General features: G+C 65.9%; 48 protein-coding genes (1 of these 48 running past the window's edge). 32 read left to right on the forward strand and 16 right to left on the reverse strand.

Annotation, left to right across the window (positions count from 1 at the left end; genetic code table 11):
• Positions 1-378: 378 nt before the first annotated feature.
• On the forward strand, positions 379-2,454 hold the full coding sequence (locus tag AB4Z32_RS23305; RefSeq protein WP_442124253.1) for a protein kinase domain-containing protein: 2,076 nt from the start codon (positions 379-381) through the stop codon (positions 2,452-2,454).
• 16 nt (positions 2,455-2,470) lie between these two features.
• On the opposite strand, the gene AB4Z32_RS23310 is transcribed toward AB4Z32_RS23305, so the two are convergent.
• Positions 2,471-3,601, reverse strand: coding sequence for a formylglycine-generating enzyme family protein (locus AB4Z32_RS23310; protein WP_442124254.1), 1,131 nt, complete (start codon positions 3,599-3,601; stop codon positions 2,471-2,473).
• 116 nt (positions 3,602-3,717) lie between these two features.
• Between AB4Z32_RS23310 and AB4Z32_RS23315 the strand changes: the two genes are divergently transcribed.
• The 6 genes from AB4Z32_RS23315 to AB4Z32_RS23340 are packed head-to-tail and all read left to right on the forward strand — an operon-like array spanning position 3,718 to position 10,891.
• Positions 3,718-4,146, forward strand: a complete 429-nt coding sequence (locus AB4Z32_RS23315; protein ID WP_442124255.1) for a DUF4399 domain-containing protein — start codon at positions 3,718-3,720, stop codon at positions 4,144-4,146.
• A 24-nt stretch (positions 4,147-4,170) separates the two neighbouring features.
• The gene (locus AB4Z32_RS23320; RefSeq protein WP_442124256.1) at positions 4,171-4,593 is read left to right on the forward strand and encodes a DUF4399 domain-containing protein; all 423 of its coding nucleotides are present in this window, start codon (positions 4,171-4,173) and stop codon (positions 4,591-4,593) included.
• Positions 4,594-4,602: 9 nt separating this feature from the next.
• Positions 4,603-6,537 carry an HD domain-containing phosphohydrolase gene (locus AB4Z32_RS23325; RefSeq protein ID WP_442124257.1) on the forward strand — a complete coding sequence of 645 codons (1,935 nt, stop codon included), beginning with the start codon at positions 4,603-4,605 and terminating at the stop codon, positions 6,535-6,537.
• 3 nt (positions 6,538-6,540) lie between these two features.
• Entirely contained in the window at positions 6,541-7,971 is a 1,431-nt protein-coding gene (locus AB4Z32_RS23330) for an efflux transporter outer membrane subunit (RefSeq protein WP_442124258.1), read from the forward strand.
• A gap of 15 nt (positions 7,972-7,986) precedes the next feature.
• On the forward strand, positions 7,987-9,570 hold the full coding sequence (locus AB4Z32_RS23335) for an FHA domain-containing protein (protein ID WP_442124259.1): 1,584 nt from the start codon (positions 7,987-7,989) through the stop codon (positions 9,568-9,570).
• The gene (locus AB4Z32_RS23340; RefSeq protein WP_442124260.1) at positions 9,491-10,891 is read left to right on the forward strand and encodes an HlyD family efflux transporter periplasmic adaptor subunit; all 1,401 of its coding nucleotides are present in this window, start codon (positions 9,491-9,493) and stop codon (positions 10,889-10,891) included. The genes AB4Z32_RS23335 and AB4Z32_RS23340 overlap by 80 nt, the downstream gene beginning before the upstream one ends.
• A 6-nt stretch (positions 10,892-10,897) precedes the next feature.
• Here the strand turns inward: AB4Z32_RS23340 and folK are convergent, their stop codons facing one another.
• Genes folK through hda form a run of 4 tightly spaced genes read right to left on the reverse strand, consistent with a single transcriptional unit; the run spans position 10,898 to position 14,112 of the window.
• Positions 10,898-11,374, reverse strand: coding sequence for a 2-amino-4-hydroxy-6-hydroxymethyldihydropteridine diphosphokinase (gene folK, locus AB4Z32_RS23345; RefSeq protein ID WP_442124261.1), 477 nt, complete (start codon positions 11,372-11,374; stop codon positions 10,898-10,900).
• Entirely contained in the window at positions 11,371-12,762 is a 1,392-nt protein-coding gene (gene pcnB / locus AB4Z32_RS23350; RefSeq protein WP_442124262.1) for a polynucleotide adenylyltransferase PcnB, read from the reverse strand. The genes folK and pcnB overlap by 4 nt, the downstream gene beginning before the upstream one ends.
• Positions 12,755-13,429 carry an HAD family hydrolase gene (locus AB4Z32_RS23355; RefSeq protein WP_442124263.1) on the reverse strand — a complete coding sequence of 225 codons (675 nt, stop codon included), beginning with the start codon at positions 13,427-13,429 and terminating at the stop codon, positions 12,755-12,757. The genes pcnB and AB4Z32_RS23355 overlap by 8 nt, the downstream gene beginning before the upstream one ends.
• Positions 13,426-14,112, reverse strand: coding sequence for a DnaA regulatory inactivator Hda (gene hda / locus AB4Z32_RS23360; RefSeq protein WP_442124300.1), 687 nt, complete (start codon positions 14,110-14,112; stop codon positions 13,426-13,428). The genes AB4Z32_RS23355 and hda overlap by 4 nt, the downstream gene beginning before the upstream one ends.
• Positions 14,113-14,286: 174 nt before the next feature.
• Here hda and purM point away from each other — a divergent pair, with 174 nt between their 5' ends.
• The 3 genes from purM to AB4Z32_RS23375 all read left to right on the forward strand — a co-directional run bounded on the left by purM (position 14,287) and on the right by AB4Z32_RS23375 (position 22,855).
• The gene (purM, locus tag AB4Z32_RS23365) at positions 14,287-15,330 is read left to right on the forward strand and encodes a phosphoribosylformylglycinamidine cyclo-ligase (protein ID WP_442124264.1); all 1,044 of its coding nucleotides are present in this window, start codon (positions 14,287-14,289) and stop codon (positions 15,328-15,330) included.
• Positions 15,331-15,720: 390 nt separating this feature from the next.
• Positions 15,721-16,578: a sulfotransferase gene (locus AB4Z32_RS23370; RefSeq protein ID WP_442124265.1), complete on the forward strand. Its 858-nt coding sequence runs from the start codon at positions 15,721-15,723 to the stop codon at positions 16,576-16,578.
• Positions 16,579-16,600: 22 nt separating this feature from the next.
• Complete coding sequence (locus AB4Z32_RS23375) at positions 16,601-22,855, forward strand: Ig-like domain-containing protein (RefSeq protein ID WP_442124266.1); 6,255 nt, start codon at positions 16,601-16,603, stop codon at positions 22,853-22,855.
• 200 nt (positions 22,856-23,055) lie between these two features.
• Here AB4Z32_RS23375 and AB4Z32_RS23380 read toward each other — a convergent pair whose 3' ends face one another.
• The 4 genes from AB4Z32_RS23380 to AB4Z32_RS23395 are packed head-to-tail and all read right to left on the reverse strand — an operon-like array spanning position 23,056 to position 27,702.
• Positions 23,056-25,116, reverse strand: coding sequence for a sodium:solute symporter family protein (locus AB4Z32_RS23380; protein WP_442124267.1), 2,061 nt, complete (start codon positions 25,114-25,116; stop codon positions 23,056-23,058).
• Between the two features lie 2 nt (positions 25,117-25,118).
• Entirely contained in the window at positions 25,119-25,427 is a 309-nt protein-coding gene (locus AB4Z32_RS23385; protein ID WP_442124268.1) for a DUF4212 domain-containing protein, read from the reverse strand.
• A complete protein-coding gene (locus AB4Z32_RS23390) occupies positions 25,417-26,973 on the reverse strand; it encodes a sensor histidine kinase (protein WP_442124269.1) in 1,557 nt (518 codons plus the stop codon). Before AB4Z32_RS23390 ends, AB4Z32_RS23385 begins: the two co-directional genes overlap by 11 nt.
• A 21-nt stretch (positions 26,974-26,994) precedes the next feature.
• Positions 26,995-27,702 carry a response regulator gene (locus AB4Z32_RS23395; RefSeq protein ID WP_442124270.1) on the reverse strand — a complete coding sequence of 236 codons (708 nt, stop codon included), beginning with the start codon at positions 27,700-27,702 and terminating at the stop codon, positions 26,995-26,997.
• Positions 27,703-27,892: 190 nt separating this feature from the next.
• On the opposite strand from AB4Z32_RS23395, the gene recA reads away from it, so the two are divergent.
• From recA to AB4Z32_RS23430, 7 genes are all read left to right on the forward strand, one after another.
• A complete protein-coding gene (recA, locus tag AB4Z32_RS23400; protein WP_442124271.1) occupies positions 27,893-28,975 on the forward strand; it encodes a recombinase RecA in 1,083 nt (360 codons plus the stop codon).
• A 17-nt stretch (positions 28,976-28,992) separates the two neighbouring features.
• Positions 28,993-29,451 (forward strand): recombination regulator RecX, encoded by a 459-nt coding sequence (recX, locus tag AB4Z32_RS23405; protein ID WP_442124272.1) that lies wholly within the window; start codon positions 28,993-28,995, stop codon positions 29,449-29,451.
• 289 nt (positions 29,452-29,740) lie between these two features.
• Positions 29,741-30,298: a DUF2889 domain-containing protein gene (locus AB4Z32_RS23410; protein WP_442124273.1), complete on the forward strand. Its 558-nt coding sequence runs from the start codon at positions 29,741-29,743 to the stop codon at positions 30,296-30,298.
• A 71-nt stretch (positions 30,299-30,369) separates the two neighbouring features.
• The gene (gene sucC / locus AB4Z32_RS23415; RefSeq protein ID WP_442124274.1) at positions 30,370-31,539 is read left to right on the forward strand and encodes an ADP-forming succinate--CoA ligase subunit beta; all 1,170 of its coding nucleotides are present in this window, start codon (positions 30,370-30,372) and stop codon (positions 31,537-31,539) included.
• Between the two features lie 17 nt (positions 31,540-31,556).
• A complete protein-coding gene (gene sucD, locus AB4Z32_RS23420; RefSeq protein ID WP_052234039.1) occupies positions 31,557-32,438 on the forward strand; it encodes a succinate--CoA ligase subunit alpha in 882 nt (293 codons plus the stop codon).
• Positions 32,439-32,736: 298 nt separating this feature from the next.
• Positions 32,737-33,213, forward strand: a complete 477-nt coding sequence (locus AB4Z32_RS23425; RefSeq protein ID WP_442124275.1) for a pilin — start codon at positions 32,737-32,739, stop codon at positions 33,211-33,213.
• Positions 33,214-33,339: 126 nt separating this feature from the next.
• Positions 33,340-34,770, forward strand: coding sequence for an O-antigen ligase family protein (locus AB4Z32_RS23430; RefSeq protein ID WP_442124276.1), 1,431 nt, complete (start codon positions 33,340-33,342; stop codon positions 34,768-34,770).
• Here the strand turns inward: AB4Z32_RS23430 and AB4Z32_RS23435 are convergent.
• From AB4Z32_RS23435 to AB4Z32_RS23445, 3 genes are all read right to left on the reverse strand, one after another.
• Positions 34,767-35,483: a flagellar brake protein gene (locus tag AB4Z32_RS23435; protein ID WP_442124277.1), complete on the reverse strand. Its 717-nt coding sequence runs from the start codon at positions 35,481-35,483 to the stop codon at positions 34,767-34,769. The genes AB4Z32_RS23430 and AB4Z32_RS23435 overlap by 4 nt on opposite strands.
• 162 nt (positions 35,484-35,645) lie before the next feature.
• Positions 35,646-37,727 (reverse strand): prolyl oligopeptidase family serine peptidase, encoded by a 2,082-nt coding sequence (locus AB4Z32_RS23440; RefSeq protein WP_442124278.1) that lies wholly within the window; start codon positions 37,725-37,727, stop codon positions 35,646-35,648.
• A gap of 59 nt (positions 37,728-37,786) precedes the next feature.
• Positions 37,787-38,065, reverse strand: coding sequence for a hypothetical protein (locus AB4Z32_RS23445; RefSeq protein WP_442124279.1), 279 nt, complete (start codon positions 38,063-38,065; stop codon positions 37,787-37,789).
• Between the two features lie 159 nt (positions 38,066-38,224).
• On the opposite strand from AB4Z32_RS23445, the gene AB4Z32_RS23450 reads away from it, so the two are divergent.
• Positions 38,225-39,535 carry a cytochrome C gene (locus tag AB4Z32_RS23450; protein ID WP_442124280.1) on the forward strand — a complete coding sequence of 437 codons (1,311 nt, stop codon included), beginning with the start codon at positions 38,225-38,227 and terminating at the stop codon, positions 39,533-39,535.
• Between the two features lie 41 nt (positions 39,536-39,576).
• Positions 39,577-39,858 carry a high-potential iron-sulfur protein gene (locus tag AB4Z32_RS23455; RefSeq protein ID WP_442124281.1) on the forward strand — a complete coding sequence of 94 codons (282 nt, stop codon included), beginning with the start codon at positions 39,577-39,579 and terminating at the stop codon, positions 39,856-39,858.
• A gap of 4 nt (positions 39,859-39,862) precedes the next feature.
• Here AB4Z32_RS23455 and moaC read toward each other — a convergent pair whose 3' ends face one another.
• Positions 39,863-40,354 (reverse strand): cyclic pyranopterin monophosphate synthase MoaC, encoded by a 492-nt coding sequence (moaC, locus tag AB4Z32_RS23460; RefSeq protein WP_442124282.1) that lies wholly within the window; start codon positions 40,352-40,354, stop codon positions 39,863-39,865.
• 132 nt (positions 40,355-40,486) lie between these two features.
• On the opposite strand from moaC, the gene AB4Z32_RS23465 reads away from it, so the two are divergent.
• The gene (locus AB4Z32_RS23465) at positions 40,487-42,226 is read left to right on the forward strand and encodes a M48 family metalloprotease (protein WP_442124283.1); all 1,740 of its coding nucleotides are present in this window, start codon (positions 40,487-40,489) and stop codon (positions 42,224-42,226) included.
• A 34-nt stretch (positions 42,227-42,260) separates the two neighbouring features.
• On the opposite strand, the gene AB4Z32_RS23470 is transcribed toward AB4Z32_RS23465, so the two are convergent.
• The 3 genes from AB4Z32_RS23470 to AB4Z32_RS23480 all read right to left on the reverse strand — a co-directional run bounded on the left by AB4Z32_RS23470 (position 42,261) and on the right by AB4Z32_RS23480 (position 44,126).
• Positions 42,261-42,863, reverse strand: coding sequence for a DUF2946 family protein (locus tag AB4Z32_RS23470; protein WP_442124284.1), 603 nt, complete (start codon positions 42,861-42,863; stop codon positions 42,261-42,263).
• Positions 42,848-43,861 (reverse strand): YheT family hydrolase, encoded by a 1,014-nt coding sequence (locus AB4Z32_RS23475; RefSeq protein WP_442124301.1) that lies wholly within the window; start codon positions 43,859-43,861, stop codon positions 42,848-42,850. Before AB4Z32_RS23475 ends, AB4Z32_RS23470 begins: the two co-directional genes overlap by 16 nt.
• 70 nt (positions 43,862-43,931) lie before the next feature.
• Positions 43,932-44,126, reverse strand: coding sequence for a zinc-finger domain-containing protein (locus tag AB4Z32_RS23480; RefSeq protein WP_052234051.1), 195 nt, complete (start codon positions 44,124-44,126; stop codon positions 43,932-43,934).
• 215 nt (positions 44,127-44,341) lie between these two features.
• On the opposite strand from AB4Z32_RS23480, the gene AB4Z32_RS23485 reads away from it, so the two are divergent.
• The 12 genes from AB4Z32_RS23485 to AB4Z32_RS23540 all read left to right on the forward strand — a co-directional run.
• The gene (locus tag AB4Z32_RS23485) at positions 44,342-45,085 is read left to right on the forward strand and encodes an AzlC family ABC transporter permease (RefSeq protein WP_442124285.1); all 744 of its coding nucleotides are present in this window, start codon (positions 44,342-44,344) and stop codon (positions 45,083-45,085) included.
• Complete coding sequence (locus AB4Z32_RS23490) at positions 45,078-45,422, forward strand: AzlD domain-containing protein (RefSeq protein ID WP_442124286.1); 345 nt, start codon at positions 45,078-45,080, stop codon at positions 45,420-45,422. Before AB4Z32_RS23485 ends, AB4Z32_RS23490 begins: the two co-directional genes overlap by 8 nt.
• Before the next feature lie 47 nt (positions 45,423-45,469).
• A complete protein-coding gene (locus tag AB4Z32_RS23495; protein WP_442124287.1) occupies positions 45,470-46,672 on the forward strand; it encodes a phosphoglycerate kinase in 1,203 nt (400 codons plus the stop codon).
• Positions 46,673-46,728: 56 nt separating this feature from the next.
• On the forward strand, positions 46,729-48,198 hold the full coding sequence (gene pyk / locus AB4Z32_RS23500) for a pyruvate kinase (RefSeq protein ID WP_442124288.1): 1,470 nt from the start codon (positions 46,729-46,731) through the stop codon (positions 48,196-48,198).
• Positions 48,199-48,377: 179 nt separating this feature from the next.
• Positions 48,378-49,442 carry a class II fructose-bisphosphate aldolase gene (gene fba, locus AB4Z32_RS23505; protein WP_442124289.1) on the forward strand — a complete coding sequence of 355 codons (1,065 nt, stop codon included), beginning with the start codon at positions 48,378-48,380 and terminating at the stop codon, positions 49,440-49,442.
• 231 nt (positions 49,443-49,673) lie between these two features.
• Positions 49,674-50,570, forward strand: a complete 897-nt coding sequence (locus AB4Z32_RS23510; protein WP_442124290.1) for a phosphoribosylaminoimidazolesuccinocarboxamide synthase — start codon at positions 49,674-49,676, stop codon at positions 50,568-50,570.
• A gap of 1 nt (position 50,571) precedes the next feature.
• Positions 50,572-51,090, forward strand: coding sequence for a 5-(carboxyamino)imidazole ribonucleotide mutase (gene purE, locus AB4Z32_RS23515; RefSeq protein WP_442124291.1), 519 nt, complete (start codon positions 50,572-50,574; stop codon positions 51,088-51,090).
• A 10-nt stretch (positions 51,091-51,100) separates the two neighbouring features.
• Positions 51,101-52,309, forward strand: coding sequence for a 5-(carboxyamino)imidazole ribonucleotide synthase (locus AB4Z32_RS23520; protein WP_442124292.1), 1,209 nt, complete (start codon positions 51,101-51,103; stop codon positions 52,307-52,309).
• A complete protein-coding gene (locus AB4Z32_RS23525) occupies positions 52,306-53,364 on the forward strand; it encodes an L-threonylcarbamoyladenylate synthase (protein WP_442124293.1) in 1,059 nt (352 codons plus the stop codon). Before AB4Z32_RS23520 ends, AB4Z32_RS23525 begins: the two co-directional genes overlap by 4 nt.
• 209 nt (positions 53,365-53,573) lie before the next feature.
• On the forward strand, positions 53,574-55,085 hold the full coding sequence (locus AB4Z32_RS23530; RefSeq protein ID WP_442124294.1) for an alpha/beta hydrolase family protein: 1,512 nt from the start codon (positions 53,574-53,576) through the stop codon (positions 55,083-55,085).
• A 226-nt stretch (positions 55,086-55,311) separates the two neighbouring features.
• Positions 55,312-56,664, forward strand: coding sequence for an SGNH/GDSL hydrolase family protein (locus AB4Z32_RS23535; RefSeq protein WP_442124295.1), 1,353 nt, complete (start codon positions 55,312-55,314; stop codon positions 56,662-56,664).
• 28 nt (positions 56,665-56,692) lie between these two features.
• Positions 56,693-57,062, forward strand: the 5' portion of a protein-coding gene (locus tag AB4Z32_RS23540; protein ID WP_442124296.1) for an OmpW/AlkL family protein. Its footprint extends 311 nt past the window's final position; only the first 370 of its 681 coding nucleotides appear in the window; the start codon lies at positions 56,693-56,695; the stop codon falls past the right edge of the window.

Below are 57,062 nucleotides of genomic sequence, written 5' to 3' on the forward strand. Positions count from 1 at the left end.
TGGCTGCGCGGTCCAGTTTGTCGGTGTGGGCCAGGTCGGTGATGATCAGGGTTTTCATGGTAAATCTCCTTGGATGTCGGTTGGTTGGTTGAGGCATTTGATTTGCGCTCGATGGACTATCAGCAGGATGCGTGCCAGCTTCGTTCGAGTGTCACCAATTAAAACGCAAGTTATTGAAATTAAAGGGGTTTTTATTCTTATTCTCAGCCGTTCACGGCATCGGAGGAAGCGGCCGCAGGCATCGCCGGTGATGGCCCGGACCCAACACTTTTATGGGCCTGTTCGGCGCGAACCCACATCCCGGCGTGCGACAGGACTTGATCATCCGGGCTTTCATGCTAGTCTCAATAAACGCCCCGGGATCTAACAAACACAACCATGGATAGCCTCGCTCACGCGATCCGGCAACTGCAGTCCGGCACCTTGCCGCGTGCCGAATTCTTTGCCGAGGTCGATCGCGTGCTCGAGAGTGCGCCCGAGAGCGTGGGCCGCCTGCTCGAGGTCCTGAGCGAAGAGCATGCGCGCAAGCCGCTGCCGGGCGATGTCTATACGGAAATCCAGCACCGCATCGAGCGCCTGATCGTCGCGCGCCAGCACAAGGGGGGCGACGACACCTTTGTCCAGACCCGGCCCGGCGCGTACACCATGCGCGACCCTCTACCGCCCTCGCGCGAATACGACGGCGATGTCGATCCCGAGCCCGAACGCATGAAAGGCGTCGGCGATACGCTGAACAACCGCTTCGTGCTGGAGGAGTGCATCGGCTTCGGTGGAATGGGAACCGTGTACAAGGCGCTCGACCTGCGCAAGCTGGAGGCGTCGGATCGCAAGCCCTATATCGCCATCAAGGTATTGAACGTCCAGTTCCGTGGCCACCCGAAGTCCCTGATCGCCTTGCAGCGCGAGGCACGCAAGGCACAGGCGCTGGCGCATCCGAACATCGTGTCGGTCTACGATTTCGACCGCGACGGTCCGATGGTCTACCTGACCATGGAATACCTGAAGGGCAAGGCCCTCAGCCAGGTGCTGCGTGCGCCGGGCTTCGCCGGCATGCCATACGCGGACGTGCTGCGCATCGTGACTGGCATGGGCAATGCGCTGGCCTACGCGCACGGGCGCGGCTTCGTCCATTGCGACTTCAAGCCCGGCAATGTGTTCCTGACCGAGTCGGGCAACGTCAAGGTCATCGATTTCGGGATCGCGCGCGTGTTCCAGAAAACCGAAGAGGATGTCGATGTCACGGTATTCGATCCCGGCAGCCTGGGCGCCCTCACACCGGCCTACGCGAGTCCCGAGATGCTGGAGCACCTCGACCCCGATCCGCGCGACGATATCTATGCGCTGGCCTGCATCGCCTACGAGTTGCTGACGGGCCACCACCCGTTCAACGGCGTCTCCGCCCTGCAGGCGCGCGGCGCCGGCATGAAACCGCAGCGGCCGGCCGGATTGGCGCGCGGACCGTGGCATGCACTGAAGTGCGGCCTGGCCCTGGAGCGCAATACGCGCACACCCACGGTCGAGCGCTTCCTGCACGATTTCGGCACCGGCGCATCGGTACAGCGTTACGGCCTGGCGGCCGGGGTGGCGGCGGGCATCCTTGCGATCGCCGCGCTGGGCGCAGTCGGCTGGCACTACCTGGGCGCGAAGCCACGCACGCAGGCGACTGCCGCGGCACCGCCGCCGGCGACGGCCCAGGAACAGGCTGCGCCGCCCGCGGCCCTACCCGCGCCGACGCCAGCCGCCCCCGCACCGACGCCTGTACCTGCGCCGACGGCAGCCGCGATTGCCTCGACGCTGGGGAAGATCCCCTGCGCGGCACTGGTGGGCGCCGTCGATGGCCATGCGGTGACGGTACATGGCTACCTGTCGACACCGCCGGGGCAGGCCGGCTTGAAGGACGAGCTTGCCGCGGTGCCGGGTGTATCGAGCGTGAATCTCGACGTCAGGCTGGTGGACCAGGCCAGGTGTGGCGTGATCTCGACGCTCGGACCGTACTGGTCGGCCTATCGCCAGGCCGGCGGCGGCGCCGCCATCCGTCTTGCCGGTGCCGGGCACGGGCCGGATGCCGTGCTAACCGAAGGCGATTCGCTGATGGTCGACGTGACCACCCCGGCGGCCGAGTCCTTCATCACGGTCGACTATTATTCGCTCGATGGCAGCGTCACCCACCTGCTGCCGAATGTGCGCGCGCATGACAACCGGGCGCCGCCGAACTACACGGCGACGGTCGGCAGCCTGGGTGAATGGGGGATCGGCAAGCCCTTCGGTGCAGAACTGGTGGTACTGGTGACGACGCCGACGGTGCTGTTCGATGCGCCCCGGCCTGTGTCCGAGCCCGCCGCCGCCTACCTGGCCGATGCCGCCAGGCGCCTGGAGCAAATCCGGGCGCACAGCGGCGCCGGCAAGATCGCGGTCGAGTTCCTGCCGATCCATACCCGTCCGCGCAAGCCCTAGCCGTGCAGGCCGCGCATCATTTGAGGCTGCGCGCAACCCGGAAGCCGTTCTGCGAATGACGCACGCTGGCGTCGTACTTGAAGCGCGTGGAGGTGACCATGTACGAGGCGCCTTCGCGCCACGATCCGCCACGGATGACGCGTACGCGGCAATCCGGTTCGTCCCAGGCGCGAGCGTTGGCCGGGGCGCCCTTGTAGTTGTTGTGCCAGCAGTCGGCGACCCACTCCCACACGCCGCCGCTGGTGTCGTACAGCCCATAGGGGTTGGCAGCGAAACTGCCGACATTCGCCGGTGCATCCTCGGTCCATGGCTTTCCGCATTCCTTGCAATTGGCCTTGCCTTGCGCCATTTGCTCACCCCACCAGTAGCGGGTCGTGGTGCCGCCGCGGGCAGCGAATTCCCATTCCGCCTCGGTGGGCAGGCGATAAGGCTTGCCGCTGATGGCGCCGAGCCACTTGACGTACTGCTGGGCATCGTCCCAGCTGACATCGCGCATCGGTGCGTTCGGGCTTGCGCCGACCGGCACGGCGATCTTCTGGCAAGCGCCGGCGGCGGCGCAGGCATTCCATTGCTGTACCGAGACTTCATAGCGTCCGATCGCGAACGGCGCATCGATGGTGACCTGGTGCGCCGGTTTTTCGCTGGGGTCGCTCGTGTTGTTCCCCATGGAGAAGGTACCGCCGGGCAGGGACACGAGCACGGGACAGGCTGTGCAATCCTTGATGTCGGTGCCGGATGCGGCGGCGCCGGCCGCGGGGGCGGCAACGCCTGCCGCAGGTCCTGCCGGCGCGGCCTTGGCGGGCGGCGTCCGTGCGGCCGTGTCTGGCGCCTTGGCGGGAGCCTGTTTCGGACTCGGCGGCGGCGAGGCGGATCCCGCCGCCTGCGCCTGCGCCGCGCGCAGGGTGGCGATCCGCGCCTGCGCGAGCGCCACGAACTTCCCTTTCGGATAGGCCTTCAAATAGGCCTCGTAATCGCTGATCTGGTTGCTGTCCTTGACCGAGTTCCAGAACGCCAGTTCGAACTGCTCGGCGCTGTTCTTCGGAACGACACCTGCGAGCTGGATCCGCGGCAGATGGTCCTGGGCAGCGGCATTGCATGCCCAGGCCAACCCGGCCAGTACGCAAACCTTCCAGGGTGTTTGCCACATGAGCGCGCTCCGTTCGCCTGTGTTCGACAGAAGTACCTTGCGATCTGACCGAGAGTGTGCCAGATTTAGAAGTATTGACGCGCACCTCAGTCAGCCCTACTCGGGAGCTATCGATCATGCGCTTTCCTTTGGTTTTTCCTTTATTGCTGGCGGCGACCCTGCATGCCGGCACCACCGCTGCCGCCACCCCGACTCCCGCTCCGGAAAATGCCCAGGTGTATTTCATCTGGCCGCACGACGGCACGGTCATCAACGGCGGCAAGTTCTGGGTGCGAATGGGCCTGCGTAACATGGGTGTCGCACCCAAGGGGACCGCGGTGACGCACACCGGCCACCATCATCTGCTGATCGATACCGACCCGCCGCCGATGACGGAACCGATCCCGAACGATCGCAACCACCTGCATTTCGGCGCCGGCGAAACCGAAGCCCGTGTCGAGCTGCCGCCCGGGACGCATACCTTGCAATTGCTGCTGGGCGACAAGGACCACATTCCGCACGCGCCACCCATCATGTCGAAGAAGATCACCATTACCGTGCGATAGCTGTCGAAGCCGCTGGAGACCACCATGCGCAACCTGTTCCCCGTCGCCGTCGCCGTGGCGGCCATCCTGGCCAGCGCGCCGGCCGGTTCGACCGACGCGCCGAGCAATGCCTACTGCTACATCGGCTGGCCGTCCGATGGCGCGGTGCTCCCGGCCGGCAAGCCTTTCCGCGTATGGTTCGGGCTGCGCAACATGGGCGTCGCGCCGAAGGGCGTGGCGTTCAAGAATACCGGGCACCACCACCTGCTGGTCGATGCCGATCCGCCGGCGGCCGGGCAGCAGATCCCGTCGGACCGCAACCACCTGCATTTCGGCGCGGGCGAGACCGAGACGATGCTCGAACTGCCGCCGGGGAGGCATACGCTGCAACTGGTGATGGGCGACGAAAACCACATGGTCCACACGCCGCCGGTGGTCTCCAAAAAGATCACGATCACGGTCAGATGAAGCAGTCACATGGAACCGAACACGCCATTTTCCGCATCGAGCGGCCCGGTCCGGGCTTACCTGGAATGGATGGGAGCGGAGCCCGGCAAGCCGGCCGTGTTCCCGCTGCATGAGGAGGCGGTGGTCGGGCGCAACCCGCAGGATGCGCTGGCCTCCGACAGGTACGTCTGCATCCCCGAACAGACGGTCAGCCGGCGGCATGCGCGCATCCGGCGCCGCGGCGCCAGTTATTTCGTCGAGGATCTGCATTCGCGCAACGGTACCTTCGTGTCCGGCGAGCGCCTCGCGCCCGGCGCCTGGCGCGTGCTGGCCGAAGGCGACGAACTGGCGCTGGCGTCCGCCCACCTCGTGTTCCACTCCCTGCTGCTGCCCGAGCGCGGCGCCGCATCCGCGGTGATCACGCGCTCGGTGGACGCCACGCAGTTCGCGCCCGTGGTGGATACCAGCAGCGCCGGCCGTGGCGATCTCGAGAACACGGTGCACCGGCTGCATGCGATGGCCCAGGTCGGTATCGCCCTGGGTGTCGTCACCGATCAGGACACGCTGATCGAAAAGCTGATGAATTTCATCTTCGACCTGTTCCCGCTGGCCGAGCGCGCCTTCATCATGCTGCGCGGCAGCGAACGCGACCCGCCGCAGCCGGTCGCCGCGCGCCGCCGCGGCGGGATCGTGGAAGATCCCGCCCAGATAAGGATCTCGCGTACCATCGTCGACGAAGTGCTGGGCCGCAAGCGGGCGATCCTGTCCGTCGATACGCTCGCGGACCGCCACTATGGCGCGCACGAGTCGATCATTGCCCAGGCGATCCTGAGCGTGATGTGTGCGCCGCTGATCCTGGGCGACGAAGTCCTCGGCCTGATCCAGGTCGACACCTCGTCCGATCCGCATGCGTTCCAGGAAGCCGACCTGGAGATCCTCAGCGGCGTCTGCGCGGAGACCGCGGTTACCCTGAAAAACTTCCAGCTGTATTCCGATATCAAGGGCCTGCTCGACGGCTTCGTGTGCGCGTCGGTACAGGCGATCGAGGAGCGCGATCCGGTCACGGCCGGGCATTCGTTCCGGGTCGCCGGCTACGCCGAAAACCTGGCCGTGGCGCTGGAGCATGCCAACGATCCGGAACTGCGCGGCGCCGCTTTCACGCCGGCCCAGCTGCGCGAGATCCGCTATGCCGCGCTGCTGCACGATTTCGGCAAGGTCGGCGTGCGCGAACACGTGCTGCGCAAGGAAAAGAAACTGCACCACGCCGACATGCGCCTGCTGGAACAGCGCTTCCGTTATGCCCGCGCCTGCCTCGAACGCCATGCCTGGCGCAGCCTGACGGAGCGGCAGCTGAGCGGCGAACTGGGCGCGGCCGACCTGCGCCGCGAGCGCGAGCGCATCGTGGCGCAGCTGGCCGAGGAGGACGAGCGCCTCGACGAGTTCCTCGCGCTGATCATACGGGCCAACGAACCATCGGTCTCGCACGCAACGGTGCCGGAGGGGCTGGGTGCGATCCGCGACCATGTGTGCGCGGGCACCGGCGATCCGTCCTTCCGTCTGCTCGACGACGCGGAATTCGCCGCGCTCAGCATCGGCAAGGGTTGCCTGACCCCGGATGAGCGGCGGCAGATCGAAGCCCACGTGGCCGACTCGTATTCCTTCCTGATCCTGATTCCCTGGACGCGCGAGCTGGCAGGCGTGCCGGCGATCGCCCATGGCCACCACGAAAAGCTCGACGGAACCGGCTATCCGATGGGGCTGCGCGGTGCGGAGATCAGCCTGCAGACGCGCATCCTGACGATCAGCGACATCTACGACGCGCTGACGGCACGCGATCGGCCGTACAAGCAGGCGGTTCCGGCCGAGCGTGCGCTCGACCTGATCGCCGAAGAGTGCCGCGCCGGCCACCTGGACGGACGCCTGTTCAAGGTCTTCGTCGACTCGAAGGCATGGCAGACGAGGTGAGCCATGAGGACGCTATTCCCCTGCAACAGGATCCACCCGGTAGCGGCCGCCACGGCCGGCATCGCGGCCGTGTTCCTGTGCGGCTGCGCCGACGTCAGCATGAAGCCCTACCAGCGCCCGGATAGCCCGGCCAAGACGGCCTGGGCAAGCGGCCGGGCCCTGCCGGTGGCGCCGGCGGCAATGATCGAACAGGACTGGTGGAAGGGCTTCCGCGACCCGGACCTGGACCGGCTGGTCGAGCGCGCGGTGCGCGACAACGTCGATCTCAAGATCCTGGCGGCGCGCACCAGGGTCGCCGGCGCGCAGATCGACGAGGCGCGGGCCGGGGCCCTGCCCACGCTGGACGCCGGCGCCGGTGCCAGCTTCGAAAAGAGTACCGGCCAGAAGTTCACCAAGCAGTACAGCCTTGGCACTCAGGTCAACTGGGACGTCGACATCTGGGGCAAGGTGGCCAAGGGGGCCGATGCGCAGACCGCGGAATTCCGCGCCACCGAGGCCGACTGGCGCGCGGGCTACCTGACGCTGGCATCGGAGGTGGCGACGACGTATTTCCAGATCCTGCAGTTCGACGAACAGCTGGCCCAGCAGGGAAGGACTCTGGAAAAGAACAGGCAGATCCTGGCGACCTACGAAGCGATGCAGCAGCAGGGCCTGCTGCCGCTGACGCGCGTGCTGCAGCAGCGCGCGGAGATCAACCGCCTGAACAATGACTTGATCGAGCTCGGCCGCCTGCGCGCGCTGTCCGGGAATGCGCTGGCAACCCTGCTCGGCGTACCGGCCGGGAACTTCAGCCTGCCCACCGGCTCGCTGCAGGAGCGGGTGCATCTGCCCGCCGTACCCGAGGGCCTGCCGTCGGAACTGCTCAAGCGCCGTCCCGACATCGTGGCTGCCGAATACCGCGTGCTCGAATCCTACGACCTGGTCGGCCAGGCCAAGCTGGCCCAGCTGCCGTCCATCAGCCTGACCGGCCGTGGCGGCACGTCCAGCTTCGCGCTCGGCTCGCTGCTCAAGTCGTTTACCTTTGGCCTGCTCCCGAGCATCAATTTCCCGATCTTCGACCCCGCCGTCAAGGCGCACCTGAAAACGAGCCAGGCCAACAACGAGGTGGCCGAGCAGCAGTACCGGAAGGTCGTGATGGACGCGTTCGAGGAAGTCGAGAACGCCCTCGTCAATCTCGATGCGCACCGGCGCCAGCGGGACGAGCTGCAGCAGCAGGCGGAGCGCCTGGGCATCGTCGCCGCGCAGGTGGAAGCCCAGTTGAAAGAGGGCGTGGTATCGCAGCTGGATGTGTTCGAAGCCGAGCGCTCCCTGCTGGGGGCGCAGCTGGCACTGCTGGCCAATCACCAGCAGATCCTGTCCGACACCGTGACCCTGTACAAGGCGCTGGGCGGCGGCTGGCCGGCGGTGGATGTGCGCAGTGCGGCGCGCAACTGAACGGGGCCCAAGGCCATGATGCCCGATCTCACGATCGCCGCTGCCCGCTCCGCGACGGGAACGGCGGTGCGGATCGTGCTCGAACCTGTTTCGCATCCGGAGCTGGCGCCGATCCGGATCCACGACAGCCTGTTCGCGATCGGCCGCGCGGAAGCGCCGTTCGATGCCTATCCGCCCGAGCTCGCCTCCGAACTGTCGCGCCGCCATGCCCGCCTCTTTTGCGAACACGACACGGTCTACCTTGCGGATCTCGGCAGCACGAACGGCACCAGCGTCAACGGCGTTCCGGTCAGGACGGCGATCGCCACCCTGCACAGCGGCGACGTGCTGGGACTCGGCAAGGTGCTGAAGTTCCGCGTATGCCTGGAGCAGGGGCCGGCGGCATCGCCACGCGCGCGCCTGGTCAGCCTGACCCTGGCGCCCGGCCATGACGAATCGGCGCTGCAGACCATCGTCGTCACGGAGTTTCCTTTCCTGATCGGCAAGGCGGAAGACACCTTCGCGCGCTACCGCGACAGCGAGCCGGCGCAGGTGAATTATCTGTCGCGCCGCCACGCGCACATCTTCCTCAAGGGCGGGGAACCCTTCATCGAAGACCTGGGCAGCACCAACGGCACTTTCGTCAACGCCAGCCGCATCGAGGAACAGGCGGTGCCGCTGCACGAAGGCGATACGCTCGCGTTCGGCGGCCGGCACTTCGTCTATCGCGTCTCCATGCAATGGGATGCATCCCTGCCCGACGCGGCGCCCACGCGCATCGGCGTGACCCAGGTGCCCGTGGCGGCAGATGCGGACCGGACGACTTTCGTCGAGGCTGCGGATTCCTTCCTGGACATCTTTTGCGTCGAGCCCGCTCCCGTGCAGGATGAGCGGGCCGCCGCCGCTGCGGCGGACGGTCCGGCGCCCGACCCTCGGCCCGCCGGTCGTGGCCGGCTGAGGGCCATGGCGGCCCAGGTGCCGGTAAGGTGGCGCATTGCCGCGTTGGCGCCGGTCGTCCTGCTCGGATGGATGCTGGTGCGTGGCGGCGGTGCCGAAAGCGAGACCGCTGAGCTGCTGGCCGGCGGCAATTACGTACGGGCGGCGGCCGTCGCCGCGGCGGCGCTGGACGAGGATCCGGACAACGCCCGCCTGCGCGCACTCGACACCGAAGCCCAGATCAAGGCCGGATTGCCGCCGTGGATGGCGGCGATCGACAAAGGCCAGTTCCAGCGCGCGACGGCCCAGCTTGCCGACATGCGCCGGCATGGCCGCCGCAATCCCGAGCTCTTACCGCTGTTGGCGGAGCTCGACTGGATCGGCCAGCTGCGCGCTTTCACGGCGGCGCGGGGCGGCGCCCAGGCGCCGGTACGCGACGAGGCGGATGCGGCGCGGATCCGCCAGTTCCTCAGGCAGTGGGAAGACCAGGGCGACGCCCACCAGCGTGCCTTTGCGCTCATGTCCGCCCACGTGCCTGCATACCGTGACGCCTATGCCGCCGCGCTCAGCGATATCCGCAAGCTCGCATTGCAGGAGGCCAACCATGAAGCTGCCAACCATGAAGCTGCCAAGCCTGAAGCCGAAGCCGATGGCGCCGCTGAGCCAGGCGCTCGAGGACCATAGCGCCGAAGGCATCGGCATCCTCACCGCGGTGCCGTGGCGCTTCACGCAAGCCCTGGTCTACGCCATGGTCGCGCTGGTGTTGACGGCGCTGGTCTGGTCCTTCTTCGGCCATGCCGACGTCCTGGTGACGGCTGGCGGCGCGCTCGGGCCCGCGTCCGAGGTGCGGCGCCTGTATGCGCCCATCGATGGAGAACTGAGCAATATCTACATCGCCGAGGGCCAGCCGGTGAACAAGGGCGACGTCGTCGCGCGGCTGTACGCCCGCGGCGCCATCGAGGCTGCGAAGAATGCGCTGGAAGCGCGTTTGAAGCTCGAGGACGCAGAACGCGACTGGAAGGAGTTTCCTGAAAAGAAAGCGCTGATGGAACACCGTGTCGCCGCCCTGAAGGAGGCCGTCGCGGTCGAGGAACGCCAGCACCAGCAGCGCCTCGCCCAGGGCACCAGCAGGCTGTCGCAGGGCCAGGCTGCCCAGCAGCAGGAAGCACGTGCCAACCTCGACGAGGCCCGGCGTGCGCGCGATGCGGCGAAGGACGAAGCCGACAAGTATGCGCGCCTGTTCGCGATGCCGGGCGGCGGCGGCGTGTCGCAGTTGCAGGTCGAAAGCAAGAAAAACGCCTTGCTGGCGGCCGACAATGCGGTGCGCGTGGCGCAGTCGCGCATTGCCGAGCTGGGCGCGAGGCAAGGCGTCGAAGCGACCCAGGCGCGCTCGGAGCTCGAAACGAGCGGCCAGGAATTGTCCAAGCTGCGCCTGCAACTGGAAGCGGCGGAGCGCGAGATGGACAATGCCGAGGACAAGATGCGCCTGCAGGTGCAGACGGCACGCCTGGTGGCCGACGCCGCCGCCCGCATCAAGTTCGAGAATATCGACAAGGAGAACTTCCTGCTCATCGTCGCGCCTGTCGACGGCGTGATCACCGACGTCACCTCGACCCAGCCCGGCGACAAGATCCAGGCCAATTCTCCACTGGGCGGCATCGCGCCGAAGAATGCAAGGCCGATCCTGAAGGTCGAAATCGCCGAGCACGACCGCGGCTTCCTGCGCGAAGGGCTGCCGGTGCAATTGAAATTCAATGCGTTTCCCTACCAGCGCTATGGCCTGATCCACGGGACCCTGCAATTCATCGCCCCGGCGACCAAGCCTTCCCAGCAGAGCAAACAGCCGGTCTACGAAGGCCGGGTGGCGCTGGACCAGGATCACTACACCGTGGGCGACACAGTCTATCCCTTGCGCTACGGGATGACGGCCGTGGCCGAGATCGTCGTGCGCGAGCGCAGGCTGATCGACCTGGCGCTCGATCCCTTCCGCAATATCGGCGGCTAGTGCTGGTCAGCGGATCTTTTCGATGGCCTGGTCGGCCACGCCTGGCAGCAGGTCCGCCACGCGGCCGCGGCCGGGAATCAAGAGCCCGGGCGCCAGCTCGGCCAGCGGTGCCAGCACGAAGGCGCGCTCGTGCATGCGCGGGTGGGGCACCAGCAGGGAAGGCGCATCAGCGATGACCTCGTCGTCGTACAGCAGCAGGTCGAGATCGAGGGTGCGCGGGGCGTTGCGGTAGGGGCGTTCGCGGCCGTGGGCCTGTTCGATGCCGTGCAGGGCGGCCAGCAATGCGCGGGCGCTCAGCGATGTGTCGACTTCCGCCACCGCGTTGACGTAATCGGCGCCCGAGGAATCGATGGGCGCGGTGCGGTACAGCGACGAGGCGCGCAGCAGGCGCACGCCCGGCACCCAGGCCAGGCGCTCCAGCGCGTCGAGGACGTTTGCACTGGCATCGCCCAGGTTGGCGCCGATGCCGATCCAGGAACTCATTCGCCGTCCGGTCCCGATGCGGCCTGCGCACCGGCGTCGAACTGGACTGCAGAGTCGCCGTCACCGGTCTTGCGCGGGCCGCGGCGGCGCGGGCGCTTCTTCTTCTCGCCGCCCAGCGGTTCGCGGGCCGAGTTGATCAGGCGCTCGCGCTCGGCGATGTCGCCGGCATAGAAGGTGGCCCACCAGTTGCCCAGCTCCGCATCGAGCTCGCCCGATTCGCAGCGCAGCAGCAGGAAGTCGAAGCCGGCGCGGAAGCGCGGGTGTTCGAGCAGCTTGTAGGGCGCCTTGCCGGTGCGGCGTTCGAAGCGCGGCTGCATCGCCCAGATGTCGCGCATGTCGGTGGCGATGCGGCGCTGCAGGGCCAGGCTGTCGGTCTGGTTGTCCAGCACGTCGTCGGCGGCCAGGTGCAGGGCCGGGATCGCCGATTCGCCGGCGGCGCGGTAGGCGTTCCACTTTTCCAGCACCTGGTGCCACAGCAGGGAAGCGAACAGGAAACCGGCCGAGACGCCCTTGCCGGCACGAACGCGGGCGTCGGTCGATTCCAGCGCCAGGGTCACGAACTTCATGCCGATCGGCTGTTCCAGCACCACATCCAGCAGCGGCAGCAGGCCGTGATGCAGGCCGGAGGCGCGCAGCTCCTTCAGGCAGGCCAGCGAGTGGCCGGATTGCAGGAGTTTCAGCATCTCGTCGAACACGCGCGCGGCCGGCACGTTGTTGATGAGCGGCGCCATCACCGGGATCGGCGCGCGGGTGGCGGGCTCGATCGTGAACTGCAGCTTGGCGGCAAAGCGCACCACGCGCAGCATGCGCACCGGGTCTTCGCGGTAGCGCGCTTCCGGCTGGCCGATGATGCGCAGGACCTTGTCGCGGATGTCCTGGATGCCGCCGTGGTAGTCGAGCACCGACTGGGTCGCCGGGTCGTAGTACATGGCGTTGATGGTGAAGTCGCGGCGCTCGGCGTCTTCGTGCTGGGGACCGAAGTTATTGTCGCGCAGGACGCGGCCGTGCTCGTCCTTCGGCGCGTCGGTCCTGGCGTTGCCGCGGAAGGTGGTCACCTCCAGCAACTCCTGGCCGAACATCACGTGCACGATCTGGAAGCGGCGGCCGATGATGAAGGCGCGCCGGAACAGCTTTTTCACCTCTTCCGGGGTGGCGTCGGTGGCGATGTCGAAGTCCTTCGGCTTCACGCCCAGCAGCAGGTCGCGCACGGCGCCGCCGACCACGAAGGCTTTGAAGCCGGCTTCCTGCAGGGTCTGGGTGACGCGCACCGCGTTCGGCGACAGCAGTTTCGGGTCGATGCCATGCTCGGCCGGGCCGAGGATCACGGGCTGGGTGGGATCGCGCTGGTCTTTCACGCCAAGGATCTTGCGGATGAATTTTTTAATCATTGAACAGATGGAGTAAAGGCCAGCCATGGGCGCTTGCGTGTTGGGCCAGTTTGGCGCTCGGGTTGGTCGCCACCGGGTGCGAAACGACGGACAGCAGCGGGATGTCGTTGTGCGAGTCGCTGTAGAAATAACTGCGCTCGAAGCCGTCGAAGGGCTTGCCCAGGCTCTCCAGCCAGGCGTGCATGTGGGTGACCTTGCCGTGGCCCTGGGTCGGTGTGCCGAGCAGCTTGCCGGTGGGATGGCCGCGTTCGTCCAAGTGCGGGCGCGCCGCGATCAGGTGCTCGACATCGAGTGCCCGCGCGATCGGCGCCGTCAGCCAGCCGTTGGTGGCGGTGATGATGGCCACCAGGTCGCCGGCGTCGCGGTGGCGCCGCAGCAGTTCCAGCGCCTTGGGACGGATCGCCGGCTCGATCACTTCGCGCATGTACTGCGCGTGCAGGTCCGCCAGGCGTGCCGGGTCGAAACCGGCCAGGGTGCCGAGGGCGAACTCGAGGTATTCGACCGGGTCGAGGGTGCCGGCCTGGTACTGGTTGAAGAATTCTTCGTTGCGGCGCTGGTAGGCGTCGCAGTCGACCACCTTGTTCCGTACCAGGAACTGGCCCCACTCGAAGTCGGAGTCGAGCGGCAGCAGGGTATGGTCGAGGTCAAACAGCGCGAGGTTGCTCATTCTTTGGATTCGTTTTGCGGGTTTCCCTGCAGCAGCAGGTCACGCAGCAGGGGCAGCGTGACCGGGCGCTGGGTCTCGAGCGAATACTGGTCGAGGGCGTCCAGCATGGTCGACAGGGAGCGCATGTCGCGCTTGAAATGGGACAGCAAATAGGGTAACACGCTCGCCGACAGCGTCAAACCGCGCGCCTCGGCGGCCTGGGTGAGGGCGGCGATCTTCTCGTCGTCCGACAGGCCGTGGATCTGGTACACCAGGCCCCAGCCCATGCGGGTACGCAGGTCTTCGCGCACCGGCAGCACGGCCGGCGGCACCGGGCCCGCGCAGACCATGTAGGCGCGGTGCTCGCGCACCTGGTTGAACAGGGCGAAGGCGTCGATCTGGCGTTCCGGCGTCAGGCGGTCGATGTCGTCCACCAGGTAGAGGCTGGTGTCCGGCGTGTAGGTGAACTGCTCGGTATCGGCGTCGAAGGCGATATAGCGCGAGCCGGGCGTGGCGGCCAGGCCGTGCAGGATGTGGGTCTTGCCGGCGCCGGTTTCGGCCCAGAGATAGCAGAAATGCTCACGCGAGGCGCGTTGCGCGAACTGGTGCATCAGGTGCGCCATTTCGGCATTCGCTCCTATCTGGAAGGTGTCGAGGCTCTGCGCCGGTTCGGCCGCGCCTAAATCGAGCACCAGCTGTTTCATGGCTTGCATCTCATCCGGGCTGAGGGAAAAAAGGCATATTGTTCTTGTTTTCGCGTCGTGGCGGGGCCGTTTTGCTAAAATAGCGGATTGACCAGTTGGCCGTTCCCGGCAGTGACGCGGGTGCGTTCAGTTGATCCACCGCTATCTATTTTACCGCCTCTGCTGCCAAATATCATGAGCCAACCGTCTAATGTTTCTCTCTCCTACCGCGATGCCGGTGTCGATATCGATGCCGGCGATGCCCTGGTCGAAGCGATCAAACCGTTTGCCAAGCGCACCATGCGCGAAGGCGTCCTTGGCGGCATTGGCGGCTTCGGCGGACTGTTCGAGATCAGCAAGAAGTACAAGGAGCCCGTTCTCGTGTCCGGTACCGACGGCGTCGGCACCAAGCTCAGGCTCGCTTTCGAGCTGAACCGCCACGACACGGTCGGCATCGACCTGGTCGCCATGAGCGTCAACGACATCCTGGTGCAGGGCGCCGAGCCGCTGTTCTTCCTCGACTATTTTGCCTGCGGCAAGCTGGACGTCGCCACCGCCACCGCCGTCGTCAAGGGCATCGCCCTGGGCTGCGAACAGTCCGGCTGCGCCCTGCTGGGCGGCGAAACCGCCGAGATGCCGGGCATGTACCCGGACGGCGAATACGACCTGGCCGGCTTCGCCGTCGGCGCCGTGGAAAAATCGCAGATCATCGACGGCAGCAAGATCGCCGCCGGCGACGTCGTGCTGGGCCTGGCTTCCTCGGGCATCCACTCGAACGGCTATTCGCTGGTGCGCAAGATCATCGAAGTCGCCAAGCCGGACCTGGAAGCCGACTTCCACGGCCGCAAGCTGGCCGATGTCCTGATGGCGCCGACCCGCCTCTACGTCAAGCCGCTGCTGGCGCTGATGCAGACGATGGAAGTGAAGGGCCTGGTGCACATCACCGGCGGTGGCCTGGTCGAGAACATCCCGCGCGTGCTGCAGGATGGCCTGACCGCCGTGCTGGACAGCAAGTCCTGGACCCTGCCGCCGCTGTTCCAGTGGCTGCAGCAGCATGGCGGCGTGGCCGACGCCGAGATGCACCGTGTGTTCAACTGCGGCATCGGCATGACCGTGATCGTGTCGAAGGAAAACGCCGACGCCGCCATGGCCCAACTGCAGGCTGCCGGCGAGACCGTCTACCGCATCGGCGAGATCCGCGCCCGCAACGAAGGCGAAGCCCAGACCATCGTCGTCTGATTGGCGTCGCAGCCCGCGGCGCAAGCGCCCCGCACAAGGGCTGCGTGGTTAATTCTCAGTCGATTATCGAGGACTAAAACTCGCAGCTGGCAGTTGAATGACCCTATATCTAAGGTTTTGATTTCAATAAAACTTTTTGATAAAAGTATGTCATTCGATGTGATTGAAATATCACCATTGGTTGCTCCCGGTTATGCGTTCGGCATAACCGGGAGTCGGAATGTTGAGGTGACAAGCTGTGGCGGAACTGCTACAGATTCCACACGGCTCTTACGAAATCTTCACATTTCACGCAAATAGCGCGGCGGCCTGTTGCCGCACGAACATGTTTGTTTCATTATCGACGTTCCAGATATTTGTCCGTCATTCATTGCTGGCGGATGCGCTGACATGTCCGATAATGTTCCCTGCTCCAATCGTAAATTTCATTTCATCTCCGGGTTGCCGCGTTCGGGTTCAACCCTGCTGTCCGGCATCCTGCTGCAGAATCCCCGTTTCCATGCGGGAATGACCAGCCCGGTGGGTGCGTTGTGCAGCGCCGTGCTGGGGCAGGTCAGCGCAGGCAGCGAATTCGGCCCGGTAGTGAGCAAGGACAAGCGCCGTGCGCTGATGCGCGGCCTGTTCGATGCCTACTACGCCGACGTCGAAAGGGAAATCGTGTTCGACACCAACCGCGCCTGGTGTGCCAGGCTGCCCATGGTGTTCGACCTGTTCCCGGATGCGAAAGTCATCGCCTGTGTGCGCAACGTCGCCTGGATCATGGACAGCTTCGAGCGCATGGTCCGCGCCAATCCCTACGAACACACCCGCATGTTCGGCGCGCTGGGCGCGCGCGGCACCGTCTACAGCCGCGTCGAGATGCTGGGCCAGCACGACCAGGCCGTCGGCTCGGCCTGGACCGCCCTGCGCGAAGCCTTCTATGGCGAGCATGCCAGGTCGCTGCTGCTGGTCGACTACGACCTGCTGACCCGTGCACCGGCCAAGGTCATGTCGCTGGTCTACGATTTCCTCGGCGAGCCGCAGTTCGCCCACGATTTCGATCGTGTCGAATACGCCGCCGAGGAGTTCGACCAGCAGCTCGGCCTGCCCGGCCTGCACACGCTCAAGGCGCAGGTGCGCCATACCGCGCGCAAGACCATCCTGCCGCCCGACCTGTTCGACAAATACGGCCAGATGTCTTTCTGGAACGCTGCCGCCGGCAGCGCCGCCAACGTCATCACCGCCCAGCCCGTCACACCGTCCGCATAAATAAAACTAAAGGAAGTCAAGCATGACCATCCCAGGCCACGACGCCGACCTCGGCGCGTTCACTATTTCTTCGTCCGTAGTGCCGGGTGCCCAGGACAGCGGCGCCGCGCCGACGAACCTGGCGATCGCCAGTGCCGCACGCACCGAGATCGTCTTCATCGAAGACAATATTGCCGATTACCAGACCATCGCCAGCCAAGCCGGCGCCGGCCGCGAAGTCGTCATCCTCGATTCGCGCGCCGATGGCCTGCAGCAGATCGTGTCGGCGCTGGCCGGCCGCACCAATATCGATGCCCTGCACATCGTGTCGCACGGCGCCGCCGGCGCGCTGAATTTCGGCGCGCTCACGCTCGACCAGTCGACCCTGGCGCAGCACGATGCCGAACTGCAGGCCATCGGCCGCAGCCTGGCGCCGAATGGCGACATCCTGCTGTACGGCTGCGACGTCGGCGCCGGCGGCAGCGGCAGCAGTTTCGTGAACGACCTGGCGATCGCCACCGGCGCCGACGTCGCCGCGTCGAACGATCCGACCGGCAGCGCCGCGCTGGGCGGCGACTGGAATCTGGAAGTCAGCAGCGGCAGCATCGCGACTGCCGGCATCGGCAACCAGGTATTGGCGTCGGCGTTCCAGCACACGCTGGCGCTGCCCTCGTCCTTCACCATCGATTTCGAGGCGACCGGCAATTTCACCGGTAACTGGACCACGGACCTGTATTACAAGCTTCCGCAGGATCCAACCTTCCAGCTGCACGTGACGGGAACCGAGTGGGCGCAGCTGGACACGACTACGCCGACCAACCATATGGTCACCTCGTACGGTTTCGGCGGCGACACCAACATCTCGTTCAAGGACGGCCAGCTGTTCAACCTGTCCTCGCTGATGCTGTACGGGACCGGCAACCAGTCGCTGAAATTCGATGCGATCGGCAACGACAACACTGTGATCGCTTCGCGCACCTGGAACTATGGCACCGACAGCCAGCTGATCACATTCAGCGGCTTCACCAATGTCAAGGCTGTGCACGTCACGGCGAACGATGGCCAGCCGTTCACCTTCTTCATGTTCGACGACATGGCGATCAACAACGTCCATGCTTTCGTCAGCGACACCACGCCGCCCGCCGTGCCGCCCGCACCCGTATTCGCGCCCAACAACGACACCGGCATCAGCGCCACCGACGGCATCACCAAGCTGTCCAGGCCGACCTTCAGCGGCACGGCCGAGGCCGGCGCCACGGTCAAGCTGTACGACACCGACAAGGCGGCGCTGCTGGGCACCGCCACCGCCGACGGTTCCGGGAACTGGTCGATCACCCCGACCAATCCGATGGTCGACGGCGCGCATTCGGTCAGCGTCACCGCCACCGACGCCGCCAACAACACCAGCGGCTTCTCCGCCGCCCTGGCCGTCACCATCGACACCGCTGCCCCGCTCAAACCGGCCGCACCGTCGCTCGACGCCGGCAGCGACAGCGGCGTCGCCGGCGACGGCATCACGAACGACGCCACCCCGACCGTCAAGGGCACGGCCGAAGCCGGTGCCACGGTCAGGCTGTACGACAGCAACGGCACCACTGAACTTGGATCCGTCACGGCGGACAACAACGGCCACTGGTCGATCACGTCCTCGATCCTGTCGAACGGCACGCATTCGCTGACCGTCAAGGCAAGCGACGTTGCCGGCAATACCAGCGTGGCTTCGGATGCCTCGAGCGTGACGATCGACACCGCTGCTCCGGCCGCGCCGTCGACGCCGGACCTGAAGGCGACGTCGGACACCGGCCTGTCCGACAGCGATGACATCACCGGCAACACCACGCCGACCTTCACCGGCACTGCGGAGAGCGGCGCGACGGTCAAACTGTACGACGGCGCCACCGAGATCGGCTCGGCGGTGGCTATAGGCGGCACCTGGACCATTACAAGCACCCCGCTGGCTGCGGGCAGCCACGCCATCACCGCAGTGGCAACCGATGCCGCCGGCAATACGGGAGCGCCATCCGGCGCGCTGGCGGTGCAGATCGTCACGGGTGCGCCGTCCACGGCGGTGGCCAGCATGGCCATCTCGGCCGACAGCGGTGTGTCGGGCGGCGACAGCATCACCAATGTCGCCGCCCAGACCATTTCCGGCACGCTGAGCGCCGTGCTGGCGGCAGGCGAGCGCGTCCAGGTGTCGGTCGACGGCGGCGCCAACTGGATTACCGCCAGCGCGAGCGTCGGCGATGGCCACTGGTCGGCAAGTGCCACGCTGGTGGCGGGAACGCACGAACTGCAGGCACGCGTGGTCAATGCGGTTGACAACGCCGGTGCGGTCGCCAGCCAGTCGTACACGCTCGACACCACCGCGCCGACGCTGGCGATCACGAGCGACGCCGCCCAGCTGAAGATCGGCGAGAGTGCGACCATCACCTTCACCTTCAGCGAAGATCCTGGCGCCAGCTTCTCGCTGGCCGACGTCACCGTCAGCGGCGGCACCCTCGGTCCGATCGCCGGCAGCGGCCTGACCCGTACGGCGATCTTCACACCGGCGGCCGGCACCAACGACGGCGTGGCCAGCATTGCGGTGGCCGCAGGCAGTTATGCGGACAAGGCCGGCAACGTGGGCGGCGCCGGTACGACGCCGTCGATCCACTTCGACACGCTGGCACCGAACGCCCCGGCATTCGGCGCCGGCAGCATCAGCCGCACCAACGACACCACGCCGGCCTTCAGCGGCACCGCGGAGAGCGGGGCGACGGTCAAACTGTACGACGGTGCCACCGAGATCGGTTCGGCGGTGGCCACCGGCGGCAGCTGGAGCATCACCAGCAGCGTGTTGGCCGAGGGCAGCCACGACATCGTCGCCAGGGCGACCGATGCCGCCGGCAATACCGGCGTAGCAAGCATTGCGACCACGGTGACAATCGATACCACTGCGCCGACGCTGGCCATTACCAGCGACGCGGCGCAGCTGAAGACCGGCGAGAGCGCCACCATCACGTTCACCTTCAGCGAAGATCCGGGCGCGAGCTTCAATGCTGCCGACGTCACCGTCAGCGGCGGTACGCTCGGCGCCATCTCTGGCAGCGGGTTGACGCGCACGGCCATCTTTACGCCGTCGGCGGACACGGACGGCGGCGTGGCCAGCGTCGGCGTAGCCGCCGGCAGCTATGCCGACGCGGCTGGCAACGTGGGCGGTGCCGGACAGATGCCGGTGCTGCATTTCGACACCAGGGCGCCGGCGGCGCCGTCGGTGCCGGACCTGGGCGCCGCCAGCGACAGCGGCAGTGCCCACAACGACGACATCACGTCGGTGACGACCCCGACCTTCAGCGGCAGCGCGGAAGCCGGCGCCACCGTGACCCTGTACGAGGGCACGACGGTGTTGGGCAGCGCGGTCGCGACCAACGGCAGCTGGAGCATCACCAGCATCCAGCTGGGCGAGGGCAGTCATGTCATCAGCGCCCGGGCCACGGATGCCGCCGGCAATACCGGCGCGATGTCCGCTGGCCTGACCGTGCAGATCGATACCAATGCGCCGGCCACCACGGTTTCCGGCATCGCCTTCTCGAACGATACCGGCGCCTCCGGGACCGACTTCGTCACGAACGTGGCAGCGCAGACCGTCAGCGGCTCGCTGAGCGCCGCGCTGGATGTCGGCGAGCGCGTCGAGGTCTCGGTCGACGGCGGCGCCAACTGGATTACCGCCAGCGCGAGCGTCGGCGATGGCCACTGGTCGGCAAGTGCCACGCTGGCGATGGGCACGCACGAATTGCAGGCACGCGTGGTCGACGCTGCCGGTAATGCCGGCGCGGTCGCCAGCCAGTCGTACACGCTCGACACCACCGCGCCGACGCTGGCGATCACGAGCGACGCCGCCCAGCTGAAGATCGGCGAGAGCGCGACCATCACTTTCACCTTCAGCGAAGATCCTGGCGCCAGCTTCTCGCTGGCCGACGTCACCGTCAGCGGCGGCACCCTCGGTCCGATCGCCGGCAGCGGCCTGACCCGTACGGCGATCTTCACACCGGCGGCCGGCACCAACGACGGCGTGGCCAGCATCGTGGTGGCCGCAGGCAGTTATGCGGACAAGGCCGGCAACGTGGGCGGCGCCGGTACGGTGCCGTCGATCCACTTCGACACGCTGGCACCGAGCGCCCCGGCGGCACCGGCCCTGGACCACGCCAGTGACAGCGGCGTGGCCGGCGACGGCATCACCAGGGTGGCCACGCCGGTCATCCACGGCAGTGCCGAGGCGCATGCCGCGGTGACCCTGTACGACAGCGACGGCAGTACCGTACTGGGAACTGCGCTTGCCGACGCCCAGGGCGCCTGGACCATCGCCAGCGCCGCGCTGGCCGATGGAATCCACACCCTCCGCGCGGTGCAAAGCGACGCCGCAGGCAATATCTCCGCCCCTGGCGCCGCACTGACCGTAAGGATCGACACCGCCGCTGCGGCGCCGGTGGCGCCGGTGCTGCTGGCTGCCAGCGACAGCGGTGTTGCCGGCGACAGCATCACCAGGGTCACCACGCCGACCCTCAAGGGCAGCGCCGAGGCGCTGGCCCAGGTGACGCTGTATGACACCGACGGCCACACCGTGCTGGGCACCACGCAGGCCGGCGCCGATGGTAGCTGGAGCATCACCGCATCCGCACTCGCAGACGGCGCGCATGCGCTGAGCGTCGTGCAGGTCGACGTTGCCGGCAACGTCTCGGCAGCCAGCCCGGCCCTTTCGTTGACGATCGATACCGTGGCACCGGCGGCGCCCGGCGTGCCCCAGCTGCAGGCGGCGTCCGACACCGGCCGCATCGGCGACGGCATTACCTACGCCATTCCGGTGATGGAAGGCAGCGCACTGGCGAATGCCCAGGTTACCGTGTACGACGGTCAGACGGCGGTCGGCACGACCAAGGCCGACGCGCAAGGCCATTGGAGCCTGGAGGTGCGAGGACTGCAGCTTGGCGCGCATTCGATCAGCGCGACCCAGGCCGACGCGGCCGGCAATATGTCCGCCGCCAGCGCCAGCTTTGCACTGACCCTTCGTCCAGGCCCGGTGCAGATGGACGGGGTATTGGTGACGACCACGGCGACGGTGCTGCCGGGCGGGGGAGTCGGCAGCCAGATCGACGTTCCGATCGTGACCGCCGGGCGGGTCGATACCAGCGGCCAGGCCATTACCGCCGATATCCCGCTCGCGACCGGCGCCAGCGGCAGCCTGCTGCTAGCCCAACTGGCCGAGGGCTACGGCCTGACCGCCATCGGCGGCGCCAACGCGGCGGTCGGCACCGCGCCCGGCTCGCTGAACGCGGCCATCCAGGCGGCGACCGTGGCCAACAGCGCGAGCGACCAGGTCCACCTGACCGGTAACGCCACCAGCTTCCTGGCAAAGTTGCCTGCCAGCGACGCGCTGCTGGTCCAGACCATCGCACCGGTCAGCAACGTCGCGCCGGGCGGCATGCTGACGCTGAGCGGCAGCAGCGACGCGCAGCAGCACACCGCGCTGGTGATCCAGTCCGCGGGCCTGGCGCAGGGCAGCACGATCGCCTTGCAGAAGGTGGACTTCGCTGCGGTCGTCGGCAGCGCGAACGTGATCGCACAGGACGGAGCGAAGATGCTGAGCGGCGATGCGGCCAGCCAGCACTTCACGGTGACGACGGCCGGCGGCGCGCAGGTATTCGCCGGCGGCGGCGACGATACCCTGAGTTTCGGCGCAGTGCCGGTGGCTTCGGCGGCGCAGGCCACGACGGTACTGCACGGCGGCACCGGCAACGACACCGCAGTCTTCAATGGTGCCCGCGCCGACTTCGACGTCGAGGTCCACAATGGCTATCTGATGGTGAGCAGCAAAGCCGCGCCGGACACGAAAGTGATGGTGGTGAATGCGGAACAGCTCCAATTCAGCGATACGTCCGTCCATGTCGATCACGGCGCCAATCTGTCGACGCTGGCGGCGGTGTACGGCACGGCGCTGGGACGTCAGGCCGACGTGTATGGCATCGAGTATTGGGCCAAGCTGTACGACAAGGGGACGAGCCTGGGCGCGATCGCGGTCGGCATCATCGGGTCCGCCGAGGGCATGAGCAGCCATGACGGCTTCAACGGCAATGCCGAGCACGACGTTGCGCTGTTGTACGCGGGCCTGTTCAACCGTGCTGCCGATGCCGGAGGCCTGGCCTATTGGTCGGGTGTCATGCACAACGGCGCCACGCTGGACAAGATCGCGGAGGGCATGATCCACTCGGCTGAAATGGTCGGCCAGCAGCTTGCGCCGCTCGACTGGAACTTCATCATGTAAGCGTGGCGGCGCCAAGCCGGCCGACACGCAAAGGGCGTCCCGAGGGACGCCTTTTTTATGCTCGGACGCTCCCCGGGGCTGGATTTGTAAAAGTCATTCGGCCGGCCACACCATCTGGTGCCTGCGGCTCGTTGCCGCCGGCGATGGCGAAGCCGCGGCCACCGCAGGGTAGCAGCAAGACTTCGGCAGTCTGCCGGCTGTCACGCTTCCTCCGGCGCCCGGATGTACTCGACCAGCCCGGTGCTCTCGCGCGGCGGCGGCGGCGTCAGCAGGCTGACCACGGCCAGCACCGCCAGCCCGGCCGGCACCCCGAACACGCCGGCCGAGATCGGCGCGATGTGGAACCAGGTGCTGTCCGCGTTCCCACCCAGGATCGGGTTGGTGTGCAGCATGTAGTAGACGCAGACCAGGAATCCCGTCAGCATGCCGGCGATCGCGCCCTGGTGGTTGGCGCGCTTCCAGAACACGCCCGCCACCAGCGCCGGGAACAGGGTCGAGCCGGCCAGCGAGAAGGCCGCGCCGACCAGCGACAGGATGTCGGCCGGCTTCTGCGAGGCGACGTAGGCGGCGATGAAGGCCACCGCCAGCAGCAGCAGTTTCGAGATCGTGACCCGCTTCTGGGTCGAGGCGCCCGGGTCGACCATCTTGAAGTAGATGTCGTGCGACAGCGCGTTCGAGATCGCCAGCAGCAGGCCGTCGGCGGTGGAGAGGGCCGCCGCCAGGCCGCCCGCCGCGACCAGGCCCGAGATCACGTACGGCAGGCCGCCGATCTCCGGTGTGGCCAGGGTCAGGACGTCGCCGTCGATCGCGATCTCGGCCAGCTGCACGATACCGTCGCCGTTGATGTCGGCGATGCTGATCAGGGGATTGGTCTTGTCGACGTTGGCCCAGTAGGAGACCCAGGTCGGCAGCGTGTCGTAACTGCTGCCGACCAGGGAGGTGTAGATGTCGAACTTGGCCAGCACCGCCAGCGCCGGCATCGTCAGGTAGATCAGCAGGATGAAGAACAGGGTCCAGAACACCGATACCCGGGTCTCGTGCACCGAGGGCGTGGTGTAGGCGCGCATCAGGATGTGGGGCAGGGCCGCGGTGCCGAACATCAGGCAGAACACCAGCGCCAGGAAGTTGTTGCGGCGCTGGTCGGATTCTTCGCGGGTCTTGCCGGGGAAGGGCTCCGCATGCGGTTCGGGCGGCTGGGCGCGCGCGAGGTTGGCGGCGCGCTGCTCGGCCCATACGTGGGCGGCTTCGTCGGCGGTGCGCGGGTAGGCGATCAGTTCGCGCTCGGCGTTGCGGACTTCGCCCAGCGAGGCGTTGCGGCCGCGCGCGGCGTCGAGCCGGCGCTGGACTTCGACCCGGCCCGCTTCCCACGATTGCGGCAGGGCCGCCAGCCTGGCGCCGTATTCGTCGGCCTTGGCCTTGAAGGCGGCCCGCACTTCCTGCTCGCGCGGGTCGACCGCCAGCTGGGCCTCGCGCTTGGCCAGCTTGGTCAGCACCGAGCCGTAGGCGACCTGCGGCACCGGGTTGCCGGCGAATTTCATCGACAACCACATGGTCGGGATCAGGAAGGCGACCAGGATGATGATGTACTGCGCGACCTGGGTCCAGGTGATGGCCCGCATCCCGCCGAGGAACGAGCAAACGAGAATGGACGCCAGCCCGAGGAAGATCCCGACCGAGAAGTCGACGCCGGTGAAGCGCGAGGCGATCAGGCCGACGGCGTAGATCTGCGCCACCACGTAGATGAAGGAGACCACGATGGTGGCGGCTACCGCCAGCGCCCGCACCAGCTTGCCGTGCCTGCTGCTGCCGCCGTAGCGCGCGGCCAGGAAGTCCGGCACCGTGTATTGCGCGAACTTGCGCAGGTAGGGCGCGATCAGCAGCGCCACAAGGCAGTAGCCGCCGGTCCAGCCCATCACGTAGGCGAGGGCGTCGAAGCCGTGCAGGTAGAGCGTGCCGGCCAGGCTGATGAAGCTGGCCGCCGAGATCCAGTCGGCGGCGGTCGCCATGCCGTTGAACAGGGCCGGCACCCGCCGTCCGGCCACGTAGTATTCGGAGACGTTCGAGGTGCGCGCCACCACGCCGATGATCGCGTACAGCACGATGGTGGCGAACATGTACAGGTAGCCGATCCACTGGCGCGGCATGCCTTCGTTTTCGAGGATCGCCAGCGCCGCCAGGAACAGGCCGAGGCAGGCCGTGAACCACAGGTAGTAGCGCGCCAGGCGCTGGAAGTAGCTGCGATGCTTGTTTTTGCCGCCCATGCTCACGCGCCGTCCCTGAGCATGCGTGCGAACTCGCGGTCGAGGATCCGCATGCGCCAGGCGTAGACGCCGATGATGGCCAGGTAGATCAGCGTCGCGCCCTGGGCCGCCAGGTAGAAGGACAGCGGCCAGCCGAACACCGACATGTGAGCCAGGTCGCGCGCGAAGAACACGGTGCCGAAGCCGGTCGCCAGCCAGATCCCCAGCAGGACCAGGATCAGCCTGCGCGCACGCGACCAGTGCATGGCGCGCGCGGCGAGGATGCGCTCGCGCGGCGGCGGGGAAGGAGGAAGAACGCTGTCAGTCTGCATCGGGATCGGGTGGGGCGGGTGGTGGCGGGAAGGTTAGCCGGAACAGGCTGCCCGGGTATTTCTTGCTGGTGCTGCGCGGGTTGTAGAAGATCTCGATCTCGGCGCCGTGCTGCTGCGCGATCTCGCGCACGATTGCCAGGCCCAGGCCGGAGCCGGACGCACTGTTGCCGAGGATGCGGTAGAAGCGCTCGAACACGCGCGGACGCTCGCCCGGTGCGATGCCCGGGCCGGTGTCCTCGACTTCCAGCAGGGCCAGGCCGCCGTCGCTGCGCACGCGGACGGTGACGCTGCCGCCCGGCGGGGTATAGCGCAGCGCATTGTCGATCAGGTTCGACAGCAGCTCGCGCAGCATCATGCCGTCCCCCAGGATCTCCAGCGGTCCGTCCGGGTCTTCGTAGCCGAGGTCGATCTCGTGGGCGAAGGAGGCCGGCACCCAGTCCAGCACCACGCTGCGCGCCAGAAGCGCGAGGTCGAGCGGCTCCAGCGCCAGGCCGGCATGCGGCTGGTTTTCCGCGCGCGCCAGCGCCAATAATTGATTGACCAGGCGCGTCGCCGATTCCGAACTCTTGGCCAGCTGCTCCAGTGAGCGGTGGATCTCGTCCGGATCGATCTGGCGCAGGGCGAGTTCCGACTGCATGCGCATGCCGGCCAGCGGGGTCTTCATCTGGTGCGCGGCGTCGGCGATGAAGCGCTTCTGGGCGTCGATGGTGTGCGCCAGGCGCGCCAGCATGTCGTTCAGCGAACCCACCAGCGGCGAGATCTCTTCCGGCACCTGGCGCGAATCGATCGGCGACAGGTCGTCCGGTGGCCGCGCGCGAATCCGTTCCTGCAGCTGGGCCAGCGGCGACAGGCCGCGCGACAGCGCGAACCAGACCAGGGCCAGGATCACCGGCAGGATGATGAACTGCGGCAGGATCACGCCCTTGATGATCTCGTTGGCGAGCTGGGCGCGCTTTTCCAGGGTTTCCGCCACCTGCACCAGGGCCAGGCGCGGTTCGCCGCTGACGCCCGTTCCCGGGTCGGGCAGGGGCTGCAGGTTGACCCAGGCATAGGCGACCCGCACCGGGGTGCCGTGCAGGCTCTCGTTGCGGAAGTGAACGCGGCCGCTGCGTTCGGCGTCATCCAGCGGCGGCAGCGGCAATTCGCGGTCGCCGTCGACGGCTTCGTTGCGCGGTCCCGTGATCTGGAAGTAGACGCTGTCGACGTCGTCGGCACGCAGGAAGTCGCGCGCGCTGCCGGGCAGGAGCGCCACCACCTTGCCGTTTACTTCCTTGACCTGCTGGGCCAGCACGGTGACGCTGTCTTCGAGCGCATGGTCGAAGGGCTGGTTGGCGATCGATTTCGCGACCAGGTAGGTGATGGCGATGCTCATCGGCCACAGCAACAGCAGCGGGGCCAGCATCCAGTCGAGGATCTCGCCGAACAGCGAATGCTGCATGCTCTCCTCGGGCTCGGGCCGCGGAGGAACATACACGGGATCGAAGGTCGAACCGGGGCCGGATTCGGGCGCGATGATGCCGGCGCCGCGCCGCTTGAGGGACCTCATGTGCCGGCCTTGCCCGCCGCCTTACTTGCCGCTGCCGGCGGCCTGCGCCTTGCGTGCGCTGTCGGAATAGCGCTCCAGGCAGTAGCCCAGGCCGCGCACGGTGGCGATGCGGATGCCGCCGGTCTCGATCTTCTTGCGCAGGCGGTGCACGTAGACTTCGATGGCGTTGTTCGACACTTCCTCGCCCCATTCGCACAGGTGGTCGACCAGCTGTTCCTTGGACACCAGGCGGCCGGTGCGCGCCAGCAGGATCTCGAGCAGGCCCAGCTCGCGCGCCGACAGGTCCAGCATCTGGTCGTCGATGTAGGCGCTGCGCCCGACCTGGTCGTACACCAGCGGGCCGTGGCGGATCACGGTCGAGCCGCCGCCCTGGCCGCGCCGGGTCAGGGCGCGCACCCGCGCCTCCAGCTCGGAGAGGGCGAAGGGCTTGGCCATGTAGTCGTCGGCGCCGGCGTCGAGGCCACCCACGCGCTGCTCGATCGAGTCGGCGGCGGTGAGGATCAGCACCGGCAGCAGCGAACCGCGCGCGCGCAGGCGTCGCAGCACGTCGAGCCCGGACAGCTTCGGCAGGCCGAGATCGAGGATCAGCAGGTCGAATTCCTGGGTCGACAGTGCGGTGTCGGCATCCTGGCCGTTCTTCACGCAGTCGATCGCGTAGCCGGACTGGCGCAGGGAGCGCGTCAGGCCATCGGCAAGTACGCTATCATCCTCCGCTAGTAAAATACGCATGATCTCCCCCTGGTTTTGTCGTTTGAGCCTAGCTTACCCGCATATTGTGTTTGATATCTCGCAACATGTCGAATTGATCAAATGGCGGTAAATATCGCTTGCCAAAACCACTGGGATTTTATACAGTACTTCCTATTGATATCGCGCGAGCGGTCCCTATCTTGGTTCACTCTAGGACTGAAAGTAAATCATGGACGATAAAAAATCCGCAGTAAACGCAGCAGAGAAGGGCAAGGCGCTGGCAGCAGCCCTCGCGCAGATCGAAAAGCAATTCGGCAAGGGCTCGGTCATGCGCATGGACACCAATGCGCCGGTCGAGGAAGTACAAACCGTGTCCACCGGCTCGCTGGGCCTGGACATCGCACTGGGCGTCGGTGGCCTGCCGCGCGGCCGTATCGTCGAGATCTACGGTCCGGAGTCGTCGGGTAAAACCACGCTGACCCTGCAAACCATTGCCCAGATGCAGAAAATGGGCGGCACCTGCGCCTTCATCGACGCCGAGCACGCGCTGGACGTCACCTATGCGCAGAAGCTGGGCATCAAGCTGGACGAACTGCTGATCTCGCAGCCGGACACCGGCGAGCAGGCGCTTGAAATCACCGATGCGCTGGTGCGTTCGGGCAGCGTCGACATGGTGGTCATCGACTCGGTGGCGGCACTGACCCCGCGCGCCGAGATCGAAGGCGACATGGGTGATTCGCTGCCGGGCCTGCAAGCCCGTCTAATGTCGCAGGCGCTGCGCAAGCTGACCGCGTCGATCAACCGTACGAACACCCTGGTGATCTTCATTAACCAGATCCGTATGAAGATCGGCGTCATGTTCGGCAGCCCGGAAACCACGACCGGCGGTAACGCGTTGAAGTTCTACGCCTCCGTGCGTCTGGACATCCGCCGTACCGGTTCGATCAAGGCCGGCGACGAGGTGATCGGTAACGAAACCAAGGTCAAGGTCGTCAAGAACAAGATCGCTCCTCCGTTCAAGGAAGCCCACTTCGACATCCTGTATGGCGAAGGCACTTCCCGCGAAGGCGAGATCATCGACTTGGGCGTGGATAACAAGATCGTCGAGAAGTCGGGCTCCTGGTACAGCTACGGTGGCGAACGCATCGGTCAAGGTAAAGACAATGCGCGTATCTACCTGCGCGAGCGCCCGGCCCTGGCCCGCGAGATCGAAAACAAGGTCCGCGCCGCCCTGGGCGTGCGCGAACTGGCGCCGGTCGCTGCCGGTGACGGCGCCGGTGCGGCCGAGCTGACCGCTGTCGGCGAAGAGTAATCTTCGATAGCGTCTCAGTGAAACAGGTCCTGAGTCTCAAGGCTCGTGCGTTGAAGTATCTGTCGACGCGCGAGCACAGCCGGATCGAGCTGGGGCGCAAGCTGTCTCGCTATGCCGAGGAGGGGGACGACGTCGAAGCCCTCCTCGATTTCCTCGAAAAGAACAACTGGCTGTCGCAGGAAAGGTTCGCCGAGTCTCTGGTGCACCGCCGTGCCGGCCGCTACGGCAACAGCCGCGTGCTGGCGGAACTCCAGCAGCACGGCGTGAAGGGCGAAGAACTCGACGAGCTCAAGTCCGGCTTGAAGGAAACCGAAATTGCCCGCGCCCGCGAAGTGTGGCGCCGCAAGTTCAACCGGGTGCCGCAGGATGCCGAAGATCGTAGTAAACAGATGCGCTTCCTCATGGCGCGTGGTTTTTCGCAGAGCGCGATCCGCAGCGCAATGCAGGGACGAGACGAGGACGACGAGGAATCGTGACCCTCGGTTTGGCCCGACGCCTCAACGCTGAGGCGCAAGCGCACAGCGCCACCCGCCGACGTGCCGCCCGCGGCACCTCCTCAACGGCGGATTGACGCTGTGCGCTTGCACTTCTGTGTTGTCAAACTGCCTGTCAAAATGGCAGCCGGGTGCATCCGCTGGCGCCCTGTGCTAAACTTTCATGGTTTAAGCAGCGCCGCAAGAGCGGTTGTTGCCGTAGAAGCTGCGGCAACGTGCATCAGGCACAACGGCTGCATACTTTTTTCGCCGCATTCCGGCATTGGTGTTTATGCCCCTGTCATCCCCCGCACCGCGTAAGCTAAGGCACACGCGCGCCATCACCGTTGAAGCGTTCGCGCGCGACGATGGGCTGTGGGACCTCGACGCCTGCATCCGCGACATCAAGACCCACGATATCGACCTGCCTTCCGGCCCCCGCCCGGGAGGCGTGCCTGTGCACGATCTGAGGCTGCGCGTGACCATCGACCACGAGATGGTCATCACGGACGCCGAAGCTTCGTCAGATGCCGTACCCTATCCCGGTTATTGCGACACCATCGCTCCCGCCTACAAGAAATTGATTGGCTTGTCGCTGCTGAAACATTTCCGGCTGCACCTGAAAGACCGCCTGTCCGGCGTCCTCGGATGCACCCATTTGACCGAACTGGCACAGGTCCTGCCCACTGCGGCAATCCAGGCCTTTGCCGACGACGCCATGGAAAACCGCGAAGCCGCGCAATCGGCCGAGCGTCCTTATGAACTCGACCGCTGTCATGCGCTGCGCACCGACGGTCCCGCCGTCGCCAAGTACTACCCGCGCTGGGCCTTGAAGGTGGTGTCGGGGTAGTATTCCGGTTTTTGTAGCCTCTATTTATTCAACCGCATTTCTAAATCAGTAACAGAAGAAGGGAAGCCAGCATGAAAATCCATGAGTATCAGGGCAAAGAGATCCTCCGAAAATTCGGAGTGACCGTTCCGCGCGGCATTCCGTGCATGTCGGTGGACGAAGCCGTCAAGGCAGCTGAAGAGCTGGGCGGCCCGGTCTGGGTAGTCAAGGCGCAGATCCATGCTGGCGGCCGCGGCAAGGGCGGCGGCGTCAAGGTCGCCAAGTCGATCGACCAGGTCCGTGAATACGCGAACCAGATCATGGGCATGCAGCTGGTGACCCACCAGACCGGCCCGGAAGGCCAGAAAGTCCGCCGCCTGCTGATCGAAGAAGGCGCCGACATCAAGCAGGAACTGTACGTCTCGCTGGTTACCGACCGCGTCACCCAGAAGATCGTCCTGATGGCCTCGTCGGAAGGCGGCATGGACATCGAAGAAGTCGCGCACAGCAACCCGGAAAAGATCCACAACGTCGTGATCGAGCCGTCGGTCGGCCTGACCGACGCGCAGGCTGACGACGTCGCCCGCAAGATCGGCGTGCCGGAAGGCTCRATCGCCGCCGCTCGCGCCAACCTGCAAGGCCTGTACAAAGCCTACTGGGAAACCGATTGCTCGCTGGCCGAAATCAACCCGATGATCGTGACCGGCGACGGCAAGGTCATCGCACTGGACGCCAAGTTCAACTTCGACCCGAACGCCCTGTTCCGCCACCCGGAAATCGTCGCCTACCGCGACCTGGATGAAGAAGATCCGGCCGAAGTCGAAGCATCGAAGTTCGACCTCGCCTACATCTCGCTGGACGGCAACATCGGCTGCCTGGTGAACGGCGCCGGCCTGGCCATGGCCACCATGGACACCATCAAGCTGTTCGGCGGCGAGCCGGCCAACTTCCTGGACGTGGGCGGCGGTGCGACGGCTGAGAAAGTCACCGAAGCATTCAAGATCATGCTGAAGAACCCGGGCCTGAAAGCCATCCTGGTCAACATCTTCGGCGGCATCATGCGCTGCGACGTGATCGCCGAAGGCGTGATCACCGCATCGAAAGCCGTCTCGCTGAAGGTGCCGCTGGTGGTCCGCATGAAGGGCACCAACGAAGACCTGGGCAAGAAGATGCTGGCCGATTCCGGCCTGCCGATCATCTCGGCCGACACCATGGAAGACGCAGCGAAGCAGGTCGTTGCCGCCGCTGCTGGCCAAGCCTAATTCGCAAAGGAAATAACATGTCGATTCTGATTAACAAAGACACCAAAGTCATCACCCAAGGTATCACCGGCAAGACCGGCCAGTTCCACACCCGCATGTGCCGCGACTACGCGAACGGCCGTGAAGCCTTCGTGGCCGGCGTGAACCCGAAGAAAGCCGGTGAGGACTTCGAGGGTATCCCCATCTTCGCAAGCGTCAAGGAAGCCAAGCAGAACACTGGCGCCAACGTTTCCGTGATCTACGTGCCGCCGGCAGGCGCCGCCGCCGCGATCTGGGAAGCCGTCGAAGCCGAACTCGACCTGGCAATCTGCATCACCGAAGGCATCCCGGTCCGCGACATGATGGAAGTCAAAGATCGCATGGCCAAGGCCGGTTCGAAGACCCTGCTGCTGGGCCCGAACTGCCCGGGTCTGATCACCCCGGACGAAATCAAGATCGGCATCATGCCGGGTCACATCCACAAGAAAGGCCGCATCGGCGTCGTCTCGCGTTCGGGCACCCTGACCTATGAAGCGGTCGGTCAGCTGACCGCGCTGGGCCTGGGCCAGTCGTCGGCAGTCGGCATCGGCGGCGACCCGATCAACGGTCTGAAGCACATCGACGTGATGAAGATGTTCAACGACGATCCGGATACCGACGCCGTCATCATGATCGGCGAGATCGGCGGCCCGGACGAGGCGAACGCTGCTTACTGGATCAAGGACAACATGAAGAAGCCGGTCGTCGGCTTCATCGCCGGTGTTACCGCTCCCCCGGGCAAGCGCATGGGCCACGCCGGCGCGCTGATCTCGGGCGGCGCCGACACCGCGCAAGCCAAGCTGGAAATCATGGAAGCCTGCGGTATCAAGGTCACCAAGAACCCGTCGGAAATGGCTCGCCTGCTGAAGGCCATGCTGTAATCCGCCAGTTCTTCAGCCGGAATGGAAACGGGGAGCTTCGGCTCCCCGTTTTTTTTGCAGGCACGCGACAATTTTCGACACCTGGACAAATTTTGCCGCTGGCCATGACAAAAATTGTCATACGGAAAGGGTAATACTGACAAAAATTGGTGCTGGCACGGCGTTTTGATGTATGCATGCTAACGATTTCGCATGGAAACGACCTGGCACGGCAGTTGCATATAGAAAAGGGCAGAAGCAAGCAGCACCCGGATAAGCAGTCACCCTTTAAATGCCGTACCAAAACTGGAGAGATACCATGAAAGCACCGAAAATGATGAAGAAAGCCGAAGGCGGCTTTACCCTGATCGAACTGATGATCGTCGTCGCGATCATCGGTATCCTGGCAGCCGTCGCGATCCCGGCTTACAGCGATTACACCGCCAAGGCCAAGGCTGCTAACGCCCTGTCGGCTGCTGATCCGTTCAAGACTGCAGTTGCCATGTGCGCGCAGGAAGCCGGCGCGGTCGACAAGTGCAACACCACCGACAACGCCGCCGCATTCCAGGCATTCACCCCGACCAAGGAAGTCAAGAGCATGACCGTTACCGGTCTGGGCGTCGTCACCGCTACCCTGAACGACATCGGCAAGGGCACCGCCGACACCACCGTCATCTTCACTCCGACCCTGGGTACCAGCGCCGTCACCTGGAAGATCGCTTCGAATAGCACCAACACTGCAGTGAAAGCTGCGTTCGAGAAGAACTCCGTCGAACCGGCCGCTTCGGGTACCTAATCCCGCCTGACATGAAGAAGCCGCCTCCGGGCGGCTTTTTCTTTTCCAGCTCCCGTTCCCACTGCGACACTGTCCAAGGCCAGAACTACCATGTCCCTTTCAGCACGCCCCGCCGTCGGTTTTTCCATGGCCGTAATGAAGCCGAACGGCACCATCCAGGCCCTGCTCGTCATCGCCGCCATGGCCGCCGGTTTCCTGTGGTCGTCGGGACATGACGACCAGCGTTGCGTCGAACTGGGACTGCTGGCGCTGCTGGCCGCCTTCATCGTCACGCGGCGCGATGCCGCGGACACCATCGCCGGGATGAACCCGGTTGCCCGCCTGTGCCTGGGCGCCTTCTTTGCCATCGGCGCCGTCTCGACCCTGAACGCCTGGTCGCCAACGCATGCCATCTACGAATGGTCGATGCTGCTGCTCCTGCTGCTGGCCGCGGCCTCGCTCGCGGCTGGCCTGGGCCGAGCAGGCGGCAGCGGGCTGCTGGCCGTCCTGCAGTGCGCGGGTGCCGCCGGCGCCTTGTATTCCCTGCGTGTGGTGCTGCTGTATGCCGCGTCGCTTTCTGCCGGTCACCAGCTCGACATGCAGGAACTCGGTGTCGGTTTCAGCAATATCCGCTTTTTCAACCATGTGCAGACCGTCCTGCTGCCGCTGGTCGTGCTGCTCCATCTGCAGGCGCCCAAGCGAAGCGTGTTGCGCTGGGCATGGTTTGCGCTGGCCGCATTCTGGTGGGCGTTGCTGTTCGTCAGCGAAGCACGGGCCAGCATCCTGGCGCTGAGCGCCGGCTGCGTGATGGCGCTCGTGGTACGCCGCGCCCATGCCCGCAGCTTCCTGAAGGCGATGGCGCTGGCTGCGCTGGCGGGTGGCATCGTCTACGTGCTGGGCTTTATCCTGCTGCCGATGCTGGCGGGATTACGTCCTTTCGATGCAGCCTCGAACGTCCTGCAGCGCACGGCTGCCGATCCGACCTCGCGTCGTAGCCTGTTGTGGCTGTTGTCCTTCGACTTGATTGCCGCTCATCCCATGCTCGGCGTAGGCCCCCAGCATTTCGCGCACTATGGTGCGTCGCTGGGCTGGGGCGCCCATCCGCACAACTTCGTGCTGCAGATCGGCGCCGAATGGGGATTGCCGGCACTGTTGTGCCTGCTGGGAGCGATCGGGCTCGGAATGCGCGGCCTCGTCCGTAGTGGCGCCCGTATCGCCGCATCCGATCAGGACGGGCAGCAGATCCTGGCCGTCCTGCTGGCGACCGGCGCCGCCATCCTGGTGGACGGGTTGTTCTCCGGCGTGGTCGTGATGCCGGGGAGCCAGATGGCAATCGTCCTCTACCTCGGCTGGGCTGCCGGCTGGGTCAGGTCCTTGTCGAACGCTACCGCTCCGGGCAGCGCCGGGACCTTGCGTTGGCTGATTGCCGGCCTGGCCCTTGCGGCAGCGGCAGGCCTGGCCGTTGCGGTCGCGCCAGGCGTCGTCGGCCATGCGCTTCACGAGCCACTGACGCCGGCCGAGCTGGCGGTCAACCCGAAGACGCATTGGCCACGCTTGTGGGTGGCCGGCTACTTCTAGACGATCTTCTGCCGGTCCGCCAGCAGCACCTCATAGGTCAGGTTCTGCAGCATGGTGAAGTGCATCGGATCCAGCTTCAGGAATTCCACGCCGTAGGCGAAGATCTCCGTTGCGTCCGAATCGCGGCGCAGCGCGTTGACGTTGCGCACCGCCGCGCGTGTCCTTACCCGCACTTCCTTCTCATCCATCGGCGAGGTCAGGCCGAATTCCAGTTCGATCTCGCCGCCGTCTTCCGGCAGGCTGCAGTTCGACTCGATGCGTGCGCCGTTGACGCTGACATTGGTGAGCGTGCAGCCGACCGGGGCCGCATCCGGATGCGCAGGCAGCACCTGGGCCGGAATGTCGACCTTGACCCGCATCGCCGTGCGCAGGCTGGTGCCCTGGATCGTGTCGGGGAAGGACAGGTGGACGTAGAGCAGGGGGCGGTCGAAGACGCGCGCGACCGTACAGGCGAAGGAGCACACGTTCACGCCCGAGAACACGCGGATGGTGATCCGCTCGCCTTCCACCAGCCCGACCGGGACGCCGTTCTCCTGCGGGATCTTGACGATCAGGTACTCGTCCATCATCCAGCCGATGAGCGTGGAGAAATATTGCATCGGCTTGATGCGGCGGTAGGTGATGAATTGAAGCCGGACGCCGACCTGGAGGTTCAAGGCCGCGAATCCGAACTCCTGGGGTTTGAGTTCGCGCTCTGTCTGCATACTGCTCATCGTCCGTTTTCCGTGGTTCTGGCTCGCATATCCGACGGCCGCAAGAAACATTCAGTAGCGCCGGTAAGTTGACATGATATCACTTTGTCATTCCTTTCGCATGGCAAACGAAAAAAAATGCCCGCGCGAAGGCGGGCATGTGGTGAAAGACCGACTGCGGGCTCAGGGTTTGATGTGCTGGTCCAGCCAGTTGATGACCGTGTGGTGCCACAGCACCGAGTTGGCCGGCTTCAGCACCCAGTGGTTTTCGTCCGGAAACACCAGCAGCTTGCTTTCGATGCCGCGGCGCTGCAGGGCCGTGAAGGTCGACAGGCCCTGGGCGGTCGGGATGCGGAAGTCCTTGTCGCCTTGCACCACCAGCATCGGGGTCTTCCACTTGTTCACGTGCAGGACCGGGTTGAAGCGCTCGTGCTTTTCCGGCACCGAGAAGTAGGGACCGCCGTTTTCCCAGTCGGTGAACCACTGCTCTTCGGTCGAGTAGGCCATGCCGCGGGTGTCGAACACGCCGTCGTGGTTGACGATGCACTTGAAGCCGTCCGACCAGTTTCCTTCGATCCAGTTCATCATGTAGCCGCCGTAGGAGGCGCCCAGCGCGCAGGCTTTCGAGCGGTCCAGCCACGGATATTTCGCCACGGCTGCCGCCAGGCCCTTCTTCAGGTCCTCGAGCGGCTTGCCGCCCCAGTCGCCGCTGATGGCGTCGGTGAACTTCTGGCCGTAGCCGGTCGAACCGTGGAAGTCGATGAACACCGACGCGTAGCCGGCGCCGGCATAGACCTGGGGATTCCAGCGGTAGCTCCAGCCATTGCCGAAGCTGCCCTGCGGGCCGCCGTGCACCAGGAAGGCGATCGGGTATTTCTTGCCCGGCTCATAGTTCCACGGCTTCATGACGTAGCCATGGACGGTGTCGCCGTTCGCGCCCTTGAACGAGAACTGCTCGTACTCGCCCCAGCGCACGTCGCCCAGCTTGTCGGTGTTCAGGTCGGTCAGCTTGACCGGATTGTCGGTGCCCAGTTTCATGGCGTAGAGCTGGGCGCCGGACGCCAGGCTGGCCTGGGTGAAGGCGATGGTGTCGGCGCGCACGTCGAAGCCGCCGATCGAGCCCTTGCTGGTCAGCGGCGTGACCTTGCCGCTGGCGACGTCGATCGAAAACAGCTTGTGCTGGCCGATGTCTTCGGCGTCGGCGATCAGGGCCTTGCCGTCGCGCGCCCACTGGATGCTGCCCGGCGAACGGTCCCAGCTCTCGGCGATGTTGCGCTTCTTGCCGCTGGCCAGGTCGAGCAGGACGATGTGGTAGCGGTCGGCTTCGAAGCCCGGACGCGTCATCGACAGGTAGGCGAGGGTGCGGCCGTCCGGCGAGAACACGCCCTTGGTATCCCAGGCCTTGTTATCCGCGGTCAGGTTTTTCGGCGTGCCGCCTCCGGCCGGCACCGAATACAGGTCGAAGTTGGTCGACCAGGCTTCGGTCTTGCCGGCGATGCGCACCGAGAACACGACGGTCTTGCCGTCCGGGCTGAAATGGAATTCCTCGCGGTCGCCGAAGGGCTTCGAGGGCACGTCGCCGTCCAGCGAGCCGGACAGGCTGCTAGGTGCGCCGTTCACGCGGCCGCCGGCGTCCAGCGGCGCCGAGTAGAGCACGGCGTTGCGGCCGTCGGCCCAGGTATCCCAGTGGCGCACGAACAGGCGGTCGTAGACCATGCCGGTGGCCTTGTCCTTTTCCTTGGCGTCGGCCTTGGCCTTGGTGCAGGCCAGGTCCGGGCAGTCGCGGAACACCGACATGCTGAGCGCGATGCGGTCGCCCGTCGGCGAGACGCGGTAGGCGTCGACGTCGACCGGCATGTCGGTCACCTTGACCGGATCGCCGCCCGCCAGCGAGATGCGCCAGACCTGGGACGAGCCCGAACGGGCGGACAGGAAATAGATCGCATCCCCTAGAGCCGACCATTCCGGATCGGTGCTGCTGGCGGCATCCGAGGTCAGGCGCTGCGGCTTCGCGTTCGCGGCGCGCAGGTCGACCAAGTACAGATCGGTATGGCCCTTGTTCTTCGCCATGTCGGTGCTGCGTACCGTGTAGACGACGCGGCTGCCGTCGGGCGACACCGCCGGCGTGCCGACGCGCTCCATCGTCACCAGGTCCTCGACCGTGAAACCGCGCGGCGCGGCCACGGCGGCGGGCGCCATGGTGACGGCGGTCGTGGCGAAGGTCGCGGCAACGGCGGCTGCCAGCGCAAGCAAACGTACTTTCATCCTGTCCTCGTGCTTCTGTGAAAAGAAGCAATTTAACATGTGGAAAGGATGATGGGGAATTAGTCGTCGGGGAGATCGGGGCCGTGCGAGCCGGACAGATAGTCGCCGTCGCCCGAAAAATTGAGGTCCTCCAGATTCTCGTCGATTGGCCGCTGCCGCTTGGCGAGGTAGACGATGAGGAGGCCGATGATGAGCAGCGTCCCACCGTACAGCAGGGCGGGTTGGCCAAGCACGGACCGGCCCAGGGCCGACAGCACCAGGCCGGCGGCGGCGAGGGCAATGCCGATGGCGTCTTTGACGCTCATGCCGGCCTTGCGGTAAAGAGGGTCTTTGCGCATCCACTCCTCCGGTGTGTGCACATCATACCTGCCAATTCCCCACACAAGTCAAGCATCGACGGGATGAACCCCGCTGCCCGCGGGCGGGATTAACCGACACCTCCTGCGCCTGCACATGACAGGCGCGGGGTTCGAGTCAATCCCAGCGAGGGCATCGTCATGACAACTTCCATCAAGATTCCGTGGCGTGCGGTACTTGCCGGCGCGCTGCTGGCATGCAGCGCGATGCCGGCCCAGGCGGTTCCCAGTTTCGCGCGCCAGACCGGGCTGGACTGCTTTACCTGCCACTTCAGCTGGCCCGAACTCACGCCTACCGGCAGGCAGTTCAAGCTGAACGGCTACACGCTGGGCAAGAAGCTGACCCTGCCGGTGGCCGGCATGCTCCAGGTGGGATATTCGAGCACGAGCAAGGCCGACGCCGGCTTCAGGCAGAACTTTCCAATGGACCGCGACGTCGTGCTGCAGCAGGTGAGCCTCTTCTTTAACGGCAAGCTCAGCGACCATGTCGGCATCTTTTCGCAGGCGACCTACGACGGTGTCGAACACCGTGCCAGCATCGACAACGTCGACCTGCGCTACGCGAACCACCTCAGCCTGGGCAAGGACGACCTGCTCTACGGCTTCACCCTGCACAACAACCCGCAGGTGCAGGACGTCTACAACACGACCAGCACCTGGGGCTTTCCGTACGCTTCGTCGCCGACGGCGAACGTGCCCGCGGCCGCGCCCTTGATCGAAAACCTGGGGCAGCAAGTGGCCGGCGGCGGCGTCTATGCCCTGTGGCGGAACACGCTGTATGCGGAAGTCACGGCCTACCGCACCAGCAACCATTTGTTCTCGCCGCTGAGGCTGGGCATCGACAAGGCCAGCGCGGCAGCCCTGGACGGCTACAACCCCTACTGGCGGCTGGCGCTGCAGCACGAATGGGAGGGCGGCAAGCAGTCGGCGATGATCGGCACCTATGGCCTGGTCGCCAAGGTCTTCCCCGATAACCAGCTGCTGACGGGGCCGACCGATCACTTCCGCGACATCGGCGTCGATGCGCAATACCAGTACATCACGGACCGGCACCGGATCTCGGCGCAGTTCGACTACACGCGCGAATGGCAGACCTGGAATCCCAATGCGCCGGCCAGCAACCACAGCGACAGGCTGGACTCGTTCCGGGCCAAGGCGAGCTATTACTACGACAAGAAATACGGCATCAACCTGGGCCGCTTCAATATCCACGGCACGGCCGATAACGGCCTCTACAACACGGGTGAGGCGATCACCGGCAGCGGCAACGGCAGTCCCAACAGTTCAGGCACCATCCTGGAATTCAATTACCTGCCGCGCCGGGACATCCGCCTGATGCTCCAGTTTACGCACTACGACAAGTTCAACGGCGCCAGGACGAACTACGACGGCTTCGGCCGCAAGGCTTCCGACAACGACACCGTCTATCTGCTGGGATGGTTCATGTTCTAACCCTTGTTCTGAGCCCCCGCTTTCCTCGAGAGGAGTCGATCATGGATGAGTATCAATTGGCACGCCGCCGCGTGCTGGGGACGATGGCGTCCGCGCTGCCGGTATTGCTGCTGCTGCCGCTGGCCGGCGGGAGTACTGCGGCGCGCGCAGGTACGGCGCGCAAAGAGGACTTTCACTACCAGGACCGCCCGAACGAGGGCAAGCACTGCGCGAACTGCACGGCCTTCGTTCCGCCGGCGGCCGGGCAGGCCCTCGGGACCTGCAATATCGTCGCCGGGCCGGTCAGCCCGGATGGCTGGTGCATGGCGTTTTCGCCGAAGTAGGGGCTTACACCGCCGCGGTCCAGTCGCCGGATTTGCCGCCGTGCTTTTCCAGCACCCGCACATTGGTCATCACCATGCCGCGATCCGCCGCCTTGCACATGTCATAAATGGTCAGCAACCCGACCTGCACGGCGGTCAGCGCCTCCATCTCGACCCCGGTCTTGCCGACGGTTTCGACCTGGGCGCGGCAGTGAACGGCATTCGCAGCAGCGTCGACTTCGAAATCCACCGCCACCCGCGTGATGGCCAGCGGATGGCACAAGGGCACCAGGTCGCTGGTCCGCTTCGCCCCCATGATCGCCGCGATGCGCGCGATCCCCAGCACGTCGCCCTTTTTCGCAGAGCCGGAGCGGATCAGCTCCAGGGTCTCCGGCTTCATGCGGATGGTACCGGCGGCCACGGCGATGCGATGGGTTTCCTGCTTGGCGCCGACGTCGACCATATGGGCCTGGCCGGTGGCGTCGAAGTGGGTCAGTGGCGAATCCTGGGTGGACATATTGTTGTAATCGAATATTAAGAGAACGTTAAGCGGAATATGGTCCAGCGGTGACAATGGGCCGGAAGAAGGTATGATAGCACCGTGAAATCGACCCCGAATCCAGCGATGTTGCAGCTTTCACCATCAGGAATGACCACCTCGCGCCGCCTGCGCTGGCGCTCGCTCGTGAGCGCCATCTGTCTGGGCGCCACTGCCACCCTCGCGCTGGCGGCGCCGACCGTGCCGGCCACGCCCGTCCTGCGCACCCCGGACGCCACCCTGCCGACGCTCGGCGATGCCGCGCGCGCCGACCTGTCTCCCGTCATCGAGCGCAAGCTTGGCGAGGAGATCATGAACGACATCCGGCGCGACCGCGACTACCTCGATGACGATGCCATCGTCGAGTACCTGAACAATTTCGGCGAGAACCTGGTCTCCTTCGCGCCCGGCGCGCGCGGCGAGACGAATGCCGATTTCTTCTTCTTCGCCGTGCGCGATCCGATGATCAACGCCTTCGCGCTGCCCGGCGGCTTCATCGGCGTGCATTCGCAGCTCCTGATCGCGGCGCAGAACGAGTCCGAGCTGGCCTCGGTGCTGTCGCACGAGATCGGCCACGTGCAGCAGCGCCACATCGCGCGCATGCTGGGGCAGCAGAAGCAGGATGCGCTGTTGCCGCTGGCGGCGCTGATCCTGGCGGCGCTGGTCGGCAAGGCCGGCGGCGGCGCCGATGCGGCGATGGGCGTGGTGATGGGCGGGCAGGGCCTGGCCATCCAGCGCCAGCTGAATTTCAGCCGCGACGCCGAGCGCGAGGCCGACCGCGTCGGCTTCCAGACCATGCGCGCGGCCGGTTACGACACTTCCGGCATGGTGTCCTTCTTCAAGCGCCTGCAGGGCACGACCCGCCTGTACGGCGAGGCGCCGGCCTGGCTGTCGAGCCACCCGCTGACCGGCGAGCGCATCGCCGACATCCAGAACCGGATCCGCGAAGCGCCCAAGCCCGGCCACATCCGCCCGGATTCCATCGAATTCCACCTGGTGCGCGCCCGCGCCCGCGTGCTGCAGGATCCGAGCGCCAAGGGCTACGACGACAGCAAGGGGGCGTTCGAAACCCAGCTCAGGCAGGACAACACCCAGCAGCAGACTGCCGCCATGTACGGCCTGTCCTTCCTCGCGCTCAAGCAGGGCGACCTGAAGCTGGCGCAGAGCTGGCTCGACAAGGCGAAGGCTTCGATGAAGCCGCGGCCGGGCGTGCTGTCCGCCGAGCGCACCAGTTCGGACGGCGCGGCCATGTTCGCCAGCCTCGGCACCGAGATCAAGCTGGCTCCGGGCCAGCCGCCGGAAGTGCTGGCGCAGGCGGCGCAGGAAGCCGAGCAGGCGCACCAGAAGTTCCCGCTGTCGCGCATGCTGGCGCGCCAGTACGCCGACGCGATGATCGCTTCCGGCAAGCTGGACCAGGCGGCTACTTTCCTCCGCGACCAGGTCCAGCAGTACCGCGAGGAGCCCAAGCTCTACGACCAGCTGGCCAAGACCTATGCGGCCCAGGGCAAGATCGCGCTGCAGCACATGGCGCTGGCAGAATCCTATGTACTGACCGGCGCGGTGCCGGCCGCGGTCGACCAGCTGAACATGGCGCGCAAGGCCCAGGACGTGTCCTTCTACGACCAGGCCGTGATCGACGCCCGCGAGCGCGAGCTGCAGCAGCGCCAGAAGGACGAGAAGAAGGAAAAGAAAGACCGCGACAACCTGGCGGAAGGCAAGCCTACATTCAAGATCGAGAGCAGCTCGGGCAGCGCGCCCGGCTTCGGCAACGATACCCGCTCCGGTTTCGGCGATGATATCGGCTCGATGAGTACGCTCGAGCGCAAGATGCAGCAGCGCCGCAGCCAATGAAACAATCTTTCATTTTACTGCCAAAAATGAAATATTATTTCTGACCGATCAAGAGGTCCGGTCGCTGCACGAAACTGAAACGCTGCGCCGCCTCTTCCAGCGTCACACGTTCCACCGCGATCTCGCGGCCCTGCCAGCGCAGGGCCAGCCGGCCCGGGCCGCCTTCGAGCCAGGCCATCAATCCTTCATCCGCCACCGGCTTGCCGTCCAGTTCCATCGCCTGCAGCAGCTGGGCCACGTCGCGGTCGTCGAGCTGGGCCAGCTGTTCGCCGGCGCGCAAGGCGATGCTGCCGGTCTCGAACATGAACACCTGTTCCGGCGCCGCCATCGCCTGGCCGGTATGCAGGACCAGGCCCTGGGCCGGATCGGTGCGGGCGATGAAGGGCGTGGCTTCCAGGTTCACATAGACCCGCTGCGGGCCGTTCTGGAAATACCAGCAGCCGCGCTCGTCATGCAGGTAGTTGCGGTTGATGAAGCCGACCAGGGCGGCATTGGTCAGCTTGTCGCCCGGCGCTTCGGCGCGCTGGGCGGTTTCGTCGCGCATGCGCCAGACGCCGCGCGCGTCGAGTGCCAGCCAGCCATAGCAGTGCGGCACGTTCGGCCACTTGGCCATTGCCTGTTTTACGATGTCGTCCATGAGGTCAAGCTTGGCATAGTCGTGCTGGCGCCGGCGCGCGCGTGCGCCTGTCCCCGCACTTCGTCGAAGAAGTGCAGGATGCGGCGCGGCAGCCAGGCCTTGCGGCCGGGGAAAGGACCGGCCGGGAAGCCGACGTGGCCGCCGGTCTCTGGATATTCCAGCGTGACGGCGCGCGATGCCGTTTCCGGCAGGTGCTTGCCCGGCAAAAAAGGATCGTTGCGCGCGTTCAGCACCAGGGTCGGCACGGTGATGTCGTGCAGCACGTGCTTGGCGCTGGCGCGGTGCCAGTAGTCGTCGGTGTCGCGGTAGCCGTGCAGCGGCGCGGTGACGACGTTGTCGAAGCTGTACAGGTCGCGTGAGGCGAGCAGGGCGGCGCGGTCGAACAGGCCGGGAAAGTGCTCCAGCTTGGCCAGCGCCTTGGGCTTCAGGGTTTCCAGGAACATGCGCGTGTACAGGCGGTTGAAACCGTTCGACAGCGCCGCGCCGCCGGCCGCCAGGTCGAGCGGGGCCGACACGGACACGGCCGCATCGACGATGTCGGCGCCATGCTGCTGCTCACCCAGCCAGCGCAGCAGGGCATTGCCGCCCAACGAGACGCCGGCCACGTAGAAGGGACCGTCGAAGCGCGGACGCAGGCGGCGGATGATCCAGTCGAGCTCTTCGGCGTCGCCGGAGTGATAGAAGCGCGGCGCCAGGTTGGCTTCGCCGGAGCAGCCGCGGAAATGCGGGATCGCGCCTTGCCAGCCGCGCGCCTGGACAGCCGCCATCAGGGCGCGCGCGTAATGACTGTTCGACGAGCCTTCCAGGCCGTGGAACAGCATTACGAACGGCGCCCCCGGCTGTCCGTCGACGAAATCGACGTCGATGAAATCCTGGCCGCAGGGCGTATCCCAGCGTTCACGCCGGAAGGCGACGTCGGGCTTCGCGATGCGGACGGCCGGGTAGATCGTCTGCAGGTCGCCGCCGGGGAGCCAGAACGGCGCCCGATAGCCGGGCATGCCCTCGAACAGGGGGCTGCACTCGGCGCAGTAGCGGCTCACGGCCAGGACGGGGCTAAAGTAGTGTCGATCAGTGGTGCGACAGTACGGTGCCCGGCTTCAGCTGGTACTGGGTGCCGCAGTAGGGGCACTTGGCGTGGCCGTGATGATCGAAATCCAGGAAGACGCGCGGGTGGGACGACCACAACGGCATCGCCGGGTTCGGGCAGTAGGCCGGCAGGTCCTTGGCTTCCAGTTCCACCACAGGAATGGTCTTCTCGTTCATGTTTTGACTTCTCCGTCATTGCGAAATATTCGAAGCCATGATTTTAACGGATTCGCACTGATTGCCGGAATGGTCCGGTAGAATAGCGGGCCGATTACTGTCGAGTAGTTTTCCTTCCAGGAAATTCTCTCGCACTATCACCGATCCCGTTCCATGCTCGAACGCCACCCGTCCGCCGCGCTGCTGGTTTCCCTTGAATGTTGCAGGAACGCGACATGAACCAGTTGCAGCCGGACTCGCAGGTGCTGGACCCGCAGGCGGAGGCGCGCGGCTGGCGCGAAGGTTTCCAGACCGGTTTTCCTACCCTGTTCGGCATCGGCGCCTGGGGCATGGTGGTCGGTGTCGCGATGGTCAAGAGCGGCCTCACCGTGGCCCAGGCCAGCGGCATGACCCTGGTCGCGTTCGCAGGTTCCGCCCAGCTGGCCTCGCTGCCGCTGATCGCCGCCGGCGCCCCGGTCTGGGTGATCTTCCTGACGGCCCTGGTCGTCAACCTGCGCTTCGTGATCTTTTCCGCCCTGCTGGGGCCGCATTTTGCCCACCTGCCGCTGTGGCAGCGTTTCTATCTCGGCTATATCTCCGGCGACGTCTCGATCGCCCTGTTCCTGCAGCGCTATCCGACCTCGAAGCCCGAGCCCGGCAAGCTGGCCTTCCTGAAGGGGCTGATGTACCCGAACTGGGTCGCCTGGCAGATCGGCTCCCTGATCGGCATCTTCCTCGGCAGCGCCGTGCCGACCGAATGGCAGCTCGGCTTTGCCGGCACCCTGGCCATCCTGTGCATCATGGTGCCCCTGATCATCAACAGCGCGGCCCTGTGCGGCGTGCTGGTGGCCGGCGTCACGGCGGTGCTGGCGCACGGCCTGCCGTACAAGCTGGGCTTGCTGGCGGCGGTGCTGGCCGGCATGGTCACCGCGATGGTCTTCGAGGAGACCGTGCAGAAACGCCGGGTGCGCCATGGCTGACTGGGAGATCTGGATCATCATCCTGGTGCTGGGCGTGGCCACGGCCTGCACCCGCAGCGCCTTCTGGCTGGTCGGCCACAAGGTGACGATCCCGCCGCGGGTCCAGGAGATGCTGCGCTATGCGCCGGCCTGCGCCCTGGCCGCCATCGTCTTCCCGGACATGGTGCTGGGCCCGCAGGGCGAGCTGCAACTGGCGCTGGCCAATCCGAAGCTGCTGGCCGGCGTGGCCGCCCTCGCGTTTTACCTGTGGCGGCGGGCCATGCTGCAGACCATCGTGTTCGGTATGCTGGTACTGACACTGTTGCGTGTGTTTCATGTTTTCGGCAACAACGCCTAAGGTAGAATAACGTTTTTTCCACTAATCTCTACCGGATCCACGCTGACATGGCTGTCCTCAATTTCACCCGCTTGCAAGACCTGATCGACCAGGGCGCGCTGAAAGGTAAACGCGTCTTCATTCGCGCCGACCTGAACGTTCCCCAGGACGATGCCGGCAACATCACCGAAGATACCCGCGTGCGCGCTTCCGTGCCCGCGATCCGCGATGCCCTGCAGGCAGGCGCGGCCGTGATGGTGACTTCCCACCTGGGCCGTCCGACCGAGGGCGAATTCAAGCCGGAAGACAGCCTGGCGCCGGTCGCCAAGCGCCTGTCCGAGCTGCTGGGCCAGCCGGTCGAGCTGAAGCAGAACTGGGTCGATGGCGTGGATGTCGCGCCGGGCCAGGTCGTGCTGCTGGAAAACTGCCGCGTCAACAAGGGCGAAAAGAAAAACGACGACGCGCTGGCCCAGAAGATGGCCAAGCTGTGCGACGTCTACGTCAACGACGCCTTCGGCACTGCCCACCGCGCCGAAGCGACCACCCACGGCATCGCGAAATTCGCGCCCGTGGTGGCCGCCGGCCCGCTGCTGGCCGCCGAACTGGATGCGCTCGGTAAAGCCCTGCACGCACCCCAGCGTCCGCTGCTGGCCATCGTCGCCGGCTCCAAGGTCTCGAGCAAGCTGACCATCCTGCAGAGCCTGGCCGACAAGGTCGACAACCTGATTGTCGGCGGCGGCATCGCCAACACTTTCATGAAGGCCGTCGGCCTGAACGTCGGCAAATCGCTGATGGAAGCCGACCTGGTGGGTGAAGCGAAGACCATCATCGACAAGATGGCCGCGCGCGGCGCCACCGTGCCGATCCCGGTGGACGTGGTGTGCGCGAAGGAGTTCTCGCCGACCGCCGCCGCCACCGTCAAGGACGTCAAGGACGTGGCCGACGACGACATGATCCTGGACATCGGCCCGAAGACGGCCGCTGCCCTGGCCCAGCAGATCGCCAAGGCCGGCACCATCGTCTGGAACGGCCCGGTCGGCGTGTTCGAGTTCGACCAGTTCGCCGAAGGCACGAAGACCCTGGCGACCGCCATCGCGCAGTCGAAGGGCTTCTCGATCGCCGGCGGCGGCGACACCCTGGCTGCCATCGCAAAATACAATATTGCCGACCAGATCGGCTACATCTCGACCGGCGGCGGCGCTTTCCTCGAGTTCCTCGAAGGGAAAACGCTTCCGGCAGTGGAGATCCTGCTGCAACGCAGCGCCAAGTAGAAGCTGAGTGAGACCCTAGCGCAGCCCAAGGCTGCGCTTTTCATTGAAGGATAACCATGTACCGTGGCACCAAGATCGTAGCAACCATCGGCCCTGCGTCGACCGATTTCGACATTCTCGTCAAGATGATCCGCGCCGGCGTCGACGTCGTACGCCTGAACTTCTCGCATGGCCGGGCGCAGGACCACATCGATCGCGCTGCCCTGGTACGCCGCGCCGCCGCCGAGTGCGGCCGCGAAGTGGCCATCATGGCCGACATGCAGGGTCCGAAGATCCGTGTCGGTAAATTCGAGCAAGGCAAGATTTTCCTGAACAATGGCGATCCCTTCATCCTGGACGCCAAATGGGGCGAGAACGGCGAGCTGGGCAACCAGGAACGCGTCGGCCTCGACTACAAGGCCCTGCCGCGCGACGTCAAGCCGGGCGACAAGCTGCTGCTGAACGACGGCCTGATCGTGCTGGTGGTCGACAAGGTCGTCGGCAACGAGATCTACACCACGACCAAGGTCGGCGGCGAGCTGTCGAACAACAAGGGCATCAACCGCCAGGGCGGCGGCCTGACCGCGCCGGCCCTGACTTCGAAGGACATGGAAGACATCAAGACCGCGATGAGCTTCCAGGCCGACTACCTTGCCATCTCCTTCCCGAAGAGCGCCACCGACATGGAAATGGCGCGCCAGCTGGCCAACATCGCCGGCGAGCCTTTCGGCCACAAGCCGATGATGATTGCCAAGATCGAGCGCGCCGAAGCGATTCCGGTGCTGCAGGAAATCCTGGACGCCTCCGACGGCATCATGGTCGCCCGCGGCGACCTGGCGGTCGAAGTCGGCAACGCGGCCGTGCCGGCGCTGCAGAAGCGCATGATCCGCATGGCGCGCGAATCGAACAAGCTCGCGATCACCGCGACCCAGATGATGGAGTCGATGATCGTCAACGCCGTCCCGACCCGCGCCGAAGTGTCGGACGTGGCCAACGCCGTGCTGGACGGCACCGACGCCGTGATGACATCGGCCGAGACCGCATCGGGCAAGTATCCGGTCGAGACCGTCGAAATGATGTCGGCGATCTGCGTGGAAGCCGAGCAGTCCGAATACAACAAGCTGGAAGCCGACTTCCTGAACGTGCAGTTCACCCGCATCGACCAGTCGATCGCCTACGGCACCCTGTTCACCGCCCACCACCTGCGCGTGAAGGCGATCGTGGCGCTGACCGAATCGGGCTCGACCGCGCTGTGGATGTCGCGCCACTCGATCGACACCCCGATCTTCGCGCTGACCCCGTCGCAGACGACCCAGCGCAAGGCTTCGCTGTACCGCAACGTGCGTTCCTTCCACCTGATGCAGGAAGGCGGCAGCCACGCCGTGCTGCGCAAGGCCGAGGAACTCCTCATGCGCGAAGGCGTCGTACGCAAGGGCGACCTGATCGTTGTGACCTGGGGTTCGCCGATGGGGCAGGCCGGCGGTACCAATGCGCTCAAGATCGTGCGTGTTGGCGATGCTGAGAATTTTTTGAAGGAATCCTCGTAACACCCGTCGTTCCCGCGACCAACGTCGTTCCCGCGGAGGCGGGAACCCAAGTTTGCCAGCGTATCGACAGCTCGTGCAGAACTTGGGCCCCCGCCTTCGCGGGGGCGACGGTAGTGATTCGCGGAGCGATGCGCGGGCGAGGTTCCACACAGGTTTTTTTTATTGTTTGGAGCAAAACCATGGCACTCGTATCAATGCGTCAACTGCTGGACCACGCCGCCGAACACGGCTACGGCCTGCCGGCTTTTAACGTCAACAACCTGGAGCAGGTCCAGGCCATCATGGCCGCGGCCGATCAGACCGGCAGCCCGGTGATCATGCAGGCTTCGGCCGGCGCCCGCAAATATGCCGGCGAAGCCTTCCTGCGCCACCTGATCGACGCCGCCGTCGAGGCCTATCCGCACATCCCGGTCGTGATGCACCAGGACCACGGCCAGTCGCCGGCCGTGTGCATGGCCGCGATCCGTTCGGGCTTCACCTCCGTCATGATGGACGGCTCGCTGGAAGCCGACGGCAAGTCGGTCGCCTCCTATGAGTACAACGTCGAAGTCTCGAAGGAAGTCGTCAAGTTCGCGCACTCGATCGGCGTGACCGTCGAAGCCGAACTGGGCGTGCTCGGTTCGCTGGAAACCATGAAGGGCGACAAGGAAGACGGCCACGGCGCGGACCGCACCATGACCCGCGAAGAGCTGCTGACCGACGTCGCGCAAGCCGCCGACTTCGTCGCCAGGACCCAGTGCGACGCGCTGGCGATCGCGATCGGCACCTCGCACGGCGCCTACAAGTTCACCCGCAAGCCGACCGGCGACATCCTGGCCATCGACCGCATCAAGGAAATCCACGCCCGCATCCCGAATACCCACCTGGTGATGCACGGTTCGTCGTCGGTGCCGCAGGAACTGCTGGCGATCATTCGCGAATTCGGCGGCGACATGAAGGAAACCTATGGCGTGCCGGTCGAAGAGATCCAGGAAGGCATCAAGCACGGCGTCCGCAAGATCAACATCGACACCGACATCCGCCTGGCGATGACGGCCGCGATCCGCAAGTACCTGTTCGAGAATCCGTCGAAGTTCGACCCGCGCGACTACCTGAAGCCGGCCCGCGAAGCCGCCACCCAGATCTGCAAGGCCCGCTACATCTCCTTCGGCTGCGAAGGCATGGCTGCGAAGATCAAGCCGATTCCGCTCGAGAAGATGGCTGAGCGTTACAAGGCTGGCGAGTTGTCGCAGATCGTGCAGTAAGTAGCAGAACGCGCAGTAACAGCGAACCCGCTGCGCTAAAACGTCGCCCCCGCGCAGGCGGGGGTCCAAGTTTACGTGGCCGAGCTGCGAACTTGGGTTCCCGCCTGCGCGGGAACGACGGGATAGCGGGAATGACAGCCCGATGCGGCAGCGCGTCAAAAATGACGTAAAATGTCGCACTCCCCACCGGCGGATCCTCCGCCGGTTTCGCTTTATCAAGATACCCCTTCTATGAAAAGCCTCTACCAAGCCACTATTTCCTCCCTGCCACTGCTCGGCCGCGGCAAGGTCCGCGACAACTATGCCGTCGGCGACGACAAGATCCTGATCGTCACCACCGACCGCCTGTCCGCCTTCGACGTCGTGATGAACGAACCGATCCCGGGCAAGGGCATGGTGCTGAACCAGATGAGCGATTTCTGGTTCGAGAAACTCGGCCACATCGTGCCGAACCACCTGACCGGCGTGGCGCCGGAATCCGTGGTGGCGCCTGAGGAAGTGGATCAGGTCAAGGGGCGCGCCGTGGTCGCCAAGCGCCTGAAGCCGATCCTGGTCGAGGCCGTCGTGCGCGGCTACATCATCGGTTCCGGCTGGAAGGACTACCAGGCCAGCGGCGCCATCTGCGGCATCCAGCTCCCTAGCGGCCTGCGCCAGGCCGACAAGCTGCCCGAGCCGCTGTTCACCCCGGCCGCCAAGGCCGACCTGGGCGAGCACGACGAGAACATCAGCTTCGCCGACATGGAACAGCGCATCGGCAGCGAGCTGGCCAACAAGATCCGCGACGTCAGCATCCAGCTGTACAAGACCGCCGCCGACTACGCGGCCACGCGCGGCATCATCATCGCCGACACCAAGTTCGAATTCGGCCTCGACGACAACGGCGTGCTGCACCTGATGGACGAAGTCCTGACCGCCGATTCCTCGCGCTTCTGGCCGGCCGATTCCTATGCGCCGGACATGTCGCCGCCGTCCTTCGACAAGCAGTTCGTGCGCGACTACCTCGAAACTTTGACCGATTGGCAAAAAACCCCGCCGGCGCCGGCGCTGCCGCAGGACGTCATCGAGAAGACCCAGGCCAAGTATTTCGAAGCCATCGAACGCCTGACCGGCGAGAAGCTGAAGGTCTGAGATGGCCGATCAGAATCAGAAACCGGCATTGAACCCCGTAGTTGGCGTGATCATGGGTTCCAATTCCGATTGGGACGTGATGCAGCATGCGGTCGCCATCCTCAAGCAGTTCGGCGTGCCGCATGAAGCCCAGGTGATCTCGGCCCACCGCATGCCGGACGAGATGTTCGCCTATGCGACCAGCGCGCGTGGCCGCGGCCTGCGCGCCATCATCGCCGGCGCCGGCGGCGCCGCCCACCTGCCGGGCATGGTGGCCGCCAAGACCATCGTGCCGGTGCTGGGCGTGCCGGTGCCCTCGCGCTACCTGCGCGGCGAGGACTCCCTGCTGTCGATCGTGCAGATGCCGAAAGGCGTGCCGGTGTCGACCTTCGCCATCGGCGAGGCCGGCGCCGCCAACGCGGCCCTGACCGCGGTCGCGATGCTGGCCTCCACCGATGACGCGCTGGCCGCGCAGCTGGAAGACTTCCGCGCGAAGCAGACCGCCGCCGCCAAGGCCATGACCCTTCCGCTTGAATCATAAGTGATGAGTGATGAGTGATCAGTCTGTGAAACCGTTTCTGCCCGCCGCCAACCCGTCCACCTGGCTGGGCGTGATGGGCGGCGGCCAGCTGGGACGCATGTTCGCCCAGGCGGCGCAAGCCATGGGCTACAAGGTGGCCGTGCTGGAACCGTCGGCCGATTGCCCGGCCGGGCAGGTGGCCGAGCATCTGGTCGAAGCCGCTTATACGGATGCCGCCGGCCTGGACGCGCTGGCCGCCCAATGCGCAGCGGTGACCACCGAATTCGAGAACGTGCCGGCCGACAGCCTCTCGCGGCTGGCGCAACAGGTCTTCGTGGCACCGAACGCCCATGGTGTGTCGGTGGCCCAGGACCGCATCGCCGAGAAGTCCTTCTTCGTGGCCTGCGCGGACAAATCCGGCGTGATGCCGGCGCCGCACAAGGTGATCACATCGGCGGAAGACGTCGACGCCATCGCCGCTGATGTTGCCGATGAGCTGCTGCCCGGCATCCTGAAAACGGTGCGCATGGGCTATGACGGCAAGGGCCAGGTGCGCGTGCGGTCGCGCGAGGACGTGCGCGCCGCATGGGAGTCCATGGGCAAGGTGACCTGCCTGCTGGAGAAGATGCTGCCGCTGGCCTACGAGGTATCGGTGCTGACCGCGCGCGGCCATGACGGCGCCTCGGTCGTGTATCCGATCGCCGAGAACGTGCACCGCGACGGCATCCTGTTCACCACCACCGTGCCGGGCCCGAACGTGTCGCCCGAGTGTGCGCGCAAGGCGCAGGATGCGGCGCGCGCGATCGTCGCCGAACTCGGTTACGTCGGCGTGCTGTGCATCGAGTTCTTCGTGCTGGCGGATGGTTCGCTGGTCGTCAACGAGATGGCGCCGCGTCCGCACAACAGCGGCCACTACACCATCGACGCCTGCGTGACCAGCCAGTTCGCGCAGCAGGTGAGGGCGATGGCGCGCCTGCCGCTGGGCGACGTGCGCCAGCATTCCCCCAGCGTGATGCTGAATATCCTGGGCGACGTCTGGTTCGACGGCGACAGCACGACGCCTCGCGAGCCGGCCTGGGACCGGGTGCTGGCCCTGCCGGGCGCCAACCTGCACCTGTACGGCAAGGACGATCCGCGCCGCGGCCGCAAGATGGGCCACGTGACCTTCGTCGCGCCGACCCTGCTTGAAGCGCAGCGCCAGTTCGAAGCCGCCTGCGCCATCCTGGGGATCGCGCCGTGAGTGAGCTTCAACAGTCGGTGGGAGCCGGCCAGGCCGGGATCGACGCGGGCGCACGCGCGCTCGAAGCCGGCAAGCTGGTCGCCTTCCCGACCGAGACCGTGTACGGCCTGGGCGCCGACGCCGAGAATCCGGCGGCCGTCGCCGCCATCTATGCCGCCAAGGGCCGCCCGCAGGATCATCCGGTGATCGTCCACGTGGCGCCCGGCGCCGCCCTCGATTACTGGTGCGCCGACATTCCTTCCGAGGCGTATCAGCTGGCCGAGGCCTTCTGGCCCGGCCCGCTGACCATGATCCTCAAGCGCGCGCCGAACATTCCCGATGCCGTCTCCGGCGGCCAGGACACGGTCGGCATCCGCTGCCCATCGCACCCGGTGGCGATCCGCCTGCTGCAGGCCTTCAAGGGCGGCAGGGGAGGCGTGGCGGCGCCGTCGGCCAACAAGTTCGGCCACGTCAGTCCGACCACCGCCCAGCACGTGCGCGATGAATTCGGCAACGACGAACGCATTGCCGCGGTGCTGGACGGCGGCCAGAGCGAGGTCGGGATCGAATCGACCATCGTCGACCTGTCGCGCCTGCGGACCCATGGCCCGGTGCTGCTGCGCCCCGGCCACATCTCGGCCGAGGCCGTTGCCGCGGTGATCGACCGGCTGCCGGCCCGCCCGGACGCCCCCGGAGCAGACCCCGCGGCCCCGCGCGCATCCGGCACCCTCGAATCGCACTACGCGCCGCACACGCCGGTGGCGATGCAGGACACGGCCACCCTGGCCGCCACCCTGGAGCGCCTGCATGCCGCCGGCCGCAAGGTCGCGCTGATCCACTATTCTCCGCTGCCGCCGGTGCACGCCGAGATCGCCCTGCCGGCCACGCCGGACGGGTTCGCGCATGCCTTGTACGCGGCGCTGCGCGCGATGGACGGCGCCGGCGCCGACCTGATCCTGGTCGAGGCCCCGCCCCAGGATGGCGCCTGGCTGGGCGTCAACGACCGCCTGCGCCGCGCCGCGCACGGGTCGACCGGGATCGTGCACGGACTGATAAACAACACTACCGAGCTCTGATACAAACGAAGACTTCTCAAACGGGCATGTAGAAGGCATGCTTGTGGGAAATTGATTTATCCGTCGTCCCCGCGCAGGCGGGGACCCAAGTTCTGGGTGCGTTTCGATAGCGCCAGCAAACCTGGGTCCCCGCCTGCGCGGGGAGTCTTTTTTTTGCAGTGCAAAAAAAGACGTGTTTTACAGCCTCGTTTTGTCAGAAGGACATCCCCATGCGTTTGCTCCACACCCTGGGCCTCAGCCTCGGCCTGGGCATCCTGCTTGCCGCTTGCAGCGGCGGCACCACCACCGGCGGCACCCCGGCCGGCGTCGCCAATCCCGATCCGCTGCCCGCGCCCATCCGCGGCAGCCTGGTCGGCCAGGCTTCCTCGGTCGCCGTGAGTGTCGGCGGCGCCAGCCTGACCACCCTGTCGCCGTCGGTGCTGGCCGGCTTCCTGGAATCGGCCCAGACCGGCACCCTGGCGGTGGCCGGCCAGCCCCAGTGTTCGGTCTCGGTCTACCGCGTGCACTACAACACCATCGGCGGCGCCGGCGAGGCGACCGATGCCAGCGCGGCCATCTTCGTGCCTTCCGGCGGCGGCAACTCCTGCAGCAATTCGCGTCCGGTGCTGCTGTACGCCCACGGCACCTCGCTGCAGAAGTCCTATGACATGGCCGATATCGCCAACAACACGGAAGCGCGCCTGGCCGCCGCCGTGTTCGCGGCCCAGGGCTTCATCGTGGTGGCGCCCAACTACGCCGGCTATGGCGGCTCCTCGCTGGGCTATCACCCCTACCTCGACCGGGTGCAGGAATCGGCCGACATGATCGATGCCCTGCGCGCGGCGCGCAGCAGCTTCGGCGCCATCGGCGTGCGCGATTCCGGCAAGCTGATGGTCACCGGCTATTCGCAGGGCGGCTTCGTGGCGCTGGCCACCCAGCGCGCGATGCAGGAACTGGGCAACGCCGAGTTCACGCTCACCGCCGCGGCCGGCATGTCGGGGCCGTATGCGATCGCCCGTTTCGGCGACGACCTGTTCGGCGGCGCGCCGCGCGATGGCGCGACCGTGATCGTGCCGACCATCATCAACGCGGCCCAGCACGCCAGCGCGGCGATCTACCGCACGCCCGCCGAGGTCTACGAGGCGCAGTACACCGCCACCATCGTCGACCTGGTGCCGGGCACCCTGGGCAGCAGCGAGCTGGTCAGCCAGGGCAAGCTGCCCGCGACGGCGCTGTTCGCGGCCGACTCGATGCCACAGGCGGCGGGCTCTACCCAGTATTTTGGCGCCAACAACCTGGTCCGCAGCGATTACCGCGCCGCCTACTTGGCGGACATGGCGGCCCACCCCTGCGACCAGAGCGCGGCCGCGCCCCTGGGCTGCGCGCCCGCACACAATCTGCGCAGATGGCTGGTAAGGAACGACCTGCGCAGCTACCTGCCGGTTGCGCCGACCCTGCTGTGCGGCGGCCATGACGACCCGACAGTGCCGTACTTCAACACGACCGCCACGGCCGCCTATTTCCGTGCCCGCGGCGCGGCCATTACCGAGCTCGACATCGACGACACGCCCAGCCTGAACGACCCCTACCGTTCGGCCAAGGCCGGCTTCGTGACGGCCAGGACCATCCTGCGCGCCGCGAACGGCGACGCCGCCGTCGCGTCCAGCTATCACGCCGGCCTGGTCGCTCCTTTCTGCATGGCGGCGACCCGCGATTATTTCCAGTCGGTACTGTCTCGCTAAGGCTTGATTCGAATACACTTCTTTACATAGGACAAGCCCGGTGGCGTTGCTATAATCGCCAGCGCCCACCGGCTTCATCAGCACACTGTTGTAAATATTGTTGTCGAGAAACGGCCTCAAAGCCTTTTCCGCTATACAACTAGTGCGAACACTGGCATATTAGTTGGGATACGAATAGCACGGGCGTTCGTTTCAAAAGCAAAGAAAAACTCATCTAGGAGACACAATGCGTAAGACCTCTTTCGCGCTCGCGCTGCTGACCGCGGCCGTTCTGACCGCCTGCGGTGGTAACGGCCCTCGCGGCGGCGACCAGACGCCCAAGACCAAATTCAGCAACCAGATCACCTTCGGCGACAGCCTTTCCGACGTCGGCACCTATGCCGTCGGCGGCGTGGCAGCGCTGGGCGGCGGCCAGTACACGATCAACGGCAACAACACCTCGGTCAGCCCTGAACTGACCGGCAAGAACTACACCCAACTGATGGCAGCCCAGCTCGGCCTGCCGGTCCCGTGCGCGGCCCAGACCGGTCTGCAGGGCACCGCATCCGCAGGCTTCTCGGTGCCGGTCACCGACCATCCGGAATGCTTCAACTACGCCCAGGGCGGCGCCCGGGTGACCAACCCGATCGGCCCGGGCAACAAGGCGCTCGACAAGCCGGGCGCGATCTCGCTGGGCCAGATGACCGTGCCGGTCGTGACCCAGATCGCCAACCACCTGAAGAAGGTCGGCGGCAAGTTCAAGGGCGATGAACTGGTCATCGTCATGTCAGGCGGCAACGACGTTCTGGAGCAGCTTAGCGAACTGTCGGCCGGCGCCACCGCCGCCGGCGGCCAGGCCCTGGCGCAGAGCCTGGTGGCCCAGCTGGCTCCGGGCACCGCCAACCCGGCCACCGGCGCCGCCGCGATCGGCGCAGCGATCCAGGCCGAAGCCGCCAAGGGCAGCGCCGCCCCGGCCATCATCACGGCCGCGATCACCGCCGCCGCCCAGAACGGCAACACCGCCGCCCTCGCCAACGCCACCGCCATCGGCACCAAGGCAGGCGCCGACGCGCAAGCCGCCGGCCTGGCGTACTCGGCCGCCCACGGTCCGGACCTGGTCAAGGCCCTGGCCACCGCCGGCGCCGAACTCGGCGCACTGGTCAAGACCCAGATCCTGGCCAACGGCGCAGGCTATGTGGTCGTGAACAACCTGCCGGACGTGTCGATCTCGCCGTCGGCGAAGGCGCAGTCGGCCGATACCCAGAAGCTGATCGCCGCCATGGTCGACGCCTTCAACTCGCAGCTGAAGGCTAGCGTCGCCGGCGAAGCCAAGGTGCTGTACGTCGACCTGGCCGCCGTCAGCCGTGACCAGGCGCTCAATCCGGCGCCGTATGGCCTGACCAATACCACGACCCCGGCCTGCGACCTGAGCGCCGCCAAGAATCCGCTCGGCTCCTCGCTGGTCTGCAACAAGAACAATCTGATCGCTGGCGACGTCAGCCACTACATGTTCGCCGACTCCGTGCACCCGACCCCGTTCGAGTACTCGCTGATCGCGCGCTATGTTCTGGAGCAGATGACCATCAAGGGCTGGCTGTAATTTTCACGGATAAGAACAAGGAAAACACATGAATGCACGTATCAATTTCGTGAAGCTGCTGGTGGCCGCGGGCGCGCTGGCCGCCGCGACCGGTGCTTCGGCGCAGTCGGCGGGCCAGTTCACCGTGTCGGTGGGCGCCAACATGCTGAAACCGCACGTGACCAGCGGCGCGATTTCGGCGCCGGCACTGCCGAACTCGCTGGGCGACGTCAGCAAGGACACCCAGCCGGTGGCCGTCATCACCTACGGCCTGACCGACAACATCTCGGTCGAGACCGCTATCGGCACCCCGTACAAGCACAAGCTGTACGGCGCCGGCTCCATCACCGGCACCGGCCAGCTGGGCACCGTCGAGGCCCTGCCGGCGATCGCCCTGCTGCAATACCGCTTCTTCTCGC

Source organism: Massilia sp. 2TAF26 (assembly GCF_052115005.1).
In the GTDB taxonomy this organism is placed as follows: Bacteria; Pseudomonadota; Gammaproteobacteria; order Burkholderiales; family Burkholderiaceae_D; genus Telluria.

Coding starts and splice junctions, on each gene's coding strand:
- AB4Z32_RS23305 (WP_442124253.1), top strand. CDS start 379: ATGGATAGCCTCGCTCACGCGATCCGGCAACTGCAGTCCGGCACCTTG.
- AB4Z32_RS23310 (WP_442124254.1), bottom strand. CDS start 3,601: ATGTGGCAAACACCCTGGAAGGTTTGCGTACTGGCCGGGTTGGCCTGG.
- AB4Z32_RS23315 (WP_442124255.1), top strand. CDS start 3,718: ATGCGCTTTCCTTTGGTTTTTCCTTTATTGCTGGCGGCGACCCTGCAT.
- AB4Z32_RS23320 (WP_442124256.1), top strand. CDS start 4,171: ATGCGCAACCTGTTCCCCGTCGCCGTCGCCGTGGCGGCCATCCTGGCC.
- AB4Z32_RS23325 (WP_442124257.1), top strand. CDS start 4,603: ATGGAACCGAACACGCCATTTTCCGCATCGAGCGGCCCGGTCCGGGCT.
- AB4Z32_RS23330 (WP_442124258.1), top strand. CDS start 6,541: ATGAGGACGCTATTCCCCTGCAACAGGATCCACCCGGTAGCGGCCGCC.
- AB4Z32_RS23335 (WP_442124259.1), top strand. CDS start 7,987: ATGATGCCCGATCTCACGATCGCCGCTGCCCGCTCCGCGACGGGAACG.
- AB4Z32_RS23340 (WP_442124260.1), top strand. CDS start 9,491: ATGAAGCTGCCAACCATGAAGCTGCCAAGCCTGAAGCCGAAGCCGATG.
- folK (WP_442124261.1), bottom strand. CDS start 11,374: ATGAGTTCCTGGATCGGCATCGGCGCCAACCTGGGCGATGCCAGTGCA.
- pcnB (WP_442124262.1), bottom strand. CDS start 12,762: ATGATTAAAAAATTCATCCGCAAGATCCTTGGCGTGAAAGACCAGCGC.
- AB4Z32_RS23355 (WP_442124263.1), bottom strand. CDS start 13,429: ATGAGCAACCTCGCGCTGTTTGACCTCGACCATACCCTGCTGCCGCTC.
- hda (WP_442124300.1), bottom strand. CDS start 14,112: ATGAAACAGCTGGTGCTCGATTTAGGCGCGGCCGAACCGGCGCAGAGC.
- purM (WP_442124264.1), top strand. CDS start 14,287: ATGAGCCAACCGTCTAATGTTTCTCTCTCCTACCGCGATGCCGGTGTC.
- AB4Z32_RS23370 (WP_442124265.1), top strand. CDS start 15,721: ATGTCCGATAATGTTCCCTGCTCCAATCGTAAATTTCATTTCATCTCC.
- AB4Z32_RS23375 (WP_442124266.1), top strand. CDS start 16,601: ATGACCATCCCAGGCCACGACGCCGACCTCGGCGCGTTCACTATTTCT.
- AB4Z32_RS23380 (WP_442124267.1), bottom strand. CDS start 25,116: ATGGGCGGCAAAAACAAGCATCGCAGCTACTTCCAGCGCCTGGCGCGC.
- AB4Z32_RS23385 (WP_442124268.1), bottom strand. CDS start 25,427: ATGCAGACTGACAGCGTTCTTCCTCCTTCCCCGCCGCCGCGCGAGCGC.
- AB4Z32_RS23390 (WP_442124269.1), bottom strand. CDS start 26,973: ATGAGGTCCCTCAAGCGGCGCGGCGCCGGCATCATCGCGCCCGAATCC.
- AB4Z32_RS23395 (WP_442124270.1), bottom strand. CDS start 27,702: ATGCGTATTTTACTAGCGGAGGATGATAGCGTACTTGCCGATGGCCTG.
- recA (WP_442124271.1), top strand. CDS start 27,893: ATGGACGATAAAAAATCCGCAGTAAACGCAGCAGAGAAGGGCAAGGCG.
- AB4Z32_RS23410 (WP_442124273.1), top strand. CDS start 29,741: ATGCCCCTGTCATCCCCCGCACCGCGTAAGCTAAGGCACACGCGCGCC.
- sucD (WP_052234039.1), top strand. CDS start 31,557: ATGTCGATTCTGATTAACAAAGACACCAAAGTCATCACCCAAGGTATC.
- AB4Z32_RS23425 (WP_442124275.1), top strand. CDS start 32,737: ATGAAAGCACCGAAAATGATGAAGAAAGCCGAAGGCGGCTTTACCCTG.
- AB4Z32_RS23430 (WP_442124276.1), top strand. CDS start 33,340: ATGGCCGTAATGAAGCCGAACGGCACCATCCAGGCCCTGCTCGTCATC.
- AB4Z32_RS23435 (WP_442124277.1), bottom strand. CDS start 35,483: ATGAGCAGTATGCAGACAGAGCGCGAACTCAAACCCCAGGAGTTCGGA.
- AB4Z32_RS23440 (WP_442124278.1), bottom strand. CDS start 37,727: ATGAAAGTACGTTTGCTTGCGCTGGCAGCCGCCGTTGCCGCGACCTTC.
- AB4Z32_RS23445 (WP_442124279.1), bottom strand. CDS start 38,065: ATGCGCAAAGACCCTCTTTACCGCAAGGCCGGCATGAGCGTCAAAGAC.
- AB4Z32_RS23450 (WP_442124280.1), top strand. CDS start 38,225: ATGACAACTTCCATCAAGATTCCGTGGCGTGCGGTACTTGCCGGCGCG.
- AB4Z32_RS23455 (WP_442124281.1), top strand. CDS start 39,577: ATGGATGAGTATCAATTGGCACGCCGCCGCGTGCTGGGGACGATGGCG.
- moaC (WP_442124282.1), bottom strand. CDS start 40,354: ATGTCCACCCAGGATTCGCCACTGACCCACTTCGACGCCACCGGCCAG.
- AB4Z32_RS23465 (WP_442124283.1), top strand. CDS start 40,487: ATGACCACCTCGCGCCGCCTGCGCTGGCGCTCGCTCGTGAGCGCCATC.
- AB4Z32_RS23470 (WP_442124284.1), bottom strand. CDS start 42,863: ATGGACGACATCGTAAAACAGGCAATGGCCAAGTGGCCGAACGTGCCG.
- AB4Z32_RS23475 (WP_442124301.1), bottom strand. CDS start 43,861: ATGCCCGGCTATCGGGCGCCGTTCTGGCTCCCCGGCGGCGACCTGCAG.
- AB4Z32_RS23480 (WP_052234051.1), bottom strand. CDS start 44,126: ATGAACGAGAAGACCATTCCTGTGGTGGAACTGGAAGCCAAGGACCTG.
- AB4Z32_RS23485 (WP_442124285.1), top strand. CDS start 44,342: ATGAACCAGTTGCAGCCGGACTCGCAGGTGCTGGACCCGCAGGCGGAG.
- AB4Z32_RS23490 (WP_442124286.1), top strand. CDS start 45,078: ATGGCTGACTGGGAGATCTGGATCATCATCCTGGTGCTGGGCGTGGCC.
- AB4Z32_RS23495 (WP_442124287.1), top strand. CDS start 45,470: ATGGCTGTCCTCAATTTCACCCGCTTGCAAGACCTGATCGACCAGGGC.
- pyk (WP_442124288.1), top strand. CDS start 46,729: ATGTACCGTGGCACCAAGATCGTAGCAACCATCGGCCCTGCGTCGACC.
- fba (WP_442124289.1), top strand. CDS start 48,378: ATGGCACTCGTATCAATGCGTCAACTGCTGGACCACGCCGCCGAACAC.
- AB4Z32_RS23510 (WP_442124290.1), top strand. CDS start 49,674: ATGAAAAGCCTCTACCAAGCCACTATTTCCTCCCTGCCACTGCTCGGC.
- purE (WP_442124291.1), top strand. CDS start 50,572: ATGGCCGATCAGAATCAGAAACCGGCATTGAACCCCGTAGTTGGCGTG.
- AB4Z32_RS23520 (WP_442124292.1), top strand. CDS start 51,101: ATGAGTGATCAGTCTGTGAAACCGTTTCTGCCCGCCGCCAACCCGTCC.
- AB4Z32_RS23530 (WP_442124294.1), top strand. CDS start 53,574: ATGCGTTTGCTCCACACCCTGGGCCTCAGCCTCGGCCTGGGCATCCTG.
- AB4Z32_RS23535 (WP_442124295.1), top strand. CDS start 55,312: ATGCGTAAGACCTCTTTCGCGCTCGCGCTGCTGACCGCGGCCGTTCTG.